The 45,665-nt window shown below is 66.2% G+C and carries 47 protein-coding genes and 1 tRNA gene; 28 read left to right on the top strand and 20 right to left on the bottom strand.

Translation table 11 applies throughout. The features are described from left to right. Together Q1J79_RS09530 and pdxH are read right to left on the bottom strand one after the other, a co-directional pair. Positions 1-175 (bottom strand): cation transporter (locus Q1J79_RS09530; protein ID WP_367182979.1); only part of this gene is annotated, 175 nt, incomplete at its 3' end. 50 nt (positions 176-225) lie between these two features. After that, the gene (gene pdxH, locus Q1J79_RS09525) at positions 226-810 is read right to left on the bottom strand and encodes a pyridoxamine 5'-phosphate oxidase (protein WP_300299600.1); all 585 of its coding nucleotides are present in this window, start codon (positions 808-810) and stop codon (positions 226-228) included. Between the two features lie 167 nt (positions 811-977). Between pdxH and Q1J79_RS09520 the strand changes: the two genes are divergently transcribed. The 3 genes from Q1J79_RS09520 (at position 978) to Q1J79_RS09510 (ending at position 2,754) form a co-directional block, all read left to right on the top strand. Continuing rightward, a complete protein-coding gene (locus Q1J79_RS09520; protein ID WP_300299598.1) occupies positions 978-1,466 on the top strand; it encodes an RT0821/Lpp0805 family surface protein in 489 nt (162 codons plus the stop codon). 184 nt (positions 1,467-1,650) lie between these two features. After that, complete coding sequence (locus Q1J79_RS09515; RefSeq protein ID WP_300299596.1) at positions 1,651-2,277, top strand: hypothetical protein; 627 nt, start codon at positions 1,651-1,653, stop codon at positions 2,275-2,277. 33 nt (positions 2,278-2,310) lie between these two features. Continuing rightward, positions 2,311-2,754 carry a DUF3237 domain-containing protein gene (locus Q1J79_RS09510; RefSeq protein ID WP_300299594.1) on the top strand — a complete coding sequence of 148 codons (444 nt, stop codon included), beginning with the start codon at positions 2,311-2,313 and terminating at the stop codon, positions 2,752-2,754. A gap of 3 nt (positions 2,755-2,757) precedes the next feature. Here Q1J79_RS09510 and Q1J79_RS09505 read toward each other — a convergent pair whose 3' ends face one another. The 3 genes from Q1J79_RS09505 to Q1J79_RS09495 all read right to left on the bottom strand — a co-directional run bounded on the left by Q1J79_RS09505 (position 2,758) and on the right by Q1J79_RS09495 (position 5,927). Beyond that, positions 2,758-3,849, bottom strand: coding sequence for a PAS domain-containing protein (locus Q1J79_RS09505; RefSeq protein WP_300299592.1), 1,092 nt, complete (start codon positions 3,847-3,849; stop codon positions 2,758-2,760). A 139-nt stretch (positions 3,850-3,988) separates the two neighbouring features. Continuing rightward, positions 3,989-5,017 carry a site-specific DNA-methyltransferase gene (locus Q1J79_RS09500; protein ID WP_300299612.1) on the bottom strand — a complete coding sequence of 343 codons (1,029 nt, stop codon included), beginning with the start codon at positions 5,015-5,017 and terminating at the stop codon, positions 3,989-3,991. 256 nt (positions 5,018-5,273) lie between these two features. Continuing rightward, positions 5,274-5,927, bottom strand: coding sequence for a ribonuclease HII (locus tag Q1J79_RS09495; protein ID WP_300299590.1), 654 nt, complete (start codon positions 5,925-5,927; stop codon positions 5,274-5,276). A 134-nt stretch (positions 5,928-6,061) separates the two neighbouring features. Between Q1J79_RS09495 and Q1J79_RS09490 the strand changes: the two genes are divergently transcribed. Beyond that, positions 6,062-6,886 carry a crotonase/enoyl-CoA hydratase family protein gene (locus Q1J79_RS09490; protein WP_300299588.1) on the top strand — a complete coding sequence of 275 codons (825 nt, stop codon included), beginning with the start codon at positions 6,062-6,064 and terminating at the stop codon, positions 6,884-6,886. 4 nt (positions 6,887-6,890) lie between these two features. Beyond that, a complete protein-coding gene (locus Q1J79_RS09485; protein ID WP_300299586.1) occupies positions 6,891-8,363 on the top strand; it encodes a M48 family metalloprotease in 1,473 nt (490 codons plus the stop codon). A gap of 127 nt (positions 8,364-8,490) precedes the next feature. On the opposite strand, the gene Q1J79_RS09480 is transcribed toward Q1J79_RS09485, so the two are convergent. The 8 genes from Q1J79_RS09480 to Q1J79_RS09445 all read right to left on the bottom strand — a co-directional run bounded on the left by Q1J79_RS09480 (position 8,491) and on the right by Q1J79_RS09445 (position 15,311). Next, the gene (locus Q1J79_RS09480; protein WP_300299584.1) at positions 8,491-9,384 is read right to left on the bottom strand and encodes an RNA polymerase factor sigma-32; all 894 of its coding nucleotides are present in this window, start codon (positions 9,382-9,384) and stop codon (positions 8,491-8,493) included. A 73-nt stretch (positions 9,385-9,457) separates the two neighbouring features. After that, positions 9,458-10,078, bottom strand: a complete 621-nt coding sequence (locus Q1J79_RS09475; protein WP_300299582.1) for a PAS domain-containing protein — start codon at positions 10,076-10,078, stop codon at positions 9,458-9,460. 66 nt (positions 10,079-10,144) lie between these two features. Further along, positions 10,145-10,945 carry a hypothetical protein gene (locus Q1J79_RS09470; protein WP_300299580.1) on the bottom strand — a complete coding sequence of 267 codons (801 nt, stop codon included), beginning with the start codon at positions 10,943-10,945 and terminating at the stop codon, positions 10,145-10,147. Between the two features lie 217 nt (positions 10,946-11,162). Further along, entirely contained in the window at positions 11,163-12,179 is a 1,017-nt protein-coding gene (locus tag Q1J79_RS09465; RefSeq protein ID WP_300299578.1) for a CarD family transcriptional regulator, read from the bottom strand. Between the two features lie 374 nt (positions 12,180-12,553). Continuing rightward, complete coding sequence (gene fdxA, locus Q1J79_RS09460; protein WP_300299576.1) at positions 12,554-12,895, bottom strand: ferredoxin FdxA; 342 nt, start codon at positions 12,893-12,895, stop codon at positions 12,554-12,556. Between the two features lie 171 nt (positions 12,896-13,066). Next, positions 13,067-13,345 (bottom strand): RNA-binding S4 domain-containing protein, encoded by a 279-nt coding sequence (locus Q1J79_RS09455; protein ID WP_300299574.1) that lies wholly within the window; start codon positions 13,343-13,345, stop codon positions 13,067-13,069. A 33-nt stretch (positions 13,346-13,378) separates the two neighbouring features. Continuing rightward, positions 13,379-14,506 (bottom strand): carboxylate-amine ligase, encoded by a 1,128-nt coding sequence (locus tag Q1J79_RS09450; protein ID WP_300299572.1) that lies wholly within the window; start codon positions 14,504-14,506, stop codon positions 13,379-13,381. Positions 14,507-14,633: 127 nt separating this feature from the next. After that, positions 14,634-15,311: a hypothetical protein gene (locus Q1J79_RS09445; protein WP_300299570.1), complete on the bottom strand. Its 678-nt coding sequence runs from the start codon at positions 15,309-15,311 to the stop codon at positions 14,634-14,636. 115 nt (positions 15,312-15,426) lie between these two features. Between Q1J79_RS09445 and Q1J79_RS09440 the strand changes: the two genes are divergently transcribed. From Q1J79_RS09440 to Q1J79_RS09375, 14 genes are all read left to right on the top strand, one after another. Next, positions 15,427-16,041: a TetR/AcrR family transcriptional regulator gene (locus Q1J79_RS09440; protein ID WP_300299568.1), complete on the top strand. Its 615-nt coding sequence runs from the start codon at positions 15,427-15,429 to the stop codon at positions 16,039-16,041. A gap of 64 nt (positions 16,042-16,105) precedes the next feature. Then, the gene (locus Q1J79_RS09435) at positions 16,106-16,846 is read left to right on the top strand and encodes an SDR family NAD(P)-dependent oxidoreductase (RefSeq protein WP_300299566.1); all 741 of its coding nucleotides are present in this window, start codon (positions 16,106-16,108) and stop codon (positions 16,844-16,846) included. A gap of 129 nt (positions 16,847-16,975) precedes the next feature. Next, positions 16,976-18,319 carry a bifunctional phosphopantothenoylcysteine decarboxylase/phosphopantothenate--cysteine ligase CoaBC gene (coaBC, locus tag Q1J79_RS09430; RefSeq protein ID WP_300299564.1) on the top strand — a complete coding sequence of 448 codons (1,344 nt, stop codon included), beginning with the start codon at positions 16,976-16,978 and terminating at the stop codon, positions 18,317-18,319. Then, the gene (dut, locus tag Q1J79_RS09425; RefSeq protein ID WP_300299562.1) at positions 18,316-18,807 is read left to right on the top strand and encodes a dUTP diphosphatase; all 492 of its coding nucleotides are present in this window, start codon (positions 18,316-18,318) and stop codon (positions 18,805-18,807) included. The genes coaBC and dut overlap by 4 nt, the downstream gene beginning before the upstream one ends. Positions 18,808-18,820: 13 nt before the next feature. Next, positions 18,821-19,273, top strand: a complete 453-nt coding sequence (locus Q1J79_RS09420; RefSeq protein WP_300299560.1) for an Rrf2 family transcriptional regulator — start codon at positions 18,821-18,823, stop codon at positions 19,271-19,273. Between the two features lie 57 nt (positions 19,274-19,330). Beyond that, positions 19,331-20,311, top strand: coding sequence for a cysteine synthase A (gene cysK / locus Q1J79_RS09415; RefSeq protein WP_300299558.1), 981 nt, complete (start codon positions 19,331-19,333; stop codon positions 20,309-20,311). Between the two features lie 10 nt (positions 20,312-20,321). Next, positions 20,322-21,080 (top strand): molybdopterin-synthase adenylyltransferase MoeB, encoded by a 759-nt coding sequence (locus tag Q1J79_RS09410; protein ID WP_300299556.1) that lies wholly within the window; start codon positions 20,322-20,324, stop codon positions 21,078-21,080. A 13-nt stretch (positions 21,081-21,093) separates the two neighbouring features. Beyond that, complete coding sequence (locus Q1J79_RS09405) at positions 21,094-21,678, top strand: PAS domain-containing protein (protein ID WP_300299554.1); 585 nt, start codon at positions 21,094-21,096, stop codon at positions 21,676-21,678. Positions 21,679-21,757: 79 nt separating this feature from the next. Further along, entirely contained in the window at positions 21,758-22,351 is a 594-nt protein-coding gene (locus Q1J79_RS09400) for a PAS domain-containing protein (protein ID WP_300299552.1), read from the top strand. A 265-nt stretch (positions 22,352-22,616) separates the two neighbouring features. Then, complete coding sequence (locus tag Q1J79_RS09395) at positions 22,617-23,018, top strand: AtpZ/AtpI family protein (RefSeq protein WP_300299550.1); 402 nt, start codon at positions 22,617-22,619, stop codon at positions 23,016-23,018. A gap of 14 nt (positions 23,019-23,032) precedes the next feature. Further along, a complete protein-coding gene (locus Q1J79_RS09390; RefSeq protein WP_300299548.1) occupies positions 23,033-23,797 on the top strand; it encodes a F0F1 ATP synthase subunit A in 765 nt (254 codons plus the stop codon). Between the two features lie 57 nt (positions 23,798-23,854). Then, positions 23,855-24,079 carry a F0F1 ATP synthase subunit C gene (locus Q1J79_RS09385; protein WP_144068315.1) on the top strand — a complete coding sequence of 75 codons (225 nt, stop codon included), beginning with the start codon at positions 23,855-23,857 and terminating at the stop codon, positions 24,077-24,079. 5 nt (positions 24,080-24,084) lie between these two features. Then, positions 24,085-24,576 (top strand): F0F1 ATP synthase subunit B', encoded by a 492-nt coding sequence (locus tag Q1J79_RS09380; RefSeq protein ID WP_300299545.1) that lies wholly within the window; start codon positions 24,085-24,087, stop codon positions 24,574-24,576. A gap of 16 nt (positions 24,577-24,592) precedes the next feature. Further along, positions 24,593-25,078 carry a F0F1 ATP synthase subunit B gene (locus Q1J79_RS09375; RefSeq protein ID WP_300299543.1) on the top strand — a complete coding sequence of 162 codons (486 nt, stop codon included), beginning with the start codon at positions 24,593-24,595 and terminating at the stop codon, positions 25,076-25,078. 102 nt (positions 25,079-25,180) lie between these two features. Here the strand turns inward: Q1J79_RS09375 and Q1J79_RS09370 are convergent, their stop codons facing one another. Together Q1J79_RS09370 and Q1J79_RS09365 are read right to left on the bottom strand one after the other, a co-directional pair. Further along, the gene (locus tag Q1J79_RS09370; RefSeq protein ID WP_300299541.1) at positions 25,181-26,128 is read right to left on the bottom strand and encodes a methyltransferase domain-containing protein; all 948 of its coding nucleotides are present in this window, start codon (positions 26,126-26,128) and stop codon (positions 25,181-25,183) included. A 172-nt stretch (positions 26,129-26,300) separates the two neighbouring features. Next, complete coding sequence (locus tag Q1J79_RS09365) at positions 26,301-27,053, bottom strand: DEAD/DEAH box helicase (protein ID WP_300299539.1); 753 nt, start codon at positions 27,051-27,053, stop codon at positions 26,301-26,303. Between the two features lie 733 nt (positions 27,054-27,786). On the opposite strand from Q1J79_RS09365, the gene rpmI reads away from it, so the two are divergent. The 5 genes from rpmI (at position 27,787) to Q1J79_RS09340 (ending at position 33,670) form a co-directional block, all read left to right on the top strand. Then, complete coding sequence (rpmI, locus tag Q1J79_RS09360; RefSeq protein WP_144068321.1) at positions 27,787-27,987, top strand: 50S ribosomal protein L35; 201 nt, start codon at positions 27,787-27,789, stop codon at positions 27,985-27,987. A 17-nt stretch (positions 27,988-28,004) separates the two neighbouring features. Further along, positions 28,005-28,373, top strand: a complete 369-nt coding sequence (rplT, locus tag Q1J79_RS09355; RefSeq protein ID WP_300299537.1) for a 50S ribosomal protein L20 — start codon at positions 28,005-28,007, stop codon at positions 28,371-28,373. A gap of 114 nt (positions 28,374-28,487) precedes the next feature. Further along, the gene (pheS, locus tag Q1J79_RS09350; RefSeq protein ID WP_300299535.1) at positions 28,488-29,570 is read left to right on the top strand and encodes a phenylalanine--tRNA ligase subunit alpha; all 1,083 of its coding nucleotides are present in this window, start codon (positions 28,488-28,490) and stop codon (positions 29,568-29,570) included. Continuing rightward, positions 29,567-31,969, top strand: coding sequence for a phenylalanine--tRNA ligase subunit beta (gene pheT, locus Q1J79_RS09345; RefSeq protein WP_300299533.1), 2,403 nt, complete (start codon positions 29,567-29,569; stop codon positions 31,967-31,969). Before pheS ends, pheT begins: the two co-directional genes overlap by 4 nt. Positions 31,970-31,981: 12 nt before the next feature. Then, a complete protein-coding gene (locus tag Q1J79_RS09340; RefSeq protein WP_300299531.1) occupies positions 31,982-33,670 on the top strand; it encodes a hypothetical protein in 1,689 nt (562 codons plus the stop codon). On the opposite strand, the gene galE is transcribed toward Q1J79_RS09340, so the two are convergent. After that, positions 33,667-34,653, bottom strand: coding sequence for a UDP-glucose 4-epimerase GalE (gene galE / locus Q1J79_RS09335; protein ID WP_300299529.1), 987 nt, complete (start codon positions 34,651-34,653; stop codon positions 33,667-33,669). The two genes, Q1J79_RS09340 and galE, sit on opposite strands and share 4 nt — an antisense overlap. 144 nt (positions 34,654-34,797) lie before the next feature. Between galE and Q1J79_RS09330 the strand changes: the two genes are divergently transcribed. Then, positions 34,798-35,868, top strand: coding sequence for a tartrate dehydrogenase (locus Q1J79_RS09330; RefSeq protein WP_300299527.1), 1,071 nt, complete (start codon positions 34,798-34,800; stop codon positions 35,866-35,868). A 52-nt stretch (positions 35,869-35,920) separates the two neighbouring features. Here Q1J79_RS09330 and Q1J79_RS09325 read toward each other — a convergent pair whose 3' ends face one another. Continuing rightward, positions 35,921-36,595 carry an HNH endonuclease family protein gene (locus Q1J79_RS09325; protein ID WP_300299525.1) on the bottom strand — a complete coding sequence of 225 codons (675 nt, stop codon included), beginning with the start codon at positions 36,593-36,595 and terminating at the stop codon, positions 35,921-35,923. Between the two features lie 364 nt (positions 36,596-36,959). After that, on the bottom strand, positions 36,960-37,175 hold the full coding sequence (locus Q1J79_RS09320) for a hypothetical protein (protein WP_300299523.1): 216 nt from the start codon (positions 37,173-37,175) through the stop codon (positions 36,960-36,962). Positions 37,176-37,486: 311 nt separating this feature from the next. Here Q1J79_RS09320 and Q1J79_RS09315 point away from each other — a divergent pair, with 311 nt between their 5' ends. Both Q1J79_RS09315 and lepA read left to right on the top strand, forming a co-directional pair. Next, positions 37,487-37,963 (top strand): PaaI family thioesterase, encoded by a 477-nt coding sequence (locus Q1J79_RS09315; protein ID WP_300299521.1) that lies wholly within the window; start codon positions 37,487-37,489, stop codon positions 37,961-37,963. Positions 37,964-37,986: 23 nt separating this feature from the next. Continuing rightward, positions 37,987-39,792 carry a translation elongation factor 4 gene (gene lepA / locus Q1J79_RS09310; RefSeq protein ID WP_300299519.1) on the top strand — a complete coding sequence of 602 codons (1,806 nt, stop codon included), beginning with the start codon at positions 37,987-37,989 and terminating at the stop codon, positions 39,790-39,792. A 21-nt stretch (positions 39,793-39,813) separates the two neighbouring features. Here the strand turns inward: lepA and Q1J79_RS09305 are convergent, their stop codons facing one another. After that, on the bottom strand, positions 39,814-40,125 hold the full coding sequence (locus Q1J79_RS09305) for a hypothetical protein (protein ID WP_300299517.1): 312 nt from the start codon (positions 40,123-40,125) through the stop codon (positions 39,814-39,816). A 101-nt stretch (positions 40,126-40,226) separates the two neighbouring features. Here Q1J79_RS09305 and Q1J79_RS09300 point away from each other — a divergent pair. Beyond that, positions 40,227-40,317, top strand: a tRNA-Ser gene (locus Q1J79_RS09300). A 9-nt stretch (positions 40,318-40,326) separates the two neighbouring features. On the opposite strand, the gene Q1J79_RS09295 is transcribed toward Q1J79_RS09300, so the two are convergent. Beyond that, positions 40,327-45,665 (bottom strand): calcium-binding protein (locus tag Q1J79_RS09295; RefSeq protein ID WP_300299515.1); only part of this gene is annotated, 5,339 nt, incomplete at its 5' end.

Here is a 45,665-nt window from a genome sequence, read left to right as displayed (position 1 = left end):
CGGGCGTCAGCGCGTGGCGCACCGCCAGCAGGTTGACCAGCGAGGCCAGCGCATCCAGCAGGCTGTCGACCAGCGAGGCCAGCAACGACACCGAGTCGGTGGCCAGCCAGGCCGCAACCTTCACCGCGATCAGCAGCGCGGCTACCCCTACCGAGGCGTAGGTGGCGCGCCGCATCAGCCGGGCCTTCAGCGCCGGGTCGGCGGCAACGTAGGCCTGCACGCCGCTCACGGAAACAGCCGCTCGGTGGTCCAGCCGTCGCCCGCATGGCGGTAAACCAGCCGGTCATGCAGGCGGAAGGGGCGGTCGGCCCAGAATTCCAGGTAACTCGGCGCGATGCGGAAGCCTGACCAGTAGGATGGGCGCGGCACCTCGCCGATGGCGTATTTGGCGGCATATTTCGCTACCGCGGCTTCCAGCGCGAAGCGGCCTTCCAGCGGGCGCGACTGCTGCGAGGCCCAGGCACCGATGCGGCTGTCGCGCGGGCGCGAGGCGAAATAGGCATCGGCTTCCGCATCGCTCACCACGCTCACCTGTCCGCGCAGCCGCACCTGGCGGCGCAGGCTTTTCCAGTGCAGCACGGCGGCGGCCTGTTTGTTGGCCAGGATCTCGCGGCCCTTCTGGCTTTCGAAGTTGGTGTAGAAGACAAAGCCGCGGTCGTCGAAACCCTTCAGCAGCACCATGCGCACATTGGGCAGGCCATCGGTGTCGGCCGTGGCCAGCGCCATGGCATTGGCGTCGTTGGGTTCGCTCTTCTCCGCCTCGGCCAGCCAGCCGGCGAACAGAGCAAAAGGATCGGCTACAGCATCCATGTCTGGTTCAAGCCTTTGATAATCAATCTTAAATAGTCATTCCGCAGGCGCCGCAGATATAGCGCAGTGACGCAACAATACCAAATCCTTGCCGCAATCCGGCCGTAATCGGCCCGCAGATTCCATCCCGTGCCCGGCATGGGCATGTCTTTGGGGTTCCAACATCCATGATCGCCTCTTCCAAACGGTTTGTCCCTGTCGTCGCCGCGTTGGGCATCCTCGGCCTGCTGGCCGCCTGCGCCAATGACAGCGGCCCGAAGCAGAATGTCGGCACCGTGCTGGGTGGCGTCGGCGGCGCCGTGGCCGGCGCGCAGTTCGGCAAGGGCACCGGCCAGCTGGTCGGCGTTGCCGCCGGCACCCTGATCGGTGCGCTGCTCGGCTCTGAAGTCGGCAAGTCGCTCGACAAGGCCGACCGCACCTATATGGATCGCGCCAACCAGCGCGCCTTCGAAAGCACCCCCTCGGGCAGCCAGGTGTCCTGGCGCAACCCCGACAGCGGCAACGCCGGCACTGTAGTGCCGCAGCCGGCCTACCAGACGCGCAGCGGCGAGTATTGCCGCGAATTCCAGCAGACCATCCAGGTCGGCGGCCAGAGCCAGCAGGGCTATGGCACCGCCTGCCGCCAGCCCGATGGCAGCTGGAAGGTGATGAACTGATCCGGGTTTTCCCGCCCGCAAGGGCCTGAGTAGCTGCGTATTTTTCCCTTCCCCCCAGACTCAACGGCGTATCCACCCGGATGCGCCGTCTTTTTTTTGTGGCGGGTTAACCATGGCGGTCTAGAATGGCCCGGCCGCGCGGCAGAAGCCGGCGTGGCGCCCATGCGACAGGCAGGAGGCCAGAATGGTCACCGAGATTGCCCGGAATGGCACCCCCAAGGCCCTGCTGGCCGCGCGCGACGCGCTGACCGGCCAGAAGACGGCGCGCCCGAAAACCGAAGCCGAGCGCAAGCTCGACGAGATTCTGCAGCAGCTGCAAAACAGCCAGGGGAACGCCGCCAGGGAGGCGGCCCGGTGGAAACTGGACCAGGCGAAAATCCGGCTGGAAGGGCTGAAACTGGCGGCAGGTTCGGCGGCCGCCATGGGCGATGCCAGGATGGCGGGCCGAGTGGCCCGGGATATCCGCGATGCCGCCCGCGACATCAGCCGGGCGCTGGCCGATGCCGGCGGCGGGGTCACGGCCAGGATCGTGCCGCAGCCGCTCGTCGATGCCGCACAAGCCGCCGCCAAACAGAACAAGACGTCAGCCACCGGCAACGACCTTGCCACGCTGCAGGATGATGCGGCGGTGCTGCTCAAGGATTTCAGGAAAATCATGCGCAGGCTGCGGCTGACCGGCATGAATCCCGATATCCAGACGAAAGAGCGCGCCGAGATGGGGCGGCTGTTCGCCGCCGCCGACCGTGAGCTCGTCGGTCTCAGGGCAGCCGTCACGCCGCGGCCTGGCAGGGCGGTGGACCTGTCGGCCTGATTTGCCTAGCCTCCTCCCGTCACGGGAGGAACCATGCTGACGCCTTTGCTCGAACTGGATGTCGAGGTCGCCGCGCCGCAGAGCGCTGGCCGCGCGGGAACCGGCGAACGCCGCTGCGTGCCGATCACCGGTGGCCGCTTCAGCGGCCGGCTGGAAGGTCGCGTGCTGGCCGGCGGCGCCGACTGGCAGGTGCTGCGTCCCGATGGCCTGGCCGATCTGGATGCGCGCTACATGCTGCAGACCAGTGGCGGCGCACGGATCGAGGTGTGGAGCCGCGGCCTGCGCAGCGGTCCGGCCGAGGTGATGGCCCGGCTGGCCGCCGGCGAAACCGTCGACCCCGCTGCCTATTACATGCGGACGGCGATGCGCTTCGAAACTGCCGATCCCGCTCTGCAATGGCTGGTGCACAAGCTGGCAGTCGGCCTTGGCGAGCGCCGGCCCGACCTCGTGCGGCTGAAGGTCTTCGCCCTCGACTGAGCGCTAGTCTTGTGCCGGCTGCAGGATGCCGTGAATGCGGATCACCTGGCCATCCGCGTCGCGTTCGCTCTCGCCCAGCGCCTGCAGGACGTGATCGGGATGGTCGCGGTCATTCAGGCGGAAGCGGATCTGATCGCGCGCGGCGCCGGCGCGCAGGCGCTGGTAATGGCCGCGCACAATGTCGCGGTCGTCGGGATGCACGCGCTCCAGCCAGGCCGCCAGCGCCGCCGGGCAGGATTGTGGCGCCAGGCCCAGCAGGCCGTAGAACTCATCCGACCAGCCGATCCGCTCGGGCTCGGCCTGCCAGCTCCAGCTGCCATGGCCGGACAGGCGCTGGGCCGCGGTGAATTCGCCCAGCATGCTGCGATAGGCGCGATCGAGCTCGGCATGACTGCTTTCGGCCACGGCGCGGGCGCGGTCCAGGTCGCTGATCAGCCTGGCATTGCGTAAACGCAGCGCGATGGCAAAGCGTTCGCGCCGGTTGTTCATCTGCGCCACGAAGCTCAAGGACAAGATCAGGATGATGCCGAAGAACGACATGTAGATGGCGCTTGGTTCGGCTTCCAGCAGGGCGCGCGCATAGGGCGGCGCCGACATCGTGATCATGAAGGCATAGAAGGCGGGCAGATGCACGGCGCGGGTACTCATCGCGCTGATCAGCAGGCCGGCCCAGGCAACGCCGAGCACGGCCTGCAGGGCATAATCGCCGGGCGGATAGCAGAACCAGCCGAGCAGGCCCCAGGCGGTGCCGGTGATGGCCGAGCCGAAAGTGAAGCGCAGGCCCCAGTCGCCGCCGTTGCCGCCGATCAGGGGCGACGCATTGGCATAACGGTCGCGCTGGTAATCCAGATAGACAGTGCCGGCGGCATAGAGCAGCGTCAGCCCGGCGATATGCCACCAGGTCAGGAAATCCTTGTACATGACGAAGGCGCCGAACAGCATCGGGATCGGCAGATAGCGCGTGGCGAAACTGTTCTGGTACAGCCGCTCGATCAGCAAGGCCTCGACCTTCGGGTCGTGCCGGTCGAGCAGCGACTCGTCATCGTCGATTAGGCGTTGCAGCAGGGCCGGCGAAATGCCGGGCTGATCGTCCAAGCTGTGGTCCCCCGTTCCAGGCCGGCGGACGTTAGCATCCGTGTCGGCGCGGAGGCCAGCACGGATGAGTGGAGAGCACGGCTTTGCTGTGGAAAACCAGGCCGTGGCCCCATTCAGACCAGCTTGTCAGGCCAATTCGTCAGGCCAGCTCGGCACGCAGTTTCTGGCGCAGGATGTCGATCGGCACCAGCTTGCCTTCCACCTGCATGTGCCAGAACACCCAGCCGTTGCAGGCCGTGGCTCCCATCACATGGGCTCCGATCTTGTGGATCGAGCCGACTGCATCACCGGTGATCAGGCTACCATCAGCACGCACCTTGGCCGAGAAGCGGCGTGAGGGATCGACCAGCACGGTGCCGGGCGCCAGCAGGCCGCGCTCCACCACCCAGCCGAACGGCACGCGGGGCTCGTCTTTCTTCGAGCGCGTCACTTCCACGTCGTCGGGCGACGAGGGCTGCACCGTGGCGATGCGGCGTTCGGCTGCCCTGGCATAACGCTGTTCGCGCTCGATGCCGATGTAATGCCGGCCCAGCCGCTTGGCCACGGCGCCGGTAGTGCCAGAGCCGAAGAAGGGATCCAGGATCACGTCGCCCGGCTTGGTCGAAGCGATGATCACGCGATGCAGCAGGGCTTCCGGCTTCTGCGTCGGATGCGCCTTGGCGCCATCCTCGCCGCGCAGCCGCTCGTTGCCCGAGCAGATCGGAATCAGCCAGTCCGAGCGCATCTGTAGATCGTCGTTCAGCGCCTTCATGGCGTCGTAGTTGAAGGTATAGCCGCGCGCCGCCTGGTCTTTCGAACACCAGATCAGCGTTTCATGGGCATTGGTGAAACGCTTGCCGCGGAAATTCGGCATCGGGTTGGTCTTGCGCCACACCACGTCGTTCAGCATCCAGAATCCCAGATCCTGCAACTGGGCGCCGAGGCGGAAAATGTTGTGGTAGCTGCCGATCACCCAGATCGTGCCGTTCGGCTTCAGCAGGCGTTGCGCCGCCTGCAGCCAGGCTTTCGAGAAGGCATCGTAATCCGAGAAGGAGTCGAACTTGTCCCAGTCGTCGTCGACGGCATCGACCACGCTGTCATTCGGGCGGCGCAGTTCGCCGGAAAGCTGCAGGTTGTAGGGCGGGTCGGCGAAGATGCAGTCGATGCTCTCGGCCGGCAGGCTGTTCATCCTGGCGATGCATTCGCCGATCAGGATCTTGTCCAGCGGCAGGTCGGGATGCGGCAGGGCCTGGGCGATTTCCGCCTTGGCCGGTTTGGCCACCAGCGGCTTGGCGCGGGTGGTGCGGCGTCCCGCATCCGGGCTCGTCTTGACCAGACTGAGATGGCCCTTGCGGTGTGCCCTGCGGGCCTGGTCGGTGATTGTCGGAGCCATCTGCGGATCATCCCCCTAAAACGACCCGCAAGTCATTAGATTCTTTAGCTTATTAATTGGTTAATTCTATATCTAGAGTCATCTGCTGCTGTACAGGCGCAAAACCTAGTCGGTGGTGCGGCGAAATCCCCGCCAGCTTCAGCCCGCTTTGATGGGCCTCCGTGCCGTAACCCTTGTTGCGGTCCCAGCCATAGGCCGGATAACGGCGGTGCAGTTTCTCCATCGCGCGGTCGCGCACCACCTTGGCGACGATGGAGGCGGCGGCGATGGACAGGCTCAGGCCGTCGCCGCCGACCACGGCGGTGGCAGGGCAGCCGAGCTGTTTCGGGCAATGCTTGCCGTCGATCAGCGCATGCGCCGGCGTCACGCCCAAAGCCGTCACGGCGCGGCACATCGCCAGCATGGTGGCATGGAAGATGTTGAGCCGGGTGATTTCGGCCACGCTGGCGGCACCGATGCCGATCGCAGCATGGCCCTGCAGCGCCTGCTGGCGCAGCGCGGCGAACAGCGTCGCGCGCCTGTCCTCGCTCAGTTTCTTGGAATCGTCGATCCCGGCCAGGACGCCGCGCCGACCGCGTCGCAGGTCGAGAATCACCGCGGCGGCAACCACCGGACCGGCCAGCGGCCCGCGGCCGGCCTCGTCGACGCCGCAGACCGGCCCGTCATGCAGCCCGGCCAGTTTACGTTCCAGCGTGAAATCCGGCATTCCGGTCCCCTCGGCACCCCTTGGCGCCCTGCTGCCGCCACGAAGCCGCATTATATCCCGTCATGCCGGCGGCCGTCTTGCCCGCATCGGCCTCGCTGTGGAAAAGTCGGTTCGAAGTGTTGTGGAGGAACGATATGAGCGCGGCGCCCCAGAATCAGCAGAAGACGTATCAGGCTCATCCCGATGGCGAGATCCTCACCCGCCGCGATGGCGAGGTCTTCCTGATCGGCCTGAACCGGCCGGCCAAGCTGAATGGCTTCACGCCCAAGATGCTGCGTGAGCTGGCGGCCGCCTATACCGCCTTCGAAGCCGATGCGGCGGCGCGCGTCGCCGTGCTGTATGCCGAAGGCCCGCATTTCACCGCCGGCCTTGACCTGCCCAAGGTCGCCCCGCTGATGGGCGACAGAAACCTGCTGGTCGAGCCGGGCCAGATCGATCCCTGCAACAATGTGCCGCCCTTCCGCACCAAGCCGGTGGTGGCCGCCGTGCAGGGCATCACCTACACGATCGGCATCGAGCTGATGCTGGCTGCCGACATCGTGGTGGCTGCCAGCGACTGCCGCTTCAGCCAGCTCGAAGTCAAGCGCGGCATCATGGCCACCGGCGGCGCCACCATCCGCATGGTCGAGCGCGCCGGCTGGGGCAATGCCATGCGCTACCTGCTCACCGGCGACGAATTCGACGTTGCCACCGCGCTCAGGCTTGGTTTCGTGCAGGAGGTCACCGAGCCGGGCGGCCAGTTCAATGAGGCGCTGCGCATGGCGCGCAGGATCGCCGCCCAGGGACCCCTGGCAGTCAGCGCCACGCTGCGCAACGCCCGCCTTGCCGCGGAGGACGGCCCGGCCGCCGCCGTGGCCGATTTCCATCCCACGCAGCAGCGCCTGATGGCCAGCGAGGATGTGAAGGAAGGCGTCGCCAGCTTCGTCGAGAAGCGCGCCGCCATGTTCAAGGGGCGCTGAAGCCATGCTGCGCCATCTTGTCGTCGTCGCGCTGCTGGCCTGCGGCCTCGCGCTGCCCATGGCGGCGCCGGAACAGGCGCGGGCGCAGATTTTCATGTCGCCCGATGACGCCAAGCGGCTGGGCGCGCAGGAGCATCCGAAAATCCTGAAGGAATTCGGCGGGCCCTATGACGATCCGGAGATCGGCGCCTATGTCGCCGGTATTGCCGGGCGGATCGCCGGCCAGTCGGGCCAGCCGGCCGGCAACTTCACCTTCACCGTGCTGAATTCGCCGGTGGTCAATGCCTTCGCCCTGCCGGGCGGCTATGTCTACATCACGCGCGGTACGCTGGCGATCGCCAACAACGAGGCCGAGGCGGCCGGCGTGCTGGGCCACGAGATCGGCCATGTCATCGCCCAGCATTCGGAAAAGCGTTACGACAAGTCGGTCTTCACCAATCTCGGCGTGGCCGGCGCCTCGATCCTTGGCTCGATCTTCCTTGGCTCCGGCGCAGGCGATCTGATCGGCCAGATTGGCCAGATCGGTGGCGGCGCCTATCTGGCCGCCTTCAGCCGCGAAAACGAGCTGGAGGCCGACACCATCGGCATCAAGCTGCTGGCGCGCGTCGGCTATGCGCCCGATGCCCAGGCCGCTTTCCTGCAATCGTTGAGCGACTACAGCGACCTGGCGACCAAGATGGCCGGCCAGGCCGGCCGCGATCGCCTGAACGACCTGTTCGCCACCCATCCCGGCGGGCCACAGCGCGTGCGCGAGGCGATGGCGGCGGCACAGGAACAGCCGGCCAGCCCGGTCTATCGCCGCGACGATTATCTCGACCGCATCAACGGCATGATCTATGGCGATGATCCGAAGGAAGGCGTGGTGCGCGGCAGCACCTTCACCCATCCAGATCTGCGCCTGAGCTTTTCGGTGCCCGAGGACTGGCGTATTTCCAACACCAGCGATGCGGTGATCGCCAGCGGCCCGGGCGGCAAGCTGCAGTTCGATGTCGAGGGCGACAAGCGTAAGGTGCAGGCATCGCGCAGCGCGCTCGATTATCTCACCCGCATCTGGGTGCCCAAGCTGGGTTTGAGGAATGCCGAGGAGATCAAGGTCAATGGCATGCCGGCCGCCACCGGTTCGGCGCGCATCCAGATGAAAAGCGGCGGCAACGCCGATGTCCGCTTCATCGCCGTCGGCTTTCCCACCGATGCGATCCTGCGCTTCGTCATCATCGCGCCGGCCGGGGGGTTGAGTAAAATCGAGCCGGCCATGATCCGCAGCGTCAACTCGCTGAAATTCCTCTCCGAGGCCGAGGCGAAGGCGGTGCGGCCGCTGCGCCTGAAGGTGGTGAAGGTGCAGCCGGGCGACACGGCGGAGAAACTCGCCGAGACCCTGCCATTCAGCCGCCTGAAGCTGGAGCAGTTCCGCGTGCTTAACGGTCTGCGCGAAGGCGAGCAGCTCAAGCCGGGCGAACGGGTGAAACTGGTCGAGTGAATAATGGGATACCCGGTCTCGCCGACGTTCGCCCGGGATGACGATCTTCTTTCAGCCGTCATCCCGGCCAAGCGATGCATTTGCATCGCGCGAGCCGGGACCCCATTTCGATCGCACGCAATCCTGCTCACGCCTGGCTTGGCTGCAGCCCGGACACCTCGCCCAGATGGCGGCGCAGGCGTTTCAGCGCCTGGTGCTCCAGCTGGCGCACACGTTCCTTGGAAATGCCGAGTTTGATGCCCAGCCGCTCCAGCGTCACGTTGCCCTCGCTGTAGAACCGCGCCTGCACGATCATGCGTTCGCGCTCGGGCAAAGCCGCGACCGCCTCGCCGAGCCAGCGGCGTTTCAGGCGGGCATCGCGCTGGGTGATGGTCACGTCTTCCGGATTGGGGCGGTCGTCGACCAGCAGGTCCTGCCAGTCGGTCTCGCCATCCTCGCCGATCACGGCATTCAGCGAACGGTCGCCGGCGGCCAGGCGGCTTTCCATATGCACCACGTCATGCTCGCTGACATTGAGCTGCCTGGCGAGCTGGCGCCGGCCTTCGACGGTGAGCACGTCGCGGCCGCCGCGCTCGATCCTGGCGCGCAGGCGGCGCAGGTTGAAGAACAGCGACTTATGCGCCGCCGTCGTGCCGGTGCGCACGATCGACCAGTTGCGCAGCACAAAATCCTGGATCGCGGCGCGGATCCACCAGGCGGCATAGGTGGCAAAGCGCACCTCGCGTTCCGGCTCGAAGCGGGCGGCGGCCTGCATCAGGCCGAGATTGCCTTCCTGGATCAGGTCGTTCAGTGGCAGGCCGTAATGGCGGAAGCGCACGGCGGTGGAAATCACCAGCCGCATATGCGGCGCCACCAGCTTGTGCAGGGCAGTCTGGTTCTGGGTTTCGCGCCAGGCCTTCGCCAGGGCGACTTCCTCTTCGGGCGACAGCAGCGGCAGACGCATGGCGCGGCGCACGAAGGCGCGGTCGCTGGCTTCGGAAGAAGATACAGTCCGCGCAGAAGCAGTCCGCTCTGGGGTCATGGCAGCCTCGCTGGTCTGCCAATTCTACGCCCCCCGGCCGGGCCTGGATCACCTCACGCTTGCGTGTGGCCTGTCACGCTCTCGTGAACATGGCCGATGGCAGGCTGTTGGGCCGGGTGACGGCACCCGGTGGCCGCCAGGCGCCGGCGATATTGCTGACGAGGAAGCGGGCCACGCGCCCATCCGGGTCACTCAGCGGTAGCATGATACGCTGCCAGGATTCCACGGCCACATGCGGCGGCGGCACGTGCAGCGTATACAGCGCGGCGCGGCGCAGGCAGGCCGCGCGATACAGCGCGCGGAAGAACACCGAGATGTAGTTGCCGCCATCGATGTCGGAAACACGGCGGCCGGTCATGTCGCGGCCATAGGTCTCGGCCACCTTGGTGCCATAGAGCCGGAATTGCCCGTCCCAGCCGTCATCGACCATGTCGATCAGCACGATATGGCCCAGCGCCGGCCTGAGATCGAACGGCGATACGCGATCGGCGGCCGGCAGGTCGGCGTCGCCGCACAGGTTTTTCCAGTACTCGATCAGGAAGCTGATCTGCTGCGTATCGCTGACCGTGCTGTCCGGCGACCATTCCAGCGCTTCCAGCCGCGCGCCGCGCGCGGTGAAATATTCGGCCAGCGTATCGCGCTGATCGCTCAGCAGGGCCTCGACAAGAGATTCCAGCACGCCGCGTTCGCTCATGCCCAAGGCATAGCAAGTTGTCGTCGACTCAGCCAGCGGTGGATGCGCCGTGTGAACGAGAAGATGTCAGATGGCAAAACTCTCGACGATAGCGCCGTCGAGGGAGAAGCAGGCCACGTTGAGCGGTCCGCCGAAACCCGCGCCGCCATCGATGCAGCAGGTGAAGGCATCCAGATGGGTGCCTTCGCCGCGCGGATTGCCGCCGCTGATCACCCGCCGGAAGCCGGCGTAAGGCTGATCCAGGTTGCGGAAAGCCGGCGAACCCCACCAAAGGTGGTCGGACTGCTTGGCCAATGGCGCGGCCGGATCGATGCCGGCATGCACGAACAGCAATTCACCACCCTCGGAATAGGCGGCGCGGCGGAAGCAGCCAAACAGGTCGTCATGGCCGGGATGCTTGCGGATCGCGGCGCGCAGGCTGTTGGTCCAGCGACTGATGCCCAGCGCGCCCTCGCGCAGGATGCCGCGCACCTGGGCCGGCTCCATGCCGTAGCCGCGCAGGATCGGCTCCAGGCCGTGGCGCAGCATCCAGTCGAACACTTCGCCCGGGCCGGGCGCGAACTGGATCTGCAGCAGCTTGCGCCACATCTCTTCCTGGGCGCCGCGCAGATAGACGATGTCGTCCGGCTCGGCGCCGGGCAGGCAGAGGAAGTCGCGGCGGAAGGCCAGCAGTTCGTCGAGCGTGGCGATGGTGGCCGCGCCATGGCCGATCATGTTGCCGAGATAGACCATGCGGTCGCCGGGCAGCAGCCGGGCGGCCAATTCGTTATGCGCATCGCGCAGGCGGTCAATTTCGGCATGGATGGCGGCCATCGCCCAGATGCGCCGGCTGTGACGCAGCACGGCAAAGGCCTCGGTGGATGACACAGCGGGGGCTGTCGCGGCGGCGGACTCGCCGGAAGCTGGGGCGCCGGAAGCAGGAGCGCCATGGGAAGCGGGTGCAGGATACAGCGCGGACAAGTCCCTAACGAATCGGCCAATGGAAGGCGGGTCCGGCAACCGATGCTACCGGACCCGCTGGAGAATGCGAAGCGAAAAGCCGTGTCGCCCTTTCGTGTCCGGAACGCCGTTCCGGCCTGGAAGTTCAGGCGATCTTGAGAATCTTTTCCAGCTTCTTGGTCGCCGAATCCTCGTCGATCCGCTCCACCGCCGCCAGTTCCCGCACCAGGCGGTCGAGCGCCGATTCATAAATCTGGCGTTCGGAATAGCTCTGGTCCGGCTGGCCGGCATTGCGGTGCAGGTCGCGCACCACTTCGGCGATCGAAACCGGATCGCCGGAATTGATCTTGGCTTCGTATTCCTGGGCGCGGCGGCTCCACATGGCGCGCTTGATGCGGGCGCGGCCCTTCAGGGTATCCAGCGCGGTGCGCATCTTCTGCGGCGAGGAGAGCTTGCGGATGCCGACCGAGTTCACCTTGGTCAGCGGCACGCGCACCGTCATCTTGTCGCGCTCGAATTCCACCACCATCAGGTCGAGTTCGAACCCGGCGATCATCTGGCGCTCGATGCGCAGGATCTTGCCGACGCCGTGGGTCGGATAGACGACATGGTCGCCGGCGCTGAAATCGACCTTGACCTTGGCCGGCACGGGTTTCAGTTGGATTGGCTTTTGCGCCTGCTGCACCGGCTTGGGCTCGGGCGTGGCGGGCTTCACCGGCTGCGGCAGCGGCCGCGACGGGGGGGCGGATACCGCCATCGGCCTGGACGGCCGGGCGGGGGGCAGCGGAGCGGCCTTGCCGGTTGCTTTGGCCGTGACAACCACTTTGGCGGCCGGCTTTGTCTCGACCTTCTTCTTGGCCGGAGCGGCAGCGGCGGGCTTGGCAGCCGGCTTTGCCGCTGCCTTGGCCGGCGGTTTGGCGGCCGGCTTTGCCTTTGTGGCGTGGGGCTTTGCGGCCGGCGCCTTCGCCGCCGGGGCTTTCATCGCCGGGGCCTTGGCGGGCGGCGCCTTGGCCGCCGGTTTGGCTGTGGCCTTCGCCGGTTGCTTCACCGTGGCCGGCTTCTTCACCGCCGCCGCCCGGGCGGCAACCTTGGCGGCCGGTTTGGCCGCCGCTTTGGCTTTCGCGGGCGCGGCTTTGGCCGGAACTTTGGTCTTCTTGGTCACAGGGGCTTTCTTCGCGGCTTTTGTCACTGGCCACCCTCGCTTCATATCAAACAAATCCGGCCCTGCATCCCGAGTGTCGGCTGACCGGTCAGAACCAAATACAAAACCCTTCAGGTTCCGGAGGAACCCGTGCAAAGGCCGTTCTGGTCGAAACCAATCTCTCGGGCGCAACCTGAAGCTGCGATCAGCATGCCGCAGTCCAGGAGCCGGTCCCACCCACCCAGCATGATCTCCGGGTGAGGTTATTGTTCCGTTACATAATATACCACAGCCCGGACGGGGTGGACAGCAGCGAAGCGGACGCGCAAGTGGGTATCATTGCGCGTTATGGTGGAAATTGGCGGCTTTTCCGGGCTTTCAGCCCGAAGGGGCGGTTATTTCGTGCCTTCGCCCGGATTGGGGCTGAAATGCTTTTCGAACTTGCCTGCGACGCCCTTCCAGGTGTCGGCGTCGGCGGGTGGCTCGCCCTTGCGGGTGATGTTTGGCCACTTGGCGGCGTAGTCGCGGTTCATCTCGACCCAGCTCTCGGCCCGGTTATCGGTGTCGGGCAGGATCGCCTCGGCCGGGCATTCCGGCTCGCAGACGCCGCAATCAATGCATTCGTCGGGATTGATCACCAGCATGTTCTCGCCGACATAAAAACAGTCGACCGGACAGACCTCGACGCAATCCATGTACTTGCACTTGATGCACTGCTCGGTCACGACGTAGGTCATCGGCGGAACCCTGGAAAAAGCTGGCTGCGGTTGCGCTGCCTGATATGGGGCGGCAGCGGCGCGTGGGGTAGCACAGGGCCAAAGCCCGGTCAATTATTCGTGTACATACAGTAATTGGTCAAGCAGATTCCGCAGCTGCGTTGCCATGTCGCAGCCAGACGCGACTGCCGGTCAGGGCATGGTCTCATAAGTCGCCTGCGCCTCCGGCGCCGGCCCGCGGCGGGATGGCAGGCTTAAGATACGGATCACCTTCACCCCGGCTGGCAGCGGCAGAGTCAGCACATCGCCCACCCGCACCAGGGCATGGGGTTTGTCGACCACGCGGCCGTTGATGCGGATGCGGCCCTTGCCGGCCATCTTCTGGCCGATCGCCCGCGTCTTGCAGAAGCGCGCCAGCCACAGCCATTTGTCCAGCCGCAGGGCTGCGGCTTCGTTTTCGTCCTCGGTCATCGGTCGTGACTATAACCGGTCACAAACCCTCGGCTAGGCCGCCGCCGTCGTTTCCGCCAGCCAGCCCACCACCGCGCGCAGCGCCTCGATCCGGCTGGCGCCCTCCTCGTCGCGCAGGCGACGGTACAGCGCCATCTGCTGCGCCGCCGAGGTGCCGCGCGCCAGGATGGCGCGGGCATGCGCCACTTCCGTTTCGCAGCCCAGCGCCGCCGCATCCTCGGCGATCAGGCCGAGCATGGCTTCGATGATATCGGTAAACGGCACGACGCGGCGGGCGTCGAAATCAATCATGCCCGCGGTGGTGCCATAACGCTGGGCGCGCCAGCGGTTTTCCTCGATCAGCAGCCGCGTGTGGTTGCGCCAGATGCCGTTCAGGTCGGGCAGGCGGCGCAGCGCACGCACCAGGCAGCGATAGATCGCGGCGATGCACAGCGTATCTTCCAGATGGGTGCAGGAATCGGCGATGCGCAGTTCCAGCGTGGGAAAACGCAAGGAAGGCCGGATCGCCCACCAGACATGGCTGGCATCCTCGATCACGCCGGACGACACCAGCGTATTGATGAAGCTGTTGTAGTCGGCCAGGTTGACGAAGAAATCCGGAATGCCGGTGCGCGGCAATTCGTCATAGGCGGCCAGGCGATAACCCATCAGCCCGGTGGCATGCTTGCGCCAGAATGGCGACGAGGTGCTGAGCGCCAGCAGCACCGGCAAAAACGGCAGGATACGGTTCATCACGTCGATCCGCACATGCGGATCGCGCAGCTCCACGTGCACATGCAGGCCGCACATCATGTTGCGCATGGCGAGGAATTTCAGGTCATCGGCCAGCTTGTGATAGCGCGGCTTATCGGTCGGCTGCTGCTCGTTCCATTCCGCCATCGGATGGGTGCCGGCGGCGAAAACCTCCAGGTCGAATTCCGCCGTGGCATCGCGCAGGGCGCGGCGATAGCGGCGCAGGTGATTGCGCGCCTCGTCGATGGAATGGCAGATCGGCGTGGCGATCTCGATCTGCGATTGCAGCAATTCGGGCGTCACCTGCTCGCCCAACGCGCCGCGCGCCCGCCGGATCAACGCCTTGGGCATGCGCGCCACCGCATTCTTGGTCTCAGCCTCGGCCAGGAAATATTCTTCTTCGATGCCGATGGGATAGCCGACGCTCATCGGAACCTCCTTGCGCAATGTCCTTGATGCGGAAGGCGGCGCGGCGTGCCGTCTGGCGGCGCCTGCCCCGGGCAGGCCTGTTTCAAGGCTCAATGCGGCCGGAATATGGCGATGCCGGGTGTTTTGCTCATTCGCTGCAGCCGGTTTCCTGCCGGTACAGGCCGGGCAGGAAATGCTCGAACTGCCCAACCTCCTCGATATTGTGGCGCAGCCACGCGATGCCGCGGTCATGCGGAAAGCCGAAGCGCTGCATCAGCGGTGTGATGGCGCGCCGCCAGCCGCTCTGCCCGCCGACCAGCAGGCAGTTCTCATACAGCGTGCCGCCGGCGACGCGGGTGAAGCGGTATTCCATGCGCGCCAGCCCGGAAATGCCATGCAGCACCGGATTGTGGATATAGCCTTCTTCGTCGAGCTTCTCGATCTCGGTGGTGATGTCGACCTCGTAGGCCGGATTGCCGCCCAGATACTCGCGCAGCCGGATCACTGCGCCGGGACCGACGCTGCCATCGGCCAGGCGTCGCGCGTAGCTGGCATGGACATGGTCATAGGGATGCCAGGCGCGATAGCGGTTGATGCGCCGCCCCTCGATCTCGATGTCGCCCTCCAGATGCGAGAACCACCAGACCAGCATGCGCGGCGTGACGCCTCTGATGATGTCGTGCCGGATCCAGTAGCACAGCCGGCCGTCGGGCCGCTGCTCGACGCCATAGAGGGCGGAGCCGAGCGGCTTCAGAGCCCAGGGCAGCCGCAACGGCTCGGGCGGCCGGGCATGGCGTGCGGGATAGGCGGGGGCGTCGCCCGCCATGAGCGGACTCGGGCCGGCCGGAGCGGCAAACATCACTGGGTCCTCGCGAAAATAAAGTGTATAGCAATCACTATACACTTTATCCCGGGACGTCAAGCCGGTACGGTCCTGTGCCATGACCCGAGGCCCGCGCCCCACCAAGCATATCGACATTCTCTGGGCGGCCATCCGGCTGTTTGCCCGCCAGGGCGTGGCCCAGACCAGCACCCGCGAGATTGCCGCCGAGGCTGGAACCACCGAGCGTACGCTGTTCAAGCATTTCGGCTCGAAGGACAGCCTGGTGCGGGCGGTGATCGACGAAGCCGTGTTGCCGCACCTTGTGCCGGGCTCACTCGAAGCCCTGCGCCAGGCGGTGGAAGCGCAGGGCGATGATCTTGCGCTCTGGCACAGAGCCCTGCTGGCCGCACGCATGCAGGCGATCGGACAGGCGCCCGAGCTGATGCGCCTGTTGCTGGTCGAGCTGCTGCGGGACGAACAGTTACGTCACCGGTTCGCCATGCAATGGCGGGATGCCGTCTGGCAGCCGCTGACTGGCCTTTTCTCCCGCCTCCAGCACGAGGGGCGTGTGACGCGTCGCAGTTCGCCGCAAAGCCTGGCCCGGCTGTTTCTGTCGCTCAACCTCGGCTATCTGGTGGGGCGTTTCGCCCTGGCGCCCGATCTTGCGTGGGATGACGAAAGCGAGATCGAGGCGATCAGTCGGTTTTTTGCGCGTGGTGCGGCGCCGGAGTGACCGTCGCCACAATGCGCCATGCCGCCGCTGGCGCCCATCCTGCGCCTGCGATAGATTTGCAACTATGACAGACCGTCAACGCACGCTCATCCTCACCGGCGCCAGTCGCGGCATCGGCCATGCCACCGTGAAGCGCTTTTCCGCTGCCGGCTGGCGCGTCTTCACCGTTTCGCGGCAGCCGTTTTCGGAGCACTGCCCCTGGGAAGGCGGCGCCGAGAGCCATGTGCAGATGGACCTCAACGACATCTCGACCCTGCCGGCGACGATTGCCGATCTGAAAAAGCGGCTGCCCGATGGCAAGCTCGATGCCCTGGTCAACAATGCCGCGATCTCGCCCAAGGGGCCCGGCGGTTCGCGGCTCGGTGTGCTGGATACAGACCTCGCCGCGCTGATGCATGTCTATAACGTCAACCTGTTTTCGGTGGCCCTGCTGGCGAAAGGCCTGTTCGAGCAGCTGAAGGCGGCCCAGGGTTCGATCGTCAACGTCACCTCGATTGCGGGCTCGCGCGTGCATCCCTTCGCCGGCATGGCCTATGCCACCTCCAAGGCGGCTTTGGCGGCGCTGACCCGCGAAATGGCCTGGGAGTTTGGGCCGCATAACGTGCGGGTCAACGCCATCGCCCCGGGCGAGATCGACACCTCGATCCTCTCGCCGGGTACCGACGAGATCGTGCGCCGGGAAATCCCCATGCATCGCCTGGGCAAACCCGAGGAAGTGGCCAGCACGATCTATTTCCTGTGCACCCAGACCTCATCCTATGTAAACGGGGCGGAAATCCACATTAACGGCGGCCAGCACGTCTGAGAAACCCCGGCGGGGCTTGTGGTTTTCTTGCAGGTGGATTAGCCTTAAACACATTATATCCGCGTAATATAGCCGATTGCGCTGGGATATATGCGTAACCGGGTCCGCGGGCTTGCAGCCCGGACCCGCATGGGAAAAACCGCCGAGGGAACCTTGCTCAAGGGCAAACGCATCCTGCTGGTGATTTCGGGCGGCATCGCCGCCTACAAGTCGCTTGAGCTGATCCGCCGCCTGCGCGAGCGCGGCGCCGCCGTGCGCTGTGCGATGACCAGCGGGGCCGAGCATTTCGTCACCCCCATGAGCGTCTCCGCCCTGAGCGGCGAGAAGGTCGCGAGCAATCTCTTCTCGCTGACCGACGAAGCCGAGATGGGCCATATCGAACTCTCGCGCGATGCCGATTTGCTGGTGGTCGCGCCGGCCACTGCCAATATCCTCGCCCGCATGGCCCAGGGTCTGGCCGATGACATGGCCACCACTTTGCTGCTCGCGACCGACAAGCCCATCCTGGTCGCGCCGGCGATGAATGTGCGCATGTGGGTGCATCCGGCCACCCAGCGCAATATCGAGCAGCTCAGGAAGGATGGCGTCGCCATCATCGGGCCCAACGACGGCGAGATGGCCTGCGGCGAATTCGGTCCCGGCCGCATGGCCGAGCCGCTGGAAATCATCGCCGCCATCGAGGCACAGCTCGGCAAGCCGCTGCCGCGCCATCTCACGCTGGTTTCGGCGGCCCGCCCTGCACCCACGCCGGCCAGCGTGCAGCCGCTGGCCCAGGGCCTGAAAGGCCGCAGGATCATCGTCACCTCCGGCCCCACGCACGAGCCGATCGACCCGGTGCGCTACATCGCCAACCGTTCCTCGGGCAAGCAGGGCCATGCCATCGCCGCCGCCCTGGCCGCCCAGGGCGCCGAGGTCACCCTGGTCAGCGGCCCGGTCAGCCTGCCCGATCCGCCCGGCGTGAAGACCGTGCATGTGGAATCGGCGCGCGAGATGTTTGAGCATTGCTTCCTCAACCTGCCGGTCGATGCCGTGGTCTGCGCCGCCGCCGTGGCCGACTGGCGCGTTGCCGTGGAGGCGCCGCAGAAGCTGAAAAAAAGCGGCGATCTGCCGCCCACCCTGAAGCTGGCCGAGAATCCGGATATCCTGCGCGCCATCGCCACCACCGATCCCAAGCGCCGGCCGGCGCTGGTGGTCGGTTTCGCCGCCGAGACCGAGAATGTGGTGGCCTATGCGCGCAAGAAGCTGCAATCGAAAGGCTGCGACTGGATCGTGGCCAACAGCGTGGCGGAAGGCAGCGGCACCTTCGGCGGTGACCGCAACACCGTGCATCTGGTGCGTGGCGACTCTGTTGAAGCCAAAGCGTCGGTGGAAGACTGGCCCACCATGAGCAAGCAGGATGTGGCGGCCCGCCTGGCCGAACGCATCGCCGAGCATTTCAGTGCCTCCCGCAGGAAGAAAGACAAGTCCGCATGACCGCACCTTTGCATGTGCCGCTGAAACGGCTGCCCCATGGCGCCGACCTGCCGCTGCCGGCCTATGCCACGGCGGATGCCGCGGGCCTCGATCTGCTGGCCGCGGTCAGTGAGCCGCTGACGCTGCAGCCGGGCGAGCGCAAGCTGGTGCCGACCGGTCTCAGCATCGCGGTGCCGCCGGGCTTCGAGGCGCAGGTGCGGCCACGCTCCGGTCTGGCGCTCAAGCACGGCATCACCGTGCTGAACGCGCCCGGCACCATCGATGCCGATTATCGTGGCGAGGTCGGCGTGGTGCTGATCAACCACGGCGACAAGGCTTTTGTCATCAACCGTGGCGAACGCATCGCGCAGATGGTGATCGCCGCATATAGCCGCATCGCGTGGATCGAGGCGGCGGAATTGCCGCAGACCCAGCGCGGCGCCGGCGGCTTCGGCTCGACCGGCACCGGTACTGGCCCCGGTACTGGCGCTGCGGCCAAGACAGCCTGAGGAGACGACGACAATGCTCAAGTGCACGCGGCGTACCATGCACGCCCTGGAAGCGGTGGTGGATATCGCCTTTCATGCGCGGCCTGAACCGGTGCAGTCCAAGGATATCGCCACGCGACAGGGCGTGCCGCAACGCTATCTGGAACAGGTGATGCAGCACCTGGTGCGCAACGGCATCCTGAAAGGCGTGCGCGGGCCGCGCGGCGGTTATACGCTGGCGCGCGAACGCCGCCGCATCACGGTGGGCGAGGTGGTGCGCATCGTCTCCGAGCTGGATGCCGATGGCGAGGATGATTTTGCCGCCGGTTCCGAGCTCGGCCGCCGCACCGTGCAGCCGATCTGGGAGGAATGCCAGGCCGTGCTGATGGCGCGCGTCGACAAGATCACCCTGGAAGACCTGTGCGGCCGGGCCGAAACCGCCGGCTTTGCCGCCGAACTGGAAGGCGCGGATAATTTCGCCATCTGAAGCGTTGCGTCCTGACCGCAGGATCATCGAAGCGATGCCGATAAAACGGGAGGAATCATGACGCAGGCGCGCCCCAACACCATCCGTCCGGTCAATCCGCCGCGCGGCCGGGTCTACGACTCCATCGTCGACACCATCGGCGCCACGCCGCTGGTGCGCATCAACCGCCTGGCCAGTGAGGCGGGAGCGAAAGCCGATCTGCTGGCCAAGCTGGAATTCTTCAATCCGCTGAGTTCCGTGAAGGATCGCATCGGCATCGCCATGATCGAGGCGCTGGAAGCCGCCGGCAAGCTCAGGCCCGGCGCCACCATCGTCGAGCCCACCTCGGGCAATACCGGCATCGCGCTGGCTTTCGTCGCCGCCGCCAAGGGCTATCGCCTGATCCTGGTGATGCCGGAAAGCATGTCGCTGGAGCGCCGCAAGATGCTCAGGTTCCTCGGCGCCGAGCTCGACCTCACCCCGGCCGGCATGGGCATGAAGGGCGCGCTGGCCCGCGCCGACGAGCTGGTGAAGCAGATCCCCGGCGCGGTGATGCCGCAGCAATTCGAGAATCCGGCCAATCCGGAAATCCACCGCCACACCACGGCCGAGGAAATCTGGACCGATACCGCCGGCAAGGTCGATGTGGTGATCTCCGGCGTCGGCACCGGCGGCACGCTGACCGGCATCGGCAGCGTGCTGAAGAAGAAAAAGCCATCCCTGCGCATGGTGGCGGTCGAGCCGGAAGACAGCCCGATGATCTCGGCCGGCAAGGCCGGCCCGCACAAGATCCAGGGTATCGGCGCCGGCTTCATCCCCGGAAATCTCGACACGTCGCTGATCGACGAGGTGATCACCATCGGCAACGAGACCGCCTTCGAGACCTCGCGCCGCATGGCGAAACTGGAAGGCATTCCGGCCGGCATTTCCTCGGGCGCCGCGATGGCGGCCGGACTGGAAGTCGCATCGCGGCCCGGCATGGAAGGCAAGACGGTGGTCGTCATCATCCCGTCCTTCGCCGAGCGTTATCTCTCCACCGCCCTGTTCGACGGTCTCTGAGATCGTGGCCGTGTTCGGCAAGGACGAGCTTGAGCGTTATGCCCGCCATATCATCCTGCCCGAGATCGGCGGCGCCGGGCAGCAGGCGCTGAAGCGCTCCCGCGTGCTGGTGATCGGCGCCGGCGGGCTGGGTTCGCCCCTGCTGCTTTATCTGGCCGCCGCGGGCGTCGGCACGATTGGCATCGTCGACGACGATACCGTGTCGCTGTCCAACCTGCAGCGCCAGGTGCTGCACAATACCGAACGCCTCGGCATCAAGAAGACCGAAAGCGCCGCAGTCGCCCTGTCGGCGCTCAACCCGCATGTCCGCGTCATCGAGCATACCCAGCGCCTGACGCCCGAGAGCGCCGATGCGCTGATCGGCGCCTATGACCTCGTTGCCGATGGCAGCGACAATTTCGACACGCGCTTCCTGGTCAACGATACCTGCTACCGCCTGAGGAAAACGCTGGTCACGGCGGCGATGCTGCGCTTCGACGGTCAGCTCTCCACCTTCAAGGCGCATCTGGGCGAGCCGCATCCCTGCTATCGCTGCGTCTTCCCCGAGCCACCGCCGCCGGGCAGCGTGCCGGCCTGTTCGGAAGCCGGCGTGCTCGGCGCCCTGGGCGGCGTGATGGGCAGCCTGCAGGCGCTTGAGGTGGTCAAGGAATTGCTTGGCCTGGGCGAGAGCCTGTCCGGCCGCCTGCTACTGTATGACGCATTGCGCGGCGATGTCCGTACCGTGAAACTGCGCCGCGACCCGCATTGCCGTACCTGTGGCGGCGCCTGACCGATTGCGTGACATGACTGTTGAGTTTGATGCTGCCGCTAACGAATACATCGTCCGCGGCCACTGGCCCGACATAGACGATGCCCGGCTGCAACTGCTCTTGCGGCGCTGGGCCGAATGGCGCGGGAATCGTCTGGCGCCGCCGCGCAGCGCGGTCGATCCCGCCTCGATCATTCCCTGCCTGCCGGAATTGTGGATTTTCCGCCTGAGTGAGGACCGCAGCCATGTGGTCTGTTCTCTGGCCGGCGACAAGCTGAACGAGGCATGGGGTTTTTCCATCATGGGCAAGACGCCGATGGAGCTCTGGGGCCCGGAGCAGGGCGGCATCGTCAACGAGCGACTGAAGCGCGTCGCCCTGATCCCGGCCATCGTCCACGGCACATCCAGCATCACTCCGGTAAGCGATCTCCCCGGCACCCGGCTGGCCCGCCGGCTGATGCTGCCGCTCTGCGACGATGCCGGGGCGCCCTATGGCGCCATCGGCCTGACCCTGCTGGGCTATGACCGCCGGCGCGACCAGCCGCAGGCTGCCCCGCTGCTGGTCCAGGCCTGGCGGCATCCCTGCGCCGATCTGCCCCCGGATTTGCCGCCGTTGTGAAGCCCGCCGGCTTGCCGGGTGTGAATGCGGATGGCTCCGGCTCGACGCTGGCGTGAGGCTCGCTTAGCATGATGCCGGTATGGAGCAGTATTCAGATCTGCCGTCAGTTGCGGAGCGGGATGGCCTGGTGGCGCCTCCCGGCACCTGGCCGATCTTCAGCGATCCGCGGTTCAGCCTGCTGCTGCGCCACTGGGCCGAAAAGCGCCAGGGCCTGACCGCACCGCGGGACGCCATCGACCCGGCGGCGATCAAATCCTGCCTGCCGCATGTCTACATGTTCCGCTACCGGGCGGAGGATGGTGGTTTCATCTGCACCCTGGCTGGCGAAAAAGTGCATGAGGCCTGGGGGCAGCCCATGATCGGCCGCCAGCCGCAGGACTTCATGCCGCCGGACAGCGCCGCCACCGCCCTGGCGATATACCGCCGGATCGTCACCGAGCCGGCGGTGCATGTCGGGCACCGGCCGATCATCCCGCAGGGCCGGGCGGAAAAGCCGGCCGACCGTCTGGTGGTGCCGCTCAGCTGGCCCGATGGCCGTCCCTGGGGCATGCTGGGCCTGTCGCTTTACCACTACAATCCGGTTACCGAGGCGCAGCACCCGCCCCATGTCGGGCCGAACGTGACCTATTTCCCCTGCGCCGCTCTGCCGCCAGGCCTGCCGCCTGCCGCCTGATCAGCTCCCTCATCGGGCAGACTGCGACGGATTGTCGCAGTATCCGGCCACCCCTGGCCCAGCCGGGCAGGGCGCAAAACGCGGCATTGCGACTGCGCCGAATAGCCCATGAAAAACCATTGTTTGCAAAGGGCTTGATTTGGCAGATGCAAGTAATTCTCAACTGATCACCGACCCCGGGGCGGCTTGACGCTGACCAAGCCGGTTTCTATGGTGCCGGCGCTTTCCGGGGGTGGCGGATTCCCTCAGGCCGGAGCTTATGCCCATGGCTGACGATACCCGATCGCCCAAACCGGATAGCAGCGGCCTCTCACGGCCGCCGGTGGATGACAGCCACGCCGATCTGGCGCGGCTGGACCAGAAGCTGGCGGATGTGCGGGGGCGCCGGGGGGCGGAAGCCGACCAGCGGCCGGAGGCGGATCCCCGCCAGATGCAGCAGGTCGGCAAGGCCTGGTCGCTGGCGATCGAAATGGTCGCCGCGGTGGTCGTGTCGCTCTTCATCGGCTGGTGGATAGACCGCTGGTTCGGTACGGCGCCCTGGGGTCTGCTCGGGTTTATTCTGCTGGGCGTCGCCGCGGCCTTGTGGTCGGCGATCCGCACGGCACTGGTGATGCAGGCGCGACAGCAGGCCGATGCGGCCGCTGACGAAGCCGGGAAGAAAAAGTAGGAAAGGGGTTTACGGTGGCCGAGTCCCATAGCCCGCTCGAACAGTTCAAGGTCAAGTGCCTCGCGCTTTGCGGCGAGAGCGGCCAGCTGCAGGCCTTCTCCTTCACCAACGCCTCGCTGTTCATGGTGCTGGCCACTGTCGGCGCCACCTTGCTGATGGTCTATGGCATGCGCCAGCGCAGCCTGGTGCCGGGCCGCCTGCAGTCGCTCGCCGAGCTGTCCTACGAATTCGTCGCCGGCATGGTGCGCGAGAATGTCGGCCCCAACGGCCGCCAGTATTTCCCGTTCATCTTCTCGCTGTTCATGTTCATCCTGTTCAGCAACATGCTGGGCATGATCCCCTACAGCTTCACGGTCACCAGCCACATCATCGTCACCTTCGCGCTGGCCGTGGTGGTGTTCCTCGGCGTCACGCTGATTGCCATCGCCCGCAATGGCATCCATTTCTTCACCCATTTCATGCCGGCCGGCGTGCCGATGTGGCTGGCCCCGGTAATCGTGCCGATCGAGATCATCTCGTATCTCTCGCGCCCGATCAGTCTCAGCCTGCGTCTGTGCGCCAACATGCTGGCGGGCCATACCACGCTGAAGGTGTTCGCCGGCTTCGTCGTCTCGATGATCGGCATGGGTGGCGCGCTGTCGGTTTCGGGCATCCTGCCGCTGATCATGGTCACCGCGCTGACCGCGCTGGAATTCCTGATCGCCTTCCTGCAGGCCTATGTGTTCGCCATCCTGACCTGCCTCTACCTGGCCGAGGCGGTCAACATGGAGCACCACTAAGCGTTTTTTGTTCAGTTCAACCAGACTACCAGTTCAAACCTAGAAAGGATGAGTATCATGGATCTTGCTTCTGCCAAGATGATCGGTGCCGGCATTGCGGCGATCGGCATGGGCGGCGCGGCGATCGGCGTGGGCCTGATTTTCGCGAACTTCCTCAATGGCGCGCTGCGCAACCCGGGCGCCGCCCCGAAGCTGTTCGGCAACCTGATGCTGGGCTTCGCCGTGACCGAAGCGCTCGGCATCTTCGCGCTGCTGATCGCCCTGCTGATCCTGTTCGTCTGAGTTAAATGCCTCAGCTCGAAACAGCCACTTTCCTGCCGCAGCTCGTCTGGCTGCTGATCACCTTCGCCATCCTCTATGTGTTGATGGCGAAGGTTGCTCTGCCGCGCGTGGCTGAGGTCGTCGACGGGCGCAAGAAGCGCCTTGAGCACGATCTGGAAGAGGCAGCCCGGCTGAAGCGCGAGACTGAGAAGGCCATCGCCGACTACGAACAGGCCCTGGCCCAGGCTCGCGCCAGGGCCCAGGGTATTGCCGGCGAAACCCGCACCCGGCTTTCGGCCGATGCGGCAGCCCTGCGCGCCAGGGTCGATGCCGAAATCGCCGAGCAGACCAGGACGGCGGAAGCCCGCATCCTGGCGGCCAAGCAGCAGGCGCTTGCCTCGCTGACCTCGGTCGCCGCCGATGCCGCCTCCGACGTGGTGGCGCGCCTGAGCGGCGCGGCGCCGGCCACCGATGCGGTGAATGCCGCGGTGGCCCAGGCCATGGCCAAGCAGAACTGAAGGATCGGAGAACCCCATGTTCCAAGATCCGACATTCTGGGTGCTGGTCGCCTTCGTCCTGTTCTTTGCCCTGATCTTCTATCTGAAGGTGCCGGGCAAGGTGCTGGGCCAGCTCGACGAGCGCGCCGCGAAGATCAAGCGGGATCTCGACGAGGCGGAGCGGCTGCACCAGGAGGCGCAGCAGCTCTTCGCCGAGTATCAGCGCAAGCAGCGCAATGCCATGAAGGAAGCCGAGGAGATCGTCGCGGCCGCCGAGGCCGAGGCGAAAACCCTGGTCCGCGAGGCCGAGGCCGATCTGAAGGCCAGCCTGGAGCGTCGCCGCAAGCAGGCCGAGGACAAGATCGCCCAGGCCGAGAAGCAGGCGTTGCAGGAAGTCCGCGCCACCGCGGTCGAGGTGGCGATCGCCGCCGCCGGTCAGGTGCTCGGCCAGTCGCTGCAGGGTCCCGCCGCCGCCGCCCAGATCGACCGCGCCATCGGCGAGGTCAAGGCCAGGCTGCACTGATCCGCGTTTCCATCGCGCAATGAAAAAGGGCCGCATGACTGCGGCCCTTTTTGTTTGCCCGGATATGACGCGGGCTTTCGTTGTGGCCGATTGGGCTGGGCCTCAATCCACCACGCGGCAATAGATGCGGTAGAGCCGGATCACATGGGCATCCATGGCGCTGAGGCGGATCGCCCAGTGCTCGCCTTCCGAAATCGCCCATTCGCGCTCGTTCTCGTCGACATTGCGGCCCTTGAGCTTCACTTCCTCGGCGTATTTGGCAAACGCATCCAGCACCGCGGCTTTCAGTTCCTCGGTGACGTCCTCGATATAGCAGATGACGAAGTTCAGGCTTTCCAGCTCGGCCTGCAGGCCTTCGGGCGTCAGCAGATGCGGCTTCACCGGCTCGCGGTCCCACCAGACCTCGTAGACACGGCTTTCGGTCGAGCCCGTGAGCAGGAAATCGGTGAACATCAACTGGCCGCCCGGCTTCATGGCGGCGCGGATCTTGGCCAGCAGCAGGCGCTTGTCCTGCACCGGCATCAGCCCGTCCTTCGACACCACCACGTCAACGCTCTTGCGCTTGAACTGGATCTCGTCCAGCGGGGTGGTCTTGATGTTGATGCGCTGCTTCACGCCCTGGTGCTTGGCCAGGTCGATGGCGCTGTCGGCCAGGTCGCGATCGGGCTCGTAGGCATCGATCCACAGATTCTCGCGCGCCATCATGCGGCTCATGCCGCCCATGCCGCAGCCCAGTTCGGTGATCGAGAGGTTGGGGTTGAGGCCCAGCGGCGAGATCAGCGGTTTCATCAGCTCTTCGCCGCCGGGCTGGTTGAAGCCTTCGCCAAACAGTTTCTGCACGATCTGGCGCCGCCGCGGCGTCCAGCTCGCGATGCTCGGTATTTCGCGCGGCAATTCCTCCACCGGCGCGGCCTCGGGCTCCGCCGCGACCGCATGTTCCTCGCCCTCATGATGGATGACGTAATCATCGCCATGCCACCAGGCGCGCAGCTTGTCGCGCCAGCTCAGGTCAGAGGATTGCTCGGTATTCTCCTTCACCACCAAAGCCATACCCGCATTCAGCCGATTCCCACATCTGTATCAGCGGCGTGGTTGAGATTTCGTTGCCGGGCATCCGCCCACGGCGAAGCCTGGTGAATCTGGCGCAGACCAGCCCCACAGGCAAGCGCCCGCTAAAAGGCGGGCGCCTGGAAAAGCGTTGAGTTTTGATAACCTTAGGTGGTTAGCGCCGGCCGCCGATACGCTCGGGCAGCAGGTCGCGCACCCGGCGGCGGGCCTCGGTGTCGCGGATGCGGGCCGACTGGGCGGTGGTGATCAGGCGCGGCGCCGGCGGGTTGGCCAGCACGGTGACCGGGTCGGTCAGCAGGTTGTCGGCCAGCTGCTTGATCTCGGCCGGCAGCGTGGTGGCGAACACGATGGTCTGGCGCTCGGTCGGCGCGGCCTCGAAGATGGCGCGCAGCTCGTTGGTCACGCCCAGCTCCAGCATGCGGTCGGTTTCGTCCAGCACCATGATCTCGAGCTTGTTCAGCTCGAGCTGGCCGGCATTGATCAGTTCCACGACGCGACCCGGAGTGCCGATCAGAATGTCGATGCCGCGCGACAGGGACTGCGCCTGCGCCGCCTTGCCGGGGCCTTCGTAAACAGTGGCCTGGCTCAGGCGCACGAAGCGGCCATAGGCGCGGAAACTTTCCTGGATATGCTGCACCCGCTCACGCGAGGTGGTCAGGATCAGCGCGCGCGCTTTGCGCGCGCCGGCCGGATGCCGGTCGATCGACAGATGCTGCAGGATCGGCAGGGTGAAGGCGACGGTCTTGCCGGCGCCGGCTTCGGCCTGGCCCAACAGATCGCGGCCCTGCAGAAGATGCGGGATGGCCTTGGCCTGGATCGGCGTCGGCGCAACATGCTTTTCAGCGGTCAACGCGCGCTGAATGGGTTCTACGAGATCGAGCTGCGAGAATTGGTTGGCGTTCAACATCGGTCTGCAATCTATATCACACGGCAGGTCCGCCAGGGGCGGCGTACCGGGGGGGCTGTCACGGGCGACAATCCCACCCTGTCCGGCAGCGCCGGATCGGCGCGGCGGCGAACGGGAAGGCTTGTCACGGAAGCCAGGAACATTGGGTACAGCGGCGTCCTGCGGGGTACCGCGAACCCGCGTGATACTAGCGGCCGTTCCTCGTTTTGCAAGCGCGAAACCTCATCCTGCGACAATCACGTAATGCGGGTGGATTTTGCCGTTTTTCCAAGCCTGCCTTCGTCTGGTCAAATGGGAAAAAGCATAATGATTTTCAAGGGGATCATGGTGGATTTGCCGCTTTCCCGACGGTTTCGCCAGACACGGGAAACCCGGGTTGCCGCAGCCCGTCGGCCGAGTGGCGGCGGGGCGTGGCAGGGCGCGACTCGGCAGTGGCGTTAACCTTTTCCGGCATCTTGGCGGTGGAGGCGGGTCGGGCCGGCCGGCCCTCCGGCATCGGTTCTGGCCCCGGTCTGGGCCCGGTCTGGGCGCGGTCTCGGCCCCGGCCCCGGTTCGGGGCTTATCCGGGCTTCCGGACCCTGTAACCGGCCGCCCGGCCGGCAGATCGCCTTGCCCAAGCCGCTTGCCAAGTGGCTGTCCGGCCGCTAAAACCGCGCCCTCGTATCGGGCGTTCCGGCCGGAAGGGCTGCCGAGTTCGTCCTGAAGATCACTCCATACCTTCGGAGGTTATGAAATGCCCAAGTTGAAGACCAAGAGCTCGGCCAAGAAGCGCTTCAAGCTCACGGCGACCGGCAAGGTGAAGCGGGCCCATGCGGGCAAGCGTCACGGCATGATCAAGCGCACCAACAAGCAGATCCGGAATCATCGCGGCACCGCCGTGGTGTTCGAAGGCGATGCGCGCAAGATCATCAAGAACTACCTGCCCAACGCCTGAGTTAAGGAGACACTGACATGGCACGTGTTAAGCGGGGCGTTACCGCCCATGCCCGCCACAAGAAGGTCCTGAAGCTCGCCAAGGGCTACCGTGGCCGCAATTCCACCGTCTTCCGCGTCGCGATCGAGAAGGTCGAGAAGGGACTGCAGTATGCGTTCCGCGACCGTCGCGCCAAGAAGCGCAACTTCCGTTCGCTGTGGATCCAGCGCATCAACGCCGCTGCCCGCGAACAGGGTCTGACCTACGGCCGATTTATCAACGGCCTCGCGCTCGCCGGCATCGAGATCGACCGCAAGGTCCTGGCCGATCTCGCGGTGCACGAGCCCGAGGCTTTCAACGCCCTGGTGGCGCAGGCCAAAGCGGCCCTGCCTGCCGCGGCGGCCTGATCGGCCCGCGCTCGCCAATACTGTTTCAAGCGACTGTTTGCGAAGGGGGCCGTCATTGCGGCCCCCTTTGTTTTTGTCCACGCTGTCGCTGCTCTGTGCGTTGAAAGAGGAAGCATGACCGAGATCACCACGCTGGCAGCCGAGGCCGAGAAGGCCGTTGCTGCGGCCCAGACGCTGGACGCCCTGGAAGAGGCCCGCCTTGCCGTGCTCGGCAAGAAGGGCTGGCTCAGCGCCGCGCTGAAGGACCTGGGCGGCCTGTCGCCGGACGACCGCAAGGCGCGCGCCCAGATGCTCAACGAGGTGAAGGATCGCCTGGGCGGCGCCATCGAGGCGCGCAAGGGCGTGCTGGCCGATGCCGCGATCAATGCGCGGCTGGTGGCGGAAAAGCTCGACATGACGCTGCCGCTGGGCGAGAGCCACGAGAGCCAGGGTCGCATCCATCCGGTCAGCCAGGTGATCGACGAGATCACCGAGATCTTCGCCGCCATGGGCTTCTCGATCGCCGAAGGCCCGGATATCGAAGACGACTTCCACAATTTCACCGCGCTGAACATTCCGGCCGAGCATCCGGCGCGGCAGATGCAGGACACCTTCTATCTGCCGAAACGCGAAGACGGCGAGCAGATGGTGCTGCGCACCCACACCTCGCCGGTGCAGATCCGCACCATGCGGTCGGGCCCGCCGCCCTATCGCATCGTCGTGCCGGGGCGCACCTATCGCTCCGACTACGACATGACGCATACGCCCATGTTCCACCAGATCGAAGGCCTGGTGATCGACCGCAACATCCATATGGGCCACCTGAAGGGTACGCTGGTCGAATTCTGCAAGGCCTTCTTCGAGACCGACAATGTGAAGATGCGTTTCCGCCCCAGCTACTTCCCCTTCACCGAGCCCTCGGCGGAAGTCGACATCAACTGTTCGCGCGAGGGCGGCGTGCTGCGCGTGGGCGAGGGCGACGACTGGCTGGAAATCCTCGGTTCCGGCATGGTGCATCCGCGCGTGCTGCAGCATTGCGGCCTCGATCCGGCCGAATGGCAGGGTTTTGCCTGGGGCATGGGCATCGACCGCATCGCCATGCTGAAATACGGCATCCCCGACCTGCGCGCCTTCTTCGATGCCGATCTGCGCTGGCTGAAGCATTACGGATTCGTGCCGCTTGACGTGCCCACTTTGGGCCAGGGGGTCGCGCGATGAAATTCACGCTCGCCTGGCTGAAAAGCCATCTCGACACGAACGCTTCGCTGGATGAGATCGCCGCCAAGCTCACCGCCATCGGCCTCGAGGTCGAGGGCATCACCGATCCCGCCGCCGTTTTCGCCCCCTTCGTGGTGGCCGAGGTGAGGAAGGCCGAGCCGCATCCCAACGCCGACAAGCTGCGGGTCTGCGAGGTCTTCACGGGCAAGGAAACCCTGCAGGTGGTCTGCGGCGCGCCGAATGCGCGCGCCGGCATGAAAGGTGTCTTCGCGCCGGTTGGCTCCACCGCGCCCGGCACGCAGCTTCTGCTGAAGGCCGCCACCATCCGCGGCGTCGCCTCCAACGGCATGCTCTGCTCGGAACGCGAGATGGGCCTGACCGATGAGCATACTGGGATCATCGATCTGCCGGCCGATGCCCCCACCGGCGCGCCGTTTGCCGCCGTGATGGGCCTGGATGATCCGACGATCGAGATCAAGCTGACGCCCAACCGCGGCGACTGCCTTGGCGTGCGCGGCATCGCGCGCGACCTGGCCGCCGCCGGGCTGGGCAGGCTCAAGCCGCTCGAGATCAAGCCGGTGCCGGGTCAGTTCAAGAGCCCGATCAACGTGCGCCGCCAGTTCACGCCGGAAACCGACAAGGCCTGCGCGATCTTCGCCGGCCGGCTGGTGCGCGGCGTGAAGAACGGTCCGTCGCCGCGCTGGCTGCAGCAGCGCCTGAAGGCCATCGGCCTGCGGCCGATCTCGGCGCTGGTCGATATCACCAATTTCTTCACCTACGACCTCGGCCGTCCGCTGCACGTCTTCGATGCCGCCAAGGTGAAGGGCGACATCCAGCCGCGCATGGCCAGGGCCGGCGAAAAACTGCTGGCGCTGGATGGCCGCGAATACACGCTCGACGAGACGATGTGCGTGATCGCCGACGATAACGGCCCGGAGGGCATCGGCGGCATCATGGGCGGCGAGCATTCCGGCTGCTCGGAAAGCACCACCGATGTTTTCCTCGAATGCGCCTGGTTCGATCCGGTGCGCATCGCCACCACCGGCCGCAAGCTCGGCATCCATTCCGACGCGCGCCACCGCTTCGAGCGCACGGTCGATCCGGCCATGGTGCGGCCGGGCATCGAGCTGGCGACCCAGATGATCCTCGATCTGTGCGGCGGCACGCCGTCGGAGGTCGTGGTCGATGGCGTCGAGCCCGAATGGCGGCGCAGCCTCACCCTGCGGCCGTCGCGGCTGCACAACCTAGTCGGCTTCGATTTGGCCGTCGCGGAACAGACCCGCATCCTGCAGGCGCTCGGCTTCACTGTCACGCCGGCGGGCGACACGCTTTCCGTGGCGCCGCCCTCCTGGCGACCGGATATCGACGGCGAGGCCGACCTGGTCGAGGAAATCGCGCGCCTGCATGGCTTCGAGGCGATTCCCGCCGTGCCGCTGCCCATGCTGCGCGCCGTGCCGCAGCCGGCGGTGAATGCCGGCCAGCGCCGCGTCCGCGTCATTCGCCGCGCGCTGGCCGCGCGTGGCCTCATCGAGGCCGTCACCTATTCCTTCATCAAGCGCGCCGAGGCCGAGGTGTTTGGCGGCGGCCAGCCCGAGCTGCTGCTGGTCAACCCGATCTCGGCCGACATGGACGCCATGCGGCCGTCCACGCTGCCCGGCCTGATCGCGGCGGCGAAACGCAACATGGATCGCGGCATGATGGATGTCGCGCTGTTCGAGCTGGGGCCGCAATACGCCTCGGCCGCGCAGGACGGCCAGGCCCTGGTCGCCGGCGGCATCCGCCGCGGCCAGACCGGCCCGCGCCACTGGCGCGAGCGCCCGCGCGGCGTCGATGCCTATGACGCCAAGGCCGACGCGATGGCCGCGCTGTCTGCTGCCGGCGTGGCGGTGGACTCGCTGATGGTGATGGATGGCGCGCCGGAGTATTACCATCCCGGCCGCTCGGGCACGTTGCGGCTCGGCCCCAAGACCGTGCTGGCCGTCTTTGGCGAGCTGCACCCGCGCGCATTGCAGGCAATGGACATCAAGGGGCCGCTGGTGGGCTTCGAGATCTATCTCGACCGCATCCCGGCCAGCCGCGCCAAAACCAAAGCCAAACCCGCGCTCAAACTCTCCGAGCTGCAGGCGGTGGACCGCGATTTCGCCTTCATCGTCGATGCCACCGTCGCCGCCGACACGCTGCTGAAGGCGGTGCGCGGTTCCGACAAGGCGCTGATTGCGCGCGCGTCCGTGTTCGACGTTTTCTCAGGCGCCGGCATCCCCGAGGGCAAGAAATCGCTGGCGGTCAGCGTGCGGCTGGAACCCCAGCAGCAGACGCTGACCGATGCCGAGATCGATGCGGTGGCGAAAAAGATCGTGGCCGCGGCCGAAAAGGCCTGCGGCGCGACTTTGCGCGCTTAGCCGGCCCTGACCATGCTGGTGCTCGGCGTTCATTCCGGTTGGGCTGACGCCGGCGCCACCGTGTTCGACGACTACACGCTGCTTGCCGCCGTGCCGCTTGCCCGCCTCACGGGCATGCCGCATGACGGTGGCCGCCTGCCTGTCGAAGCCATCGCGGAATGCCTCGACATCGCCGGCCTGCGGGCCGACGAGATCGGCGCGCTCAGCCTGTCGCATGGCGTGTTTCCCGGCCGCTATTACAGCCATCTCTCGCTGCCCCGCCGGCTTGGCCGCGGGCTGCGCCAGTTCTTCGGCCGCGATACGCCGATCAGCTTGAGCGACGAGACGCGCCGCCATGCCGAGGGCAATTCCCGGCCGGGCGAAAGCCTGCTCGACCTGCCGGCCTTGCTCGACGATCTCGGGCTCAACCGCAACATCGCGGTGCATTTCCATCGCGACCATGATGCCCAGGCCCTGCTGGCGCTGAATGAAACCGGCTGGGACAACGGCCTCATCTTCACCGCCGACGAGCAGGGCTGCAGCGCGCGGGTGCTGAAATACGGGCGGCTCGCCACGCTGTATGACGACGAAACCGATCCGGCCATGGCCGGCGCGCTCAGCCCTGGCCGCCTGCTCGGTCTCGGCGTCGACGCGCTTGGCCTGCCCGATGCGGCCACCCTCTTCGCGCTGGCCGGCCATGGCGAGCCGGTGCTGGGCCAGGCCCTGCTGGCGCATCTGAAGGTGGACGAGGCGGGTCGCGTCCAGGCCGATTTCAGCGCCGAGGGCGGGCCGCAGCGCTGGCTGCGTCGCCTGGTCGAGGACCAGCCGCCGGCGCTGGTGGCGTCCTCGCTGCAATTCGCGCTCACCGCATTGTTCGGCCAGGCCATCACGACGCTGATGCGGCGCCACGAGCTGCGCCACCTGGCGCTCGGCGGCAGCCTGTTCGCCGATCCGCGCCTGGTGCACATGGTGGCCCAGGCCGCGCAGCCGGATTCGCTTGGCCTCTATCCGCGTGTTTCGAACGCGGCCCTGCCGCTCGGCGGCGTGCTCGACCTGCTGCTGCAGCGCGACGGGTTCGACATCTGGCGCCAGCGGCATAAACCGCTGGCCGGCATGGCCTGGGGCCGCGACTATGCCGCCGATATCGATCCGGTGCTGGGCAATGCCGGCTGCCGGCTGGTCAGCCACGATCCGGTGCGCGCCGCCGCCGCCCTGCTCAATGCCGGCAAGCTGGTCGCCTGTTATGACGGCCGCGCCATCGGCGCCGATGGCGCCGCCGCGCGTGTCGTGGTGTTCAATGGCGGCATCGCCGGCGCCGCGGCTCTGGCCAACCAGCGGCTCGAACGGCCGGGCTGGCTGCCGCCCGTGGTCTATGTCGCGCGCGTTGGTCTCGGCCTGCTCTGCCCGGGTCTCGATGTTGCCCAGGCGCAGGGCGGGATTGCGGCTTTGCCGGCGCCGCGCTGGCGCGATGCGCTGGGCTCCGGGCTGCTGCCTGACGGCCTGCTGGTGCCGGTGGCGGTCGATCCGCAGGACCAGCCGCTGCTGGCCGATCTGCTGGCTGCCTATGCCAACCTGACCGAACTGCCGGTTCTGCTCGGCCTGCCGCTGCAGGCCGGCTTTGCGCCGCCCGCCGACGCGCCGGCTGAGGCCCTGCAACTGCTGCAGGATGGCCGCATTGACTACATCGTCACCGCCAGCGCGGTGTGGGAGCGCGGCGCTTAAGGCATCCCGCCCGGCCGCGTCATCCAGCGCCAGGCATCGGCGATCTGGGTTTCCAGCGCGGCGCGAAGCGGCCGCCAGCCCAGCACCCGCCGCGCCTGCGTGGCATCGGCGACCAGGGCCGGCGGGTCGCCTTCGCGCCGGCCGCTGTCCTGCACCCTGATTTCGCGCCGCGTCACGCGCCGCGCGGTTTCGATCACCTGGCGCACCGACCAGCCCTGTCCGGTGCCCAGGTTGAGCCGCAGCGACGCGCCGCCATCCAGCAGGTGCCGCAGGGCCAGCACATGGGCATCGGCCAGGTCGGCCACATGCACATAGTCGCGGATGCAGGTGCCGTCCGGCGTCTCGTAGTCGTTGCCATAGACGGTGATATGCGCGCGCTGGCCGGCGGCGGCCTGCAGCACCAGCGGGATCAGGTGCGTTTCTGGATCATGGCGTTCGCCCAGTTCGCCATCGGGATCGGCGCCGGCGGCATTGAAATAACGGAGCGCTGCGAACCGCGAGCCGTGGCGCGCGGCGAAATCGGCCAGCAGGGTTTCCGCCGCCAGCTTGGTTTCGCCATAGGGATTGATTGGCCGCAGCGGATGGTCTTCCGCAATCGGCGTCGCCTGCGGCGCGCCATAAACGGCCGCCGTGCTCGACAGGACGCAGGAGGCGATATCGGCGCGCTGCAATGCCTCCAGCAGGCAGAGCGTGCCCTCCACGTTCACGGCATGGAAAGTGGCCGGATCGCGCATGGACTCGCCCGCCTCGATGCGGGCGGCGAAATGCAGCGCCGCCACCGGCCGGTGCCGCGCCAGCACGTCGCGCAGCCGCGCGCCGTCTCGGATGTCGCCGCGTTCCAGCGGGCCCCAGCGCACGGCATCTTCGTGGCCGCCGGACAGGTCGTCATACGTCACCGGCGCAAAGCCCGCGGCATGCAGCGCCTTGCAGGCATGGCTGCCGACAAAGCCGGCACCGCCGGTGACAAGAACGGAATACGTCATGAAATCCCCCGCGCGCAGCATAAGGACTGCCCGGGACGGCGCAATGCGCAGGACTGTAATATGGCCTGTGGATATGGCCGTATCCTGTGGGCCGTTTTATAGTCCGGCTTTCAGCCACAACGAGAAACGGCCGGCAGGAACGCCATGAAACAGAAACACAGGATTGCAGTGATCCCCGGCGACGGCATCGGCAGGGAAGTGGTGCCCGAGGGTCTGCGCGTCATGGATGCGGCGGCGCGCCGCTTTGGCATCGATTTCAGTTTCGACTCCTTCGACTGGAGCTGCGACTACTACCTCAAGCACGGCAAGATGATGCCGGACGACTGGAAACGGCGGATCGGCGGCCATGACGCCATCTTCTTCGGCGCCGTAGGCTGGCCCGAGAAAGTACCCGACCATATTTCGCTCTGGGGTTCGCTGATCCAGTGGCGCCGCGAATTCGACCAGTATGTCAACCTGCGCCCGGTGCGCCTGATGCCGGGCATTCCCTCGCCGCTGGCCAACCGCAAGGTGGGCGATATCGATTTCTGGGTGGTGCGCGAGAATACCGAGGGTGAATACTCCTCCATCGGCGGCCGCATGTTCGCCGGCACCGAACGCGAATTCGCCATCCAGGAAACCATCATCAGCCGCATCGGCACGGATCGTATCCTGAAATTCGCCTTTGATCTGGCGCAGAGCCGGCCGAAAAAGCATCTCACCTCGGCCACCAAGTCGAACGGCATTTCGATCACCATGCCCTACTGGGACGAACGCGTGGCCGAGATGGCAAAAGCCTATCCCGGCGTGCGGGTCGACAAGTTCCATATCGACATCCTCACCGCCCATTTCGTGCAGCACCCGGACTGGTTCGACGTCGTCGTCGGCTCGAACCTGTTCGGCGACATCCTGTCCGATCTCGGGCCGGCCTGCACCGGCACCATCGGCATCGCGCCCTCGGCCAACCTCAACCCCGAGCGCAACTTCCCCTCGCTGTTCGAGCCCGTGCATGGCTCGGCGCCGGATATCGCGGGGCGCGGCATCGCCAACCCGGTGGGCCAGATCTGGTGCGGCGCCATGATGCTGGAGCATCTCGGCCACAGGGACGCGGCCGATGCCGTGATGAAGGCCATCGAAGAGGTGCTCACCGCCGGGCCGCGCACCCCCGACATGGGCGGCCAGGCCAACACCACCGATGTGGGCAAGGCCATCGCGGAAGCCGTGGCGAAGGGGTGATTGAGCCCTACACTATACAAGGGTTACCTTGTGGCGACCCTTATTCTCGCTTTTACTGGAAACGCCAGACGCTAACCGCGATCTTCGCCATATGAGCTTGTCGTTGCTCAATGTTGGGTCGTGCCCAATCGGAGTTCTGCGCCAGCATTGAGGTTAAGATAATATCGCTTTTCGCATAAACAGGCTTCTTATCAGAGAATGGTTTCCTGCCGAGTTCTCTGTTTACCTTTGTCAGCAAACACATGTTCCCGAGCCTTAATGCGCATTCCTCGACAATTGTCGGATCTTTCTTGGTAACTGCGGACCATTCATCGCCTGCCTTACGAGGTAAGATATGTTCGACAGTAAGTGTGCCGGGCTCATTCTCTTTTGCCATGACACCTTTCTTGAGACGCCTTTCTTCACTTTCTAAGGCACGCAATAGATATAGCGCCTTTTGATTGCTCGCTTCTCGCTTTGAGGTAAATGCCTGCTGAAATTCTGAATCTGATGGATAGACTTCTTTAAGTTCCTTAAAAGCGGATGAGGCAGTGGTTACATCGCCTTTAAATATTGACCTAGCTAGCCGAGCGCATGCACTTTCTAACCGTCCTGTTCGTCCTGCCCCAATCAGTTGGAAACGCACAATTATAACCTCCAATAGACGGAACAGACGCTCCGTTTCTTGAGGTGAAAATTTGATTAGCGCAGCCATCATCACTGGAGGGATCTGCTGGCTGCCAAGCAATTTTAAAGATCTCACGCTCTGTCTTGTTTCTTTAGAATATTCTCAGATATTTCAGTTGTCATGAAGTTGCCCCCAAGCAATTCTGAATGCGATGGTATGCGTCTTCAGCCTAAGTAAAGCGCCCTATGCTAGTGGGTAGCAATTTTCGGCCTGAAGTTGAATGGGTTACTTTTCTTCGTCGACGCTTCTCATCCCGAGCCAGTCTTCCAGCATGTCATGGAAACGCTGTTCGGAGCGGCCATAGATCATCGTCTGATTGGCGAAAGATGCCATGGCGCCTGCAGGCATACGCTGTGTAGACGAGGAGGATGAATCGCCGGCAACGGCCAACAAGCGCACTGGCCGCTGGCGACTCAAGGGCGGCTCAGTCCGCCGTCGCCATCCGCCATTCATCGGCGATCCGCGCCCGGCGGCGCAACAGTGCCTTGTAGGTTTCCGCCTCCTGCGCGCTCAGGCGCGGCCGCCGGTCCAGATGGGTGGCCAGCGCCCGGCATTCCCGGTCGCAGATCGCATATTCATGGCCCAGCTCATCGGCGATGCGGATGACGGGTGCCAGGAGAGAAGGCAGGGCAGGGCGCATGGCGATGTCTCCGAGGTCAGGATTGAAATGTACGCTTTTTGTTCTAATTGAACAAGAGCTGACCGGCGGCAGGCCGATGCGGCATCCCAAAAATCCGGCACATGTGAAATCAATGGGTTATCCTATCAAAACCATCGCAAAACGACGCAAAACCGACGGCACCAGCCGCGAAACGGCGCCCTCGCGCGCCAAACCGCCGCCAGCCGTCGCCAAGCCATGGCAAACCCGCGCCAAACCGCAGGCCTCCCCGCGGCCCCCTTCGCCTCGGCCTGCGTTGCCGCCCATCATGGTGGATGCTACAACCCCCGCCCATGAGCGCACCCCAGATCACCGACCAGCCGGCAGCGGCCCCCGCCGGCATGAAAAAGCTCGACCTGCTGGCCGGCTTCATGGAAACCAACGGCCCGCTCTGGGGCCGGCTGGACGAGGCCGACGGCCTGCCGGTGATGGGCTTCCGCGTCGAGCTGCGCCACTGCAACCCGATGCAGATCTGCCATGGCGGCATGCTGATGACCTTTGCCGACATGCTGCTGGGCTTCACCGTCTCGGTGGCGGCCGGCGGCAGGAAGTTCCTGCCCACGGTGCAGCTTGGCGGCGATTATGTCGGGCCGGCGCCGCTGGGCGCCTGGGTCGAGGGCAAGGGCCGGCTGATCCGCATGACGCGTAATCTCGGTTTTGCCGAATGCCTGATCACCGCCGATGGCGCGCCCTGCCTGCGCGCCTCGGGCATCATGAAAATTCCGTCTCAGGAATCCCGCGAGGGCAATGTCCTGAGCCTGTTCCGCTAACACGCGCTGGAAACGAGTCCACTGTGGCCACCGACCTGTCCCTGATCCGCAACTTCTCGATCATTGCCCATATCGACCATGGCAAGTCGACCCTGGCCGACCGCCTGATCGAGTCCTGCGGCGGCCTCGAAAAGCGCGAGATGAGCGAGCAGATCCTCGACTCGATGGATATCGAGAAGGAACGCGGCATCACCATCAAGGCGCAGACCGTGCGCCTGAACTACCATGCCAAGGACGGCAAGGATTATGTCCTCAATCTGATGGACACGCCCGGCCATGTCGACTTCGCCTATGAAGTCAGCCGGTCGCTCGCCGCCTGCGAAGGCTCGCTGCTAGTGGTCGACGCGTCCCAGGGCGTGGAAGCGCAGACGCTGGCCAATGTCTATCACGCGCTGGATGCACATCACGAAATCGTGCCGGTGCTGAACAAGATCGACCTGCCGGCCGCCGAGCCCGACCGCGTCAAGCAGCAGATCGAGGATGTGATCGGGCTTGATGCCTCGGATGCCGTGCCGATCTCGGCCAAGACCGGCATCGGCATCGACCTGGTGCTGGAAGCTCTGGTGCATCGCCTGCCGGCGCCGAAGGGCGATCGCGATGCGCCGCTAAAGGCCCTGCTGGTCGACAGCTGGTACGATGCCTATCTGGGCGTCGTGGTGCTGTTCCGCGTCGTCGACGGCGTGATCCGCAAGGGCATGAAGATCAAGTTCATGTCCTCGGGCGCGGTCCACCCGGTGGAGCGCGTCGGCGTCACGACTCCGAAGCGCGTCATGGTCGATGAACTCGGCCCCGGCGAGATGGGTTTCTTCACCGCCGCGATCAAGGAAGTGGCCGATACGTCGGTCGGCGACACCATCACGGAAGACAGGCGCCCGGCGGCCGAGCCGCTGCCCGGCTTCAAACCCTCGGTGCCGGTGGTGTTCTGCGGGCTTTATCCGATTGATGCCGGCGCGTTTCCCGAGCTGCGCGACAGCCTGGCCAAGCTGCGGCTGAATGACGCCAGCTTCCATTTCGAGATGGAAAGCTCGGCGGCGCTCGGTTTCGGCTTCCGCTGCGGCTTCCTCGGCCTGCTGCATCTGGAGATCATCCAGGAGCGGCTGGAGCGCGAATTCAACCTCGATCTCATCACCACCGCGCCGAGCGTGATCTATCACGTTCACAAGACCGACGGCTCGATGGAAGAGGTGCATAACCCGGCCGACATGCCGGACCCGATGCTGATCGACCATATCGACGAGCCCTGGATCAAGGCCACCATCATGGTGCCGGACGAGCATCTGGGCAGCATCCTCAAGCTCTGCGAGGATAAACGCGGCCGCCAGGTCGAGCTCACCTATGCCGGCAACCGCGCCATGGTGGTCTATCGCCTGCCGCTCAACGAAGTGGTGTTCGATTTCTACGACCGGCTCAAGTCGGTCAGCCGCGGTTATGCCAGCTTCGATTATGCGATGGACGGCTACGAGGCCGGCAACCTGGTGAAGATGACCATCCTGGTCAACGGCGAGAATGTCGACGCGCTCGCGACGATCGTGCACTCCGCCCGCGCCGAATCGCGCGGCCGCCAGCTCTGCGAGCGGCTGAAGGAGCTGATCCCGCGCCAGATGTTCAAGATCGCCATCCAGGCCGCCATCGGCGGGCGCATCGTGGCGCGCGAGGACATCTCGGCTTTGCGCAAGGACGTGCTGGCGAAATGCTACGGCGGCGATGTCAGCCGCAAGCGCAAGCTGCTGGAGAAGCAGAAAGAGGGCAAGAAGCGCATGCGCAATGTCGGCAATGTCGAGATTCCGCAGGAAGCCTTCATCGCCGCGCTCAAGATCTCGGATAACTGAGGCCTTTTAGGCCCGCTTCGGTCAGGCCAGGGCGCCGAAGCGCTGGCGCCGCCGGGGTGGCCGCTTGCGGAACAGGATCAGCAGCGCCACGCCGAGGATGCCGAGCGTGATGCCGGCCGGCCAGGTCAGGATGGTGACGATGGCCGGGTCCCAGATCACGGGCGGCAGCAGGCTCTGCAGCAGGGCCGGGCCGTTCGGGTCGAAATGGGTCCAGAAGTCGCGCAGGCTGATCAGGTGGGGCAGACCGCTTTCCAGCCAGCGCAGCCCGTCGCCACCCAGTGCCAGCATGGCCAGCGCCAGCAGCAGCCAGCCCACAATCCGTCCCAGCAGCACGACGCGCCCCCTCGTGAATCCGCCCATCCGCCCAAGACTTTACGCCGTCCCGCCGGCCGATTGCAAATTCGCCGCCGGCGGGTATAGTGCCGGCCCGCGCCGGAGGGATGGCCGAGTGGTCGAAGGCGCACGCCTGGAAAGTGTGTATACCTCAAAAGGGTATCGTGGGTTCGAATCCCACTCCCTCCGCCAGCCGGCTGCCTACCACTGCAGCCGTTCGACCCCGTCGAAGGTCAGTTCGCTGCCATCACCCATCACGATGGTGCCGGATACGTCAGCGCCAAGCGTCAGGGTGCCATGGGCGGCGCTGTCGGAAATCACCGTGCCATCGGCCAGCGTCACGGTCCAGTCGCCAAAGCCCGGACCGGCCGAGACGTCGTTGATATAGACCGTGTCGGTCCAGCCGCCGGCCGGGCCGCCGCTGAACTGGTCATTGCCCCAGCCTTCGGCGAAATAGGCGATATCCGAACCGGCGCCGCCAGTCATCGTATCGTCGCCCAGCCCGCCGCTTAAAACATCGTTGCCGGCGCCGCCATCCAGGATATTGGCGTTGTCGTCGCCGGTCAGCGTGTCGTTGTAGCTGCTGCCCGTCAGGTTCTCGATCGAGCTCAGGCTGTCGCCGGTGGCATGGCCGCCGCTGGCCGTGCCGGCGGCAAGGTTCACCGTCACTGCCGCATTCGAGCCGGCATAACTAGCCGTGTCGCTGCCCAAGCCGCCCGACAGCACGTCGCCGCCGGCCATGCCCAGTAGGGTGTCGTCGCCGCCACCGCCGCTCAGCGTGTTGGCGGCGCTGCTGCCGGTCAGGGTATCGGCGAAATCGGAGCCGGTCAGGTTCTCGATCGTGGTGTAGGTATCACCCGCCGCATCGCCGGTATTGCCGGCGCTGCTGGTCAGGCTGGCCGTCACGCCGGCCGAGGCGCCGGCATAGCTCGCGGTATCCGTGCCCGTGCCGCCGACCAGCACGTCAGCGCCGGCGCCGCCTTCCAGCGTGTCATTGCCGGTGCCGCCATCCAGCCGGTTGGCGCCGGCATCGCCGGTCAGGGTATCGGCATAACTGCTGCCGGTGAGGTTCTCGATCTCCGACAGCGTGTCGCCCTCGGCATGGCCGCCGAAGCCCTCGCCGGTGGCGAGGTTCACGTTCACCGCGGCATTGGACGAAGAATAGCTGGCGGTGTCGGTGCCGGCGCCGCCCGTGAGCGTATCGGCGCCCGCCGCGCCCTGCAGCGTGTCGTTGCCCGCGCCGCCCTGCAGCGTGTTGGCATTGGCGTCGCCGGTGAGGCTGTCGTTGTAGCTTGAGCCGATCACCGTCTCGATGCCAGACAGCGTGTCGCCCTGCGCCGTGCCGCCCGAGCCGGTGCCGCTGCCAAGGTTGACCGTGACGGCCGCGGTGGAATCGGTATAGCTGGCGGTATCGATGCCCAGGCCGCCGGCCAGCGTATCCGAGCCCGCGCCGCCCATCAGGACGTCGTCGCCTTCGCCGCCGGTGAGAACGTTGGCTCCGGTATTGCCAGTCAGGATGTCGCCGTAGACCGAACCGGTCAGGTTCTCGATGGTGGTCAGCGTGTCGCCCTCGGCGTCGCCGCCGCTGGCTGCGCCTGTCGCCAGATTGACGGTCACGGCCGCTGTCGAGCCGGCGTAGCTGGCGGTATCGATGCCGCCGCCGCCCACCAGCGTATCCGCGCCCGCGCCGCCTTCCAGGATGTTGGCGCTGGTGTTACCGGTCAGCGTATCGGCATAAGCCGAGCCGGTCAGGTTCTCGATGGTGGCCAGGGTGTCGCCCTGGGCATCGCCACCGCTGCCGGTGCCGCTGGCCAGGCTGACCGTCACGCCAGCAGTGGAATCCTTGTAGCTTGCCGTATCCGTGCCGGTGCCGCCGACCAGGGCATCGGCCCCGGCGCCGCCTTCCAGCGTGTCGTCGCCGGTGCCGCCATCCAGGCGGTTGGCGCCGGCATCGCCGGTCAGCATGTCGTTGTAGCTGCTGCCCGTCAGATTCTCGATCCCGGTCAGCGTGTCGCCTGCGGCATCGCCGCCGGCGCCTGTCCCGGTGGCAAGGTTGACCGTGACGGCCGTGGTGGAGGCGGCATAGCTGGCCGTATCCGTGCCCGCGCCGCCGCTCAGGGTGTCGGCGCCGCCGCCGCCCTGCAGCGTATCATTGCCCGCGCCGCCCTCGATCACGTTGGCGCTGCTGCTGCCGGTCAGCGTATCGGCATTGTCGGAGCCGATCACATTCTCGAAACCCGAGATGCTGTCGCCCTGGGCATCGCCGCCCGAGACGGCATTGGTGCCGAGGTTGACGCTCACCGCTGCCGCCGAGCCGGCATAACTGACCGTGTCGGTGCCGCCGCCGCCGATCAGCGTGTCGCTGCCGCCGCGGCCGGACAACACGTCGTCGCCTTCGCCGCCTTCCAAGCGGTTGGCATTGGCGTCACCGGTCAAGGTGTCGCCGTAACCCGAACCGATCACGGTCTCGATGGTGGCCAGCGTGTCGCCTTCGGCATCGCCGCCCGACCCGGTACCGGCCGTCAGATCGACAGTCACTGCCGCATTCGAGGCGGCATAGCTGGCGATATCGGTGCCGGCGCCGCCGATCAGGATGTCGGCGCCGCCGCCACCCACCAGGGTATCGTTGCCGCTGCCGCCATCCAGGCGGTTGGCGCCGGCATCGCCGGTCAGGGTATCGGCGCCGCTGCCGCCGGTGACGTTCTCGATGCTGTCGTATGTATCGCCCGTCGCGTCGCCGCCGGAAATCACGCCGGTGGCGAGGTTGACCGTCACGGCAGTGGACGAGGTGGTATAGCTCGCCGTGTCGCTGCCTTCGCCGCCCACCAGCGTATCGCCGCCAGCGCCGCCGATCAGCACGTCGTCGCCCGCGCTGCCCTGCAGCACGTTGGCCGCCGTGCTGCCGGTCAGGGTGTCGGCATAAGCCGAGCCGGTCAGGTTCTCGATGCCGGTCAGCGTGTCGCCCTGGGCATCGCCGCCGGTGCCGGTGCCGGTGGTGCTGGCAATCGTGACGGTGACGCCGGCGGAGGAATCGGCATAGCTGGCGGTGTCGGTGCCGGTGCCGCCGGTCAGCACATCGGCGCCGGCGCCACCCTGCAGCAGGTCATCGCCCAGGCCACCGTTCAGGGTATTGGCATTGGCATCACCCGTGAGGGTGTCGGCGTAATCCGAGCCGATCACGGTCTCGATGGTGGCCAGCGTGTCGCCTTCGGCGTCGCCGCCGGTGCCGGTGCCGGTGGCAAGGTTGACGGTCACGGCTGCTGCTGAGGCGGCATAGCTGGCGATGTCGGTGCCCGCGCCGCCGCTCAGCGTATCGGCGCCGCCGCCGCCCACCAGCGTATCGTTGCCGGCGCCGCCGTCGATGATGTTGGCATTGGCATCGCCGGTCAGGGTGTCGGCACCGCCGCCGCCCGTCAGGTTTTCGATGCTGTCGAAGCTATCGCCCGCCGCGTCGCCGCCCGTGGCGGTACCGGCGGCCAGATTGACATTCACCGCCGTCGACGACGTGGTGTAGCTGGCAGTGTCGCTGCCGTCACCGCCGACCAGTACGTCGGCGCCGCCGCCGCCGATCAGGACATCGTCGCCGGCGCCGCCTTCCAGGCGGTTCACCGATGTGTTGCCGGTCAGCGTGTCGGCAAAGCTCGAGCCGGTCAGGTTCTCGATCGTGGCCAGCGTGTCGCCCTGGGCATCGCCGCCCGTGCCGGTGCCGGTCGTCAGGTTTACCGTCACGCCGGCGGAAGAGGCGGCATAGCTGGCGGTATCGGTGCCGGTGCCGCCGGTCAGCACGTCGGCGCCCGCGCCGCCATCCAGCAGGTCGTTGCCGGTGCCGCCGTCGATGAAGTTGGCATTGGCATCGCCGGTCAGCGTATCGGCGTAGGCCGAGCCGGTCAGGTTCTCGATGTCGCTCAGCGTGTCGCCTTCGGCATCGCCGCCGCTGGCCGCGCCAGTGGCCAGGTTGACGGTGACGGCCGCCGTGGAGGCGGCATAGCTGGCGGTATCGGTGCCGGCGCCGCCCGCGATGGTGTCGGCACCCGCGCCGCCCTGCAGGATATCGTTGCCGGCGCCACCGCTCAGGATATTGGCATCGGCATTGCCGGTCAGGGTGTCGTTATAGGCCGAGCCGGTCAGGTTCTCGATGCCGCTCAGCGTATCGGTGGCCGCATCGCCACCGGAGCCCGTGCCGCTGGCGAGGCTGACGGTGACCGCTGCGCTGGAGCTTTCATAACTGGCCGTATCGTTGCCGCTGCCGCCGATCAGCGTGTCGCTGCCCGCGCCGCCGATCAGGACGTCATCGCCTGCGCCGCCAGTGAGCACGTTGCTGCCGGTATTGCCGGTCAGCGTATCGGCAAAGTCCGAGCCGGTGACGTTCTCGATGGTGGCCAGCGTGTCGCCTTCGGCGTCGCCGCCCGATCCGGTGCCGGCGGCCAGGTTCACCGTCACGCCGGCGGTCGAGCTGGCATAGCTGGCGGTGTCGGTGCCGGTGCCGCCGGTCAGCGTGTCAGCGCCTGCGCCGCCTTCCAGCACGTTGCTGCCGGTATTGCCGGTCAGGATGTCGTTGTAGGCCGAGCCGGTGAGGTTCTCGATCGTCGCATAGGTATCGCCGGCGGCATCGCCTGTGTTGGCGGCGCTGCTGGCCAGATTGGCGGTCACGCCGGCGGTCGCATCGGCATAGCTGGCGGTGTCGGTGCCGGTGCCGCCGATCAGGGTATCGGCGCCCGCGCCGCCCAGCAGCGTGTCATCGCCGGTGCCGCCATCCAGCCGGTCGTTGCCGGCGCCGCCGCGCAGGGTGTTGGCATTGGCATCGCCGGTCAGGGTGTCGGCGTAATCCGAGCCGGTGATGTTTTCGATGCCGCTGAGCGTATCGCCGGCGGCATCGCCGCCGCTGCCGGCGCCGGTGGCGAGATTGACGGTGACTGCCGCTGTTGATGCCGTATAGCTGGCGGTGTCGCTGCCGGTGCCGCCGATCAGGGCATCGGCGCCGCCAGCGCCCTGCAGGGTGTCGTCGCCGGCGCCGCCGGTCAGTGTATTGGCATTGGCATCGCCGGTCAGGGTGTCGGCGTAATCCGAGCCGGTGATGTTCTCGATCTCCGACAGCGTGTCGCCCTCGGCATCGCCGCCGCTGCCGGTCCCAGTGGTCAGATTCACGGTCACGCCGGTGGTCGATGCCGCATAGCTGGCGGTATCCGTGCCGGTGCCGCCGATCAGGGCATCGGCGCCGCCACCACCCTGCAGCGTGTCGTCGCCGGCGCCGCCGGTCAGGGTGTTGGCATTGGCATCGCCGGTCAGGGTGTCGGCGTAATCCGAGCCGGTGATGTTTTCGATGCCGCTGAGCGTATCGCCGGCGGCATCGCCGCCGCTGCCGGCGCCGGTGGCGAGATTGACGGTGACTGCCGCTGTTGATGCCGTATAGCTGGCGGTGTCGCTGCCGGTGCCGCCGATCAGGGCATCGGCGCCGCCAGCGCCCTGCAGGGTGTCGTCGCCGGCGCCGCCGGTCAGTGTATTGGCATTGGCATCGCCGGTCAGGGTGTCGGCGTAATCCG

The organism is Ferrovibrio sp. (genome assembly GCF_029255545.1).
In the GTDB taxonomy this organism is placed as follows: domain Bacteria; phylum Pseudomonadota; class Alphaproteobacteria; order Ferrovibrionales; family Ferrovibrionaceae; genus Ferrovibrio.
This window is presented reverse-complemented; position numbering and strand designations above follow the sequence as displayed.

Excerpts from the sequence above, each read along its gene's own strand:
- Q1J79_RS09495 (WP_300299590.1), bottom strand. The coding sequence starts at position 5,927 with ATGCCGGATTTCACGCTGGAACGTAAACTGGCCGGGCTGCATGACGGG.
- Q1J79_RS09405 (WP_300299554.1), top strand. The coding sequence starts at position 21,094 with ATGACTGTTGAGTTTGATGCTGCCGCTAACGAATACATCGTCCGCGGC.
- Q1J79_RS09485 (WP_300299586.1), top strand. The coding sequence starts at position 6,891 with ATGCTGCGCCATCTTGTCGTCGTCGCGCTGCTGGCCTGCGGCCTCGCG.
- cysK (WP_300299558.1), top strand. The coding sequence starts at position 19,331 with ATGACGCAGGCGCGCCCCAACACCATCCGTCCGGTCAATCCGCCGCGC.
- Q1J79_RS09480 (WP_300299584.1), bottom strand. The coding sequence starts at position 9,384 with ATGACCCCAGAGCGGACTGCTTCTGCGCGGACTGTATCTTCTTCCGAA.
- Q1J79_RS09455 (WP_300299574.1), bottom strand. The coding sequence starts at position 13,345 with ATGACCGAGGACGAAAACGAAGCCGCAGCCCTGCGGCTGGACAAATGG.
- Q1J79_RS09340 (WP_300299531.1), top strand. The coding sequence starts at position 31,982 with ATGCTGGTGCTCGGCGTTCATTCCGGTTGGGCTGACGCCGGCGCCACC.
- Q1J79_RS09490 (WP_300299588.1), top strand. The coding sequence starts at position 6,062 with ATGAGCGCGGCGCCCCAGAATCAGCAGAAGACGTATCAGGCTCATCCC.
- Q1J79_RS09475 (WP_300299582.1), bottom strand. The coding sequence starts at position 10,078 with ATGAGCGAACGCGGCGTGCTGGAATCTCTTGTCGAGGCCCTGCTGAGC.
- fdxA (WP_300299576.1), bottom strand. The coding sequence starts at position 12,895 with ATGACCTACGTCGTGACCGAGCAGTGCATCAAGTGCAAGTACATGGAT.
- Q1J79_RS09520 (WP_300299598.1), top strand. The coding sequence starts at position 978 with ATGATCGCCTCTTCCAAACGGTTTGTCCCTGTCGTCGCCGCGTTGGGC.
- Q1J79_RS09365 (WP_300299539.1), bottom strand. The coding sequence starts at position 27,053 with ATGTTGAACGCCAACCAATTCTCGCAGCTCGATCTCGTAGAACCCATT.
- Q1J79_RS09400 (WP_300299552.1), top strand. The coding sequence starts at position 21,758 with ATGGAGCAGTATTCAGATCTGCCGTCAGTTGCGGAGCGGGATGGCCTG.
- dut (WP_300299562.1), top strand. The coding sequence starts at position 18,316 with ATGACCGCACCTTTGCATGTGCCGCTGAAACGGCTGCCCCATGGCGCC.
- Q1J79_RS09320 (WP_300299523.1), bottom strand. The coding sequence starts at position 37,175 with ATGCGCCCTGCCCTGCCTTCTCTCCTGGCACCCGTCATCCGCATCGCC.
- Q1J79_RS09435 (WP_300299566.1), top strand. The coding sequence starts at position 16,106 with ATGACAGACCGTCAACGCACGCTCATCCTCACCGGCGCCAGTCGCGGC.
- Q1J79_RS09395 (WP_300299550.1), top strand. The coding sequence starts at position 22,617 with ATGGCTGACGATACCCGATCGCCCAAACCGGATAGCAGCGGCCTCTCA.
- Q1J79_RS09385 (WP_144068315.1), top strand. The coding sequence starts at position 23,855 with ATGGATCTTGCTTCTGCCAAGATGATCGGTGCCGGCATTGCGGCGATC.
- rpmI (WP_144068321.1), top strand. The coding sequence starts at position 27,787 with ATGCCCAAGTTGAAGACCAAGAGCTCGGCCAAGAAGCGCTTCAAGCTC.
- pheT (WP_300299533.1), top strand. The coding sequence starts at position 29,567 with ATGAAATTCACGCTCGCCTGGCTGAAAAGCCATCTCGACACGAACGCT.
- Q1J79_RS09445 (WP_300299570.1), bottom strand. The coding sequence starts at position 15,311 with ATGGCGGGCGACGCCCCCGCCTATCCCGCACGCCATGCCCGGCCGCCC.
- Q1J79_RS09510 (WP_300299594.1), top strand. The coding sequence starts at position 2,311 with ATGCTGACGCCTTTGCTCGAACTGGATGTCGAGGTCGCCGCGCCGCAG.
- pheS (WP_300299535.1), top strand. The coding sequence starts at position 28,488 with ATGACCGAGATCACCACGCTGGCAGCCGAGGCCGAGAAGGCCGTTGCT.
- Q1J79_RS09370 (WP_300299541.1), bottom strand. The coding sequence starts at position 26,128 with ATGGCTTTGGTGGTGAAGGAGAATACCGAGCAATCCTCTGACCTGAGC.
- coaBC (WP_300299564.1), top strand. The coding sequence starts at position 16,976 with ATGGGAAAAACCGCCGAGGGAACCTTGCTCAAGGGCAAACGCATCCTG.
- galE (WP_300299529.1), bottom strand. The coding sequence starts at position 34,653 with ATGACGTATTCCGTTCTTGTCACCGGCGGTGCCGGCTTTGTCGGCAGC.
- Q1J79_RS09440 (WP_300299568.1), top strand. The coding sequence starts at position 15,427 with ATGACCCGAGGCCCGCGCCCCACCAAGCATATCGACATTCTCTGGGCG.
- Q1J79_RS09450 (WP_300299572.1), bottom strand. The coding sequence starts at position 14,506 with ATGAGCGTCGGCTATCCCATCGGCATCGAAGAAGAATATTTCCTGGCC.
- Q1J79_RS09330 (WP_300299527.1), top strand. The coding sequence starts at position 34,798 with ATGAAACAGAAACACAGGATTGCAGTGATCCCCGGCGACGGCATCGGC.
- Q1J79_RS09380 (WP_300299545.1), top strand. The coding sequence starts at position 24,085 with ATGCCTCAGCTCGAAACAGCCACTTTCCTGCCGCAGCTCGTCTGGCTG.
- Q1J79_RS09500 (WP_300299612.1), bottom strand. The coding sequence starts at position 5,017 with ATGAACAGCCTGCCGGCCGAGAGCATCGACTGCATCTTCGCCGACCCG.
- Q1J79_RS09315 (WP_300299521.1), top strand. The coding sequence starts at position 37,487 with ATGAGCGCACCCCAGATCACCGACCAGCCGGCAGCGGCCCCCGCCGGC.
- Q1J79_RS09420 (WP_300299560.1), top strand. The coding sequence starts at position 18,821 with ATGCTCAAGTGCACGCGGCGTACCATGCACGCCCTGGAAGCGGTGGTG.
- Q1J79_RS09375 (WP_300299543.1), top strand. The coding sequence starts at position 24,593 with ATGTTCCAAGATCCGACATTCTGGGTGCTGGTCGCCTTCGTCCTGTTC.
- rplT (WP_300299537.1), top strand. The coding sequence starts at position 28,005 with ATGGCACGTGTTAAGCGGGGCGTTACCGCCCATGCCCGCCACAAGAAG.
- Q1J79_RS09515 (WP_300299596.1), top strand. The coding sequence starts at position 1,651 with ATGGTCACCGAGATTGCCCGGAATGGCACCCCCAAGGCCCTGCTGGCC.
- pdxH (WP_300299600.1), bottom strand. The coding sequence starts at position 810 with ATGGATGCTGTAGCCGATCCTTTTGCTCTGTTCGCCGGCTGGCTGGCC.